This window comes from Lysinibacillus sp. RC46 (assembly GCF_041262385.1).
Lineage (GTDB): Bacteria > Bacillota > Bacilli > Bacillales_A > Planococcaceae > Lysinibacillus.
On sequence record NZ_JBGCCF010000031.1, the window covers coordinates 1 to 57671 of the forward strand.

Sequence of the window (57671 nt, forward strand, 5' to 3'; positions counted from 1 at the left end):
CTTTAGCTCTTCTATCCATCGATTCGTTCTCTTTCCGTCGCTTTGGCTTTTCTTTCCGTCACCTTGGTTCTTCTATCCGTCGCTATGAATACTTTTTCCGTCACTTTAGCTCTTCTATCCATCGATTCGTTCTCTTACCGTCGCTCTGGCTTTTCTTTCCGTCGATTCAGCTTTTCTATCCGTCGCTACGAGTACTTTATCCGTCACTTTAGCTCTTCTATCCGTCGCTATGAATGCTTTATCCGTCACTTCTTCTTCTATCCGTCGCTCTGGCTTTTCTTTCCGTCGATTCTGCACTTCTATCCGTCGCTACGAATGCTTTTTCCGTCACTTTAGCTCTTCTATCCATCGCTTCGTTCTCTTTCCGTCGCTTTCTTAAGAGTTGCTCCATAAAAAGAAAAAAACCCTGCAAAACAATGTTTGCAAGGTTTTAATAAACTCAGGAATTAAGAATTTAATAATAAATCTTCTGGGTTTTCAAGTAGTTCTTTAACAGTTTTAAGGAAGCCTACAGAATCTTTACCATCGATAATACGGTGGTCATAAGAAAGAGCTAAGTACATCATTGGGCGAATTTCTACTTCACCATTCACTTCAACTGGACGTTTTTTGATAGTATGCATACCAAGGATACCAGCTTGTGTACCATTCATGATAGGAGTAGACATTAATGAACCGAATACACCACCATTTGTAATTGTGAATGAGCCACCTTGAAGATCAGATAAACCTAATTTTTTGTCGCGTGCTTTTTTAGCTAGGTCTGCAATTGAATCTTCAATTTCAGCAAAGTTTTTGCGGTCAGCGTCACGTACAACCGGTACTACTAAACCTTCTTCTGTTGATACAGCTACACCGATATCAAAGAAGTTGTTTAAGTGAATTTCATCACCATTGATTTGTGCGTTCACATATGGGTATTTTTTAAGCGCTGCAACTACAGCTTTTGTGAAGAATGACATGAAACCAAGTTTAGAGCCAGTTGACTCGAAGAATTGGTCTTTTTTACGAGAGCGTAAAGCCATAACGTTTGTCATATCTACTTCGTTGAATGTAGTTAACATTGCTGTAGATTGTTTTACTTCAAGTAAGCGTTTTGCAATTGTTTGGCGACGACGGCTCATTTTTTCAATTGTTACACGTGAATCATCTACAGCTACAACTGCTTTAGGTGCTGCTGCTACTGGAGCTGCTACTGGAGCTGTACCATGAGCTGCCACGTCTTGTACACGTACACGGCCTTGTGGATCTACTGGAGATACAGCAGCAAGGTCAATACCTTTTTCACGAGCAAGTTTACGAGCTGCTGGAGATGCGATTACACGCTCACCAGTAGTTTCTTCTACAACTGGAGCTGCTGCAACTGGAGCAGGTGCCGCTTGTGGTGCTGCTGCTGGTGCTACTGCTGCTGCAACTGGTGCCGCTGGAGCAGGTGCTGCACCTTCGCCAGCTTCTACTACTGCGATTACTTGACCAACAAGTACAGTATCGCCTTCTTCAGCTAAAATTTGAGTTAAAACTCCCGCTTCTTCAGAAATGATTTCAGCGTTTACTTTGTCTGTTTCAAGTTCAACGATGAATTCACCTTTTTCAACGCGATCGCCCACTTTTTTTACCCATTGTGCGATACTACCTTCTGTAATCGATTCTGCTAATTCAGGGACTTTAATTTCAGCCACTTTCATTTCCTCCTTTAATTAACGTGCATTATGCACATAAAAGGGCTACTGCCTCAGCAAGTAGCCCGGCTCTCAAAAATTTAATATGTGATTATTTAACCTTTACAGGCTCAGCAACTGCTTCTTCTACAAGTGCGGCTTGAGCTGCTTTATGAGAATCTGCATCACCTTCAGAAGTCGAGCTCATTGCAGGACGGCCTACATAACGTAGCTTTTTACCTTCTGAAAGGTCGTGTAATGTTTCTAATGCATAATTCCAAGAACCTTGGTTTTTAGGTTCTTCTTGTACCCAAACGATTTCTTTAACATTAGGATACTTTGCAATAATACCAGCAACTTGCTCTTTTGGGAATGGGTAAAGTTGTTCTACACGAGCAATGTGTAGGTGATCGAAGCCTTCACCATCTTTAATACGGTCTGCAATGTCGATCATTACTTTACCTGAACCTAATACAATGCGTTCTACAGCTTCAGTTTTTGAACCTAGACCTGGTTGTTCAATTACTTCTTGGAATGAGCCATTTGCTAATTGATCAGCATTTGCTGCAGCTAATGGGTGACGAAGTAAGTACTTAGGTGATACAACTACAAGTGGGCGAACGCCTTCTGTACCTAATAATGCTGCTTGACGACGTAATAAGTGGTAATAGTTACCTGCGTTTGAGCAGTTTGCTACGAACCAGTTATTTTCAGCTGACATTTGTAAGTAACGTTCCATACGGCTTGAAGAGTGTTCTGGACCTTGACCTTCATAACCATGTGGTAAAAGAATAACTAGACCAGATTTTTGACCCCATTTAGCACGTGCACCTGAAATAAAGTTATCAAACATAACTTGTGCCATGTTAGCAAAGTCACCAAATTGAGCTTCCCAAACTGATAATACATGGCCATTTTCTAAATTGTAACCATATTCAAAGCCCACTACCCCAGCTTCTGTAAGTGGAGAGTTGTGTACTGAAAATGATGCATTTGCACCTGAAATATGGTGAAGTGGCGTGAATAAATTACCATTGTTTTTGTCATGTAACACTAAGTGACGTTGAGAGAACGTACCACGTTGTGCATCTTGACCTGTAAAACGTACTGGTGTGCCATCTTGAATAATTGTTGCATAAGCTAAAGTTTCTGCATGACCCCAGTCGATTTTTGCAGAAGCAAATGCATCACGGCGTTTTTCTAAAATTTTGCCAAGTTTTTTCTGTGGTTCAAAGTTTTCTTCAAACACTAAAAGCTCTTCATTAATTTTTCCTAGACGTTCCGCACCAACTGCTGTATCAATTTGTGGGAATTCTACTTTTAATTCTTCTGGCATTTCTAAATGTTTGTGTTCATCTTTATCTGCCATTTCTTTTACATGATCATAAGCTGCTTGCATTTCTGCATAGATAGCTTTATCTAATGCTGCAACTTCATCAGCAGAAACTACACCCTCAGCTGCTAATCGAGCGCCGTATAAAGCACGAACTGGCTCATGTTTAGAAACTAATTTATATGTTTCAGGGTTTGTTACAGTTGGATCATCCGTTTCATTGTGACCATGACGACGGTAACCGATAAGGTCAACGATGATATCTTTACCGAATTTTTGACGGTAGCTAGCTGCGAAACGACCTACTAAAGTTACAGACTCAGGGCTATCTGCATTTACATGCACAACTGGTACTTCATAACCTTTTGCAGGGTCAGAAGAGTAAACAGATGAACGAGAGTCTTGTAGTTCAGTTGTAAATCCAATCATGTTATTAGCAATGATGTGAACTGTACCACCAGTAGTGAACCCTTCAGTTTTTGCAAAGTTTAATACTTCTGTTACGATCCCTTGACCTGGGAACGCAGCGTCACCATGCACAAGAATACCTAATCCTTTTGTACGGTTATGGACAGCTTGCCCTGGTTTAGAAGTGTCATCTTGTGCTGCACGTGCAGTACCTAAAACAACAGGATTTCCAACTTCTAAGTGAGATGGGTTGTAAGCAAGTTTAACATTCATACCAGATTCACGCATATATGAAGCACCCATGTGATACTTAACATCACCAGTCCAGCCTTTAGTTATTTCAAGGCGACCGTTTTCTGGGTTAAATAATTCATTAGAAACATGTGCAAAGTCAGAGAACATCATATCGTATGGTTTATTTAAAATGTGTGTTAACACATTTAAGCGACCACGGTGGGCCATACCAATACGTACATTTTCAACGCTATTTGTTTCAGCTGTTTTCAAAATTTCATCGAATAGGACGATTTGAGTATCTAAACCTTCACCAGAGAAACGCTTTTGACCTACAAAAGTTTTATGAATAAACTTCTCGAAGTTCTCAACACGAGTTAAACGATCTAATAAAGCTTTTTTCTCATTAGAAGATAATGATTGTTTAAATGAACCTGTTTCAATTTGTGCTTGAATCCAATCACGTTCTTCTGTTGCTACTACGTGATTATATTCAAATGCTACTTTATCTGTATAAACAGATTTTAAGTAATCGATTGCATCTTTACCATTTTTCACGTTTGCTGGCACATCTTTGAAGAAGACAGCTGCAGGAATTTCAGCTAAATCTGCAGCGCTTAAGTTGAACGCGCTTTCTTCAATTTGAGCTGTTTGTAGTTCACGGTTTTTCAAAGGATAAATATCTGCCGCTAAATGACCGTTTGTACGGATTGCATCTGCTAATTTCACAGCTGCTAACACTTTCTTGTAATCGCCAGCAGGAGCTGCTGCTGCATTACTAGCTACAGCTACTTCACCTTCTACTACTACTGGTGCACCAAATTGTTGGAATAATAATACTAACTCCGGTTCTACTTCTTCAGGAGACTGTAAGAATAAGTCGTATTGCTCCATCACATATCCTAGGTTAGGACCAGAGAAAGCTGACCATGGAGAACTTACAGTTGTAACGTTGTTCGACATGAAAAATGACCTCCAAATTTTGCCTTTCGGCAGTTCCATTAATTAAATTACAATTAATTATATAATATTTTTCCGTTCTTTTAAAGGATGTTTGACATCTTATCCATTATTTAAAGAACGTTTTTTCCATCTCAATCTTACTACTCTTCACAAAAAATACAACTCTTTTTAGCAAATTAAGCAATTTCTTTCCCAAAGGATGAAATAATTAAATAAAGCATGTATTTTTCTCAATATTTCAGCGGGAATTTCAGCAAGAAAACGGTTCCAACATTTTTATCACTCTTGACTTCCACAGAACTATTGTACTTTTCAAGTAACATTTTTGTAATACTAAGCCCTAAGCCTGTACCGCCTATTTGACGATTTCTTGCCTCATCAACTCGATAAAAGCGATCGAAAATGTATGGAATGTTTTCTTCCTCTATACCAATACCATTATCTTCTATTTTTACTGACACTTCCTGTTCTAAGACAGATAGTGAAATTTGAATCTCAGGAATTTTTTCACAATAACGAATTGCATTTTCTATTATATTACGAACAATTTGGCTAAGTGCATTTTCTGTTATATATAATCGCCCTATTTCTTCATCTTTCGACAGCGATATTCGAGCATCCGGATGAAGGAGTCTTGTGTCCTCTATAACCGCTTCTATAACAGATACTGCATCAGCCTCACTTTTGATGTCCTTTTCTTCACGACGTGCAAGTTCTAGTAATTCTTCGATCATTTTACGCATTCGTGCAATTTCAGTTAATGAAGTTTCAATAGATTCCTCTAAAATTTCTGGATCATCCTTCCCCCATCTTTTCAAAAGGGATAGATGTCCTTCAATTGCCTGGATAGGCGTCCGCAGCTCATGAGAAGCATCCGCAACAAATTGTTGCTGCTTTGTAAATGAAATTTGCAATTCGTTCATCATCGCATTGTACATTTTCAATAGATCGCCAATCTCATCATGAGACGTGTAAGTTAATTGAATTGGTTCATTAAATCCTTTATCCATTACTGTTTTCATGGATGCACGTAACGCATGCAATGGCTTCATCAAATAATTGGCTAGATAATAGCCAATTGAAGCTGATAACACCAATCCTCCCACCCCCGCTATGAGCATGGCAGTTAATAAATAATGCATTAACGACTGAAACTTAGATAATGGATGAACAACTTGAATATATCCTTTGAAGAAGCCGAGCTGAATCGGTTCATTAATAACAAAGGCATCCTTTTTATCAATTGTCATTTCTACCACTTCATTCAACGCAGTTAAGGGCGCAGCCTGCGAAGTATTATTAATGCTTAAAATCTCAATACCATCTACATTAAACATTCTGACGGTTTGATCTCGATCCACAATGGTTTTTAATAGACCCGTGTTTTCTTGAATTTGCTGCACAGTAAGATTGGGTCCTTGTGACTCTAAAAAGGAAATCAAATCAGCCCTAGTTAGTTTAATCTTACTTTGTTCATCATTTATTAGCCATGTATGCAATGAAATATAAACGACAATACAAATAATCGTATAGCTAAAAAATATAACAGCACTTGATGTGAGCATCCATTTTCTTTGTAACGATTGATTGACTAAATAATCTCTTAATTTTTTCATTCGCGCATCACATACCCCACACCACGAACGGTTTCAATATAGGCATTCATATCACCCGGTAGTTTATTTCGCAAATGCCGAATATATACATCTACGACATTTGTCTCTATATCCGTATCATACCCCCAAACAGAGGTTAAAATTAGCTCTCGTGTACAAACTTTATTTTTATGCTCTATCAATAATTTAAGTAAATCATATTCTGTTTTCGTTAAATCAAGCTTTTTCCCTTGAACAAATACTTCATAGGCCGCTATATCCATTTCGATATCACGAAAATGTAATGAACCCCCAATTTTTTCATCAGGTGTCACCCGACGTATTATTGTACGAATTCTAGCTAATAGTTCCTCAATAGCGAACGGTTTTACTATGTAGTCATCTGCGCCAGCATCTAAGCCAGCTACACGATCCATTACAGCATCTCGAGCCGTTAACAATATAATGGGTACCTTTGACTGCGTGCGTATTCGACGACAAATTTCAATTCCATTTATTCCTGGAAGCATAACATCTAATAGCAACACATCAAAATTTTCAGTTGAAGCTAGCTCAAGTCCTTCTCGTCCTTCAAAAGCGACGATTACATCGTAACCCTCATGCTTTAATTCTAGCTCCACAAAACGAGCAATATGCTTCTCATCTTCCACTAAAAGTATTTTTTTAAGCATTTCTTCACCTTCTATTCTAAAATAACTATGAGGGGTTTCCTCTTTAATACTGTTATAGCATAACATCAAACAAAAAGTCTGTACCACAAGTAACTACTTGTTTGTACAGACTTTTTTAACTTCTTTCAGCAGATGTTTTGGTAGCGAAAGCGAAGCGTCAGCGGCAATTATGCCGAGGCATAATTGCTTAGGAGTCAGTAATATAGAGATTATTTTTTCCTATTTCCTTCGCTTTATATAAAGCTTGATCTGCTAATTCTAGCAATTCATTTAATGTGCGACCGTGGTCCGGATAATAAGCGATGCCAATGGAAGCAGTTGGAGCAAAGTGATGACTTTCGATGGTCCAACCTTTTTTAAGTTCATTACGAATACGATTAATAATATCCATCATTTGTGTTTGTCTCGTCTGATCATTACGAGTTAAACCTGTTAGGACGACAATAAATTCATCGCCACCCATTCGTATAACTAAATCATGGTTACGTACAGCCGTAATTAAAACTTGGCCAAATTTTCGGATAAAGTCGTCTCCCGTGTCATGGCCATACTGATCATTAACATGCTTAAAGTCATCCCCATCGATATAGAGCATAGCTAAACACTCATGACGTTCTTGCGCTTCTACCAATAGTTTCGGAAACTCCTTTTGTAAAAAACGACGATTTGGTAGTTGTGTTAACGTATCGTGATAAGCTAAATATAATAAATCATTCTCTCGTTCCTTACGATGAGTTATTTCTCGAGATACCATCATTATTTGTGAAACTTTTTCGCGCTCAGGATCATGAACAACTGTTACGTTTCCTTCAGTCCAAACAGGCGTACCGTCCTTTGCCCTCAGCAGTAGCTCAAACTGCGTTTCAGTTTGGCCCGAATAATTATTTAGAAATGTTTGCCAAGACTTCTTACTTTGTTCATCGACTATGTTACTGTAAAACTGACCTTGTAATTCTACATTTTCGTAGCCTAAGAAAATCTCATAGGAAGGTGAGGCATAAATAATGATGCCATCTTCGTTTGTAATGACAATCAAATCATTTGTATTTTCTGTAATAAGTCGGAATGTGCGTTCAATATTTTTTAATTCCGTTAACATTCTTTTCTTGTCCGTAATATCATAGTTAATGGATAAATATTGTTCTGTCTCCCCGAATTCATTATTTAATGGAACTATAGATGCTTCTACCCAAAAATCAGCATGGAATTTTGTACGGTAGCATAGCTCGCCTCGCCAAATATCCCCCGCTTTAAGTGTTTTACTAATTAATTGTAAAAAGTCCTCTGTATTGTTATGAGGCTCTATTAATTTAGAAGGTTGACCTATTAGCTCTTCAGCATTGAAACCAGTCGCATTTAAAAACAAATCATTAACTTCTAGAATTTTAGCATTACTATCCAAAACAGCAATGGCAGCTGCTGAATTTAGAGCAGCTTTAAAAACCTCTAAACCATGAGATTTTGAGCGTAACTCTGCTTTTTGTTCAGCGAATTGTGTGCAATCCTGCATGAGAAGAAAAATAGCAAAAGAATTATCCCTTTGCATAACCGGAGATAGTGAAACTAAATACATGCGCTCTTTTTTATCCAGTGTATGAAGCTTAATGAGTTTTTCGCCAATATTTTCGCCCATAGCTGCTCTTTGTAAATAGCACTGGATGTTCCCTACTTCATCTTTAGGAACAATTGGCAAATCGACGAATAATTGTTGTTTGACTGTTTCAGTATCTAATTTAAAGTCTTCCGTGAAGCTTGAGTTCACCTCATAAATAGCTCCTTCAGCTGACAAGATGACCGTAGAAAAAAAAGCATGATCAAACATTGAGCGCAGAAATAAAAACTTATCTTCGATACTACGATCATAGAGAATTTCTTTTGTTATGGCTAAAATATAGTCTTCATTATTATGTTTAAACGGTCGAACAGATGTCTCATATTTACGAACTTCAGATTTATAATAGGCATAATCCACATAATCAACTTGACTATGCTTCGTAATTGCTTGATTGTAGTTTTCTTGAATTATAGAAAAAATTTTTCGACTTGAGGTAACGGTAGAAAGCATTTTCCCAATCGCCTCATGTGATAACAAAGTTCGAGCTGCTTTATTTAAGCGAATATATTGATAATCGTCTCCCACTTTTTTCATTAAAAAGACAAAATCTTTGCCAATAAACAAATCATTAAATAAATCTTCGCTTAAAAGATATTCCATGCTGTCCCCCCATAAGTCGTTAATATTAATATAGAATTTTTATATAGCTTTTGTATATACAAAAAAAATCAATACTACTATTATAACATAATTTAAAAGAGTCACCCTTCTCGAATTGGAAAAATTTTATCCTTTTAAGGCTATTTTTTGATATTTTACCTCTTTAGATGAAATAACGTAATCCTAAAGAAACACTTTTTAAATATTCCTACTCAAAAAATTGATATTTTAGACTTAATGCTTCCCAAAATTTTTTAATAAACAATTTTTACCTATCTATACAATTATTTATTTTTCAGAAATTACTGCCCGGAAAACTTATTTTATGTTCCAGCGAGGAAAATGATTGCATAAAGCAGTATGATTGTTATATTATATTAAAAAAACTAGCCTTTTTTCGGTATGGTCGAAAAATCAGTAAGACAGCGGGAGATTATGGATATCATAGTTTTAACGTCTAGTTCTTTGGGTTTTAATTCCAGTACGAATTTTAGTTTTCTTCTTTATGTTTTAAAGGAATTGTTTTAACTACCCTAGTAAAGGAGGCGTTTCGTATGCTTAAACATCGAGACCTACATGAATGTACAGAGCTTTATGAGCTATTATCACACCCTTCTGTTTTCCCTTTTGTCCGTCAAAAAGCCACATCAGCTGATGAGTATTGGTTTATGACAAAACAACTGATTGAAGAAGAATCAAAGGGACTCGCTATTTCAAGGACAATTACTGATGATTGGGGTCAACCAATCGGCACCATTAGCATTCATGATGTGGAGGATGGTGCAGGCTTTTTAGGAACGTGGATTGGACTCCCTTATCAAGGGCAAGGTTATAACCAAAAAGCGAAAATGCTTTTTTTGAATGAACTTTTTTTTGACTATAACTTCCATACGGTATTTCTCCGTATTCGTGTTGAAAATATAAAATCACAGCGTGCAGCTTTAAAGCTACCCTATGTTATGAGTGCGAATGAAAGTCACCCAACATTATTAACACAGGTTAACAGCGGCGAGGCGCAATTTAATTTATATAAAATTCCAAAAGACTTGTTCTATCTTACAACAGCCAATCAAATGGCAGAAGGCGAAGAACAAGCGATGTAATCTACTTTGAATTTTCATAAAAAAAAGCTATGTGTTCTTAAACTGTACCCTATAAGATAGACACTTTGAAAAAAGTCTATCCTATAGGGTACTTTTGTTTATAATGAGAAAAAAGATGTCGGAGCGGAATAAATGACGAAGAGATTATTTACTAAAAAAGAGCAAGAACAACTAAAATGTAATCCTAATGTCCAGGCTATTAGTGATAAAGCGATTACTTATACTGAGGAATTTAAACGCCATTTTATTGCAGAAAATGAAAAAGGGAAACTCCCAAGAACGATTTTTGAAGAGGCTGGTTTAGATGTTGAACTGATTGGTTTGAAGCGCATTAGTTCAGCAGGAAAGCGTTGGCGTGCAGCTTATCGTACAACTGGAGTAGCTGGTCTACAAGATACACGTAAAACGAATTCAGGTCGTCCATCAGAACGGGAATTAAGTTTAGAAGAAAAAATTGCACGATTAGAAGCGAAAAATAGATTATTACAAGCGGAGAATGAACTTTTAAAAAAGCTCGATCTACTCGAAAGGCAGATGTTAAAGAAGAAATAACAATCGCAACGGAACTAAAGTTTGAATTAATCAGTAAAACGATTCAAAAATATAAACTAAAACGTTTAGTAAGCTATCTATGTGAAATTATGGGCGTATCTCGTTCAGGTTACTATAATTATTTCACAGAGAAATCAATGCAAAAGCGTGCAGCATATGAATTAGCAGATGAAGCAACCAAAGAAATCATTTTAAAAGCGTATCATTTCCGAGGACGTAGAAAAGGTGCACGTCAGATTAAAATGACGTTAGAAAATCAATATGGAATTACATATAACTTAAAACGTATTCGCCGCATTATGAAGAAATTTGAGATTATATGCCCAATTCGAAAAGCGAATCCGGCACGTAGAATGGCCAAAGCAACAAAAGAACATCGTACATGTCCAAATGAATTACAGCGTAACTTTAAACAAGGTGTAGCAGGAAAAGTATTATTAACAGATATCACGTATTTGACGTATGGAAACGGCAAACGTGCTTATTTATCAACGATTAAGGACGCTGAAACAAACGAAATTTTAGCGTATGAAGTATCTGCTTCTTTAAGTATGGATATTGCGCTCAATACTCTTCGTAAATTGAAGCGAAATCACCACCATTTAACGAAAGATGCATTTATTCATTCAGATCAAGGATTCCATTATACGAATCCAAAATTCCAGAAACTTGTGAAGGAAATGGGACTAGGGCAATCTATGTCACGTCGAGGGAACTGTTGGGATAACGCCCCTCAAGAATCCTTCTTCGGTCATTTTAAAGATGAAACCAATCTGAAAGCGTGCGAAACATTAGAAGAAGTAAAACGAGAAGTGAAAAGTTATATGATGTATTACAACCATTATCGAGGGCAATGGAACTTGAAAAAGCTGCCGCCTGCAAAATACAGACAGCAGCTTCAAAAGGTTGCTTAGCTTTTTTTCAAAATGTCCTTTACAAAGGGTACACTTTATCTGTCTTAATGACAGGCACATAGCTTTTTTTATGTTTTTGCTCCATATAATTGCAGTATTGCAATAGGCACTGACTACTAAACCTACTTTTTATATTGTAAAATCAATTTCGCCATTTCTTCTGGCGTCTTCGGTCTTTGTGTTTTCTCCATAATTGCAACCATTTCTGCTTTTCGCTCCGTTAACACATGAACCGATTTTTTAAAGGATTCCTTTGTTAACTCTTCCTCTTGTAATACTTCCGCGTAACCCTGTCTTTTAAATAAGTTGGCATTTAATATTTGGTCACCACGACTTTTTTGTGCAGATAATGGCACTAATAACATCGGCTTGTGAAGTGCTAAAAATTCAAAAATCGAATTAGAACCAGCACGTGAGACGATAAAGTTTGCCGCATGTAATAAATCCGGTAATTCTGTTGTTACATATTCAAACTGCTTGTAACCTGGCGTAGATTCTAATGATTCGTCGTAATTTCCTTTACCACATAAATGAATGATCTGAAACTGTTTTACAAGATCCGGTAAATTTTGACGAAGCGCGTCGTTCAAGACAACTGAGCCTAGACTCCCTCCCATCACAAGAAGAACAGGTTTTAATGTTGTAAAGCCACATAATGATAACCCTTTTGCTCGATCTCCCATGAATAACTCTTGGCGAATAATGGAGCCTGTGCATGTTGCCTTTTCTTTCGGTAAGTGCTGTAATGTTTCTTCAAAAATCGTAAAGATGTGTGATGCAAATGGTAGCGCAATTTTATTGGCCAAGCCAGGTGTAACATCTGATTCATGAATGACTACAGGAACACCAGCAAGTTTGGCAGCCATGACAACGGGTACAGAAACAAAGCCACCCTTTGAAAAAATTACTTGGGGCTTCACTTTTTTGATAATACGAAAAGCCTGCATAATTCCAGCAAGCACTTTAAAAGGATCTGTAAAATTTTTCATTGAAAAATAACGACGCAATTTTCCACTTGAAATACCGTAAAACGGAACACTTGGAAACGCCTCGCCTATTAATTCTTTTTCAATGCCCTCGTCTGAGCCAATATAGTGGACATCATAACCTAGCTCTTGTAAAGATGGGAGTATCGCTTGATTGAGCGATACATGACCAGCTGTCCCTCCACCGGTTAAAATGATTGTTTGTTGTTTCACATTAATTCTCCTATTCCATCAATTCGGCCTCGGCATAATTGCGTCCGGGATCGGCTTTGTACTTAGGCAGTTAGCCGTTGTCGCTTGGATGCGATGATTTTTTTAGGCTAACATCCTTATTAACTACTTTCCGATTCTGTGACATCCGCTTGTAGCCATACTACTTTTTGTATACAGTCTTTTATTTTACTATATGCGAACGAAAAGATATAGATGAAGCTTTTAATTTCTTTCATCAAATGTCTTATGACCGAAAGCGTAGCGACAGGCACAAATTTCTTATGTAACGAAAGCGAAGCGGCAGGTAGAGGTATCCAAGCATCTGTTGAAAGAAATAAAATTTTCAGCCTTCTCCTATTTTTTTATGCTATACTCATTAATTAAATATATTAATGAAGGAAGATATACACTATGAATCAAACAACTACGTTAAAAGAAAAATATGCGCTAATATTAAAAATTATCGTACCCATTTTAGTCACACAAGTAGCTATTTATCTTATTTCTTTCTTCGATATTTTAATGTCGAGTCGGTATGGTACCACTGACTTAGCTGGAGTGTCAATTGGCTCCTCTATTTGGATGCCTATTTACACAGGTTTATCTGGCATTCTCCTTGCGATTACACCTATTGTCTCACAGCTTGTTGGAGCTAAAAAAGAACTTGCCGCAAAGAAGGCTGTTCAGCAAGGAATCTATATAGCCATCGTACTATCGGTACTAATTTTCATTGGATTATTAGTCGGCATTGATTGGATTCTCGGCAATATGAATTTAGAAGCCTCTGTACATACTATTGCTAAATCTTATATTCATGCGATGTGCGCAGGTCTTATACCACTCTTTTTATTTTTTGTCATGCGTTGCTTTATCGATGCGCTTGGACAAACTCGCGTCACAATGATTATTACATTACTTGCAACGCCGATTAATATTGCGTTGAATTATATTTTTATTTTTGGCAAGTTTGGAGCTCCCGAACTTGGCGGAATCGGTGCAGGCGTTGCAACGGCGATTACATACTGGCTAATTTTCTTAATCACAGTTTGGATTATTGCAAAACGCGTGCCCTTTGAACGCTTCCGCCTATTCCATGACTGGCCAAAATTAGAATGGCTTCGTTGGAAGGAGATTTTAATCATTGGTGTCCCGATTGGAATATCTTTATTTGTAGAAACGAGTATTTTTTCTGCTGTCACGATGATGATGAGTAGCTTTAGTACAGCAATTATCGCAGCTCATCAAATAGCTTTAAATTTCACTTCCCTACTCTATATGGTGCCACTTAGTATTTCGATGGGCGTTACGATATTAGTAGGGTTCGAAATAGGCGCTAACCGAATGCATGATGCTAAACTCTACAGCTATTTATGTGTTGGCACCGCGATTTTATTTAGCTTTATTTCAGCTTGTATCCTTTTTATCCTTCGTGAGCCAGTTGCCAATATGTATACAACTGATGGAAAAGTGCTAGAATACGCCGGTCATTTTTTAATTTATGCGGCCATTTTCCAGCTATCTGATGCTATCCAAGCGCCCGTACAAGGAGCTTTGAGAGGTTACAAGGATGTTACAATGACCTTTATCATGGCGATCATTTCGTATTGGATTATCGGCTTGCCTGTCGGATATGTACTGGCCACTCACACAGACTTCGGACCGTTTGGCTACTGGGTTGGGCTAGTTGCAGGTTTGACTACAGGAGCAATTACTTTATTAATACGTTTAATACTTGTTCAAAAAAGATTTAAAAGCACGGCCAAAGCAACAATAGCAAACTAGACATGTTCTAGTTTGCTTTTTTTCATTGAAAGAAGTAGCTATCCTCCTAAAGAACGCGGAAGAAATATTAAAAATAGCGGCTAATCAGACGCCCCCAAAAAAGCGCCCAGTTGAAACGGAAATCAACCTCTCGTTTTGCCGAAGATATAAAAGAAAAAAACTCTATTTCCACCAAAGTCTAATTTCGAGCTTCTACTATGAAAATAAAAAAAGATGTCCACTAAGCCGTTTTTGACTTAGTGGACATCCTATTATTCAATAAAGCTATTATTATTTTTGGATAAACTGTTGTGTCCAGTAGTTACCTGACTTCACATAACCAACACCAATATGTGTGAATTTCTCATTTAAAATATTCGCACGGTGACCCGGTGAATCCATCCAAGCTTGTACTACTTCTTGAGGTGTACGTTGACCTTGTGCAATATTTTCACCCGCACTCTTATACGTAATACCTAAAGCTTTCATACGATCAAATGGAGAACCGAATGTTGGGCTTGTATGTGAAAAATAGTTTTTAGATTGCATATCTTGTGATTTTTCACGAGCAGCTGCCATCAGTTGATCATCCGTTTTAAATGGTGCTAAACCAGCTTTTGTACGTTCAGCATTCGTTAATTTTACTACTTCTTGTTCAAATGCATTCACATCTGAAGTAGTTGTTGATGGTGTAGACTGAGCTGGTGTAGTAGCTGTATTTTCTTTTTGAGCTGTTTGTGTATTGTTAGTTGTTGCTTGTGTATTGTTAGTTGGTGTTTGATTTTTTTCTGGTGCTTGTGTTTCTTTTGATGGTGCTTGTGTTTCTTTTGATGGTGCTTGTGTTTGTGGTACATTTACATACCACTTATGATTTGACCATTGATTATTTGACCATTTATGATAAGAAACTTTATTACAGTCTGATGTTGTGTTCCCCTCTGTAGTATTTGCTGCAGCGGATACCATTTGAATTGGAGCTGCTAATAAAAATGTTGCACAAATTGCAGTTAGTGTTTTTTTCATTTTTGCAATTCCTCCTTCTCTGCAAACAATCGTAAAGTACGAATTTAATAAATTTCTTGCCAGCATCTGCTAACAACACCATCAGAGACATAAATTCGCATCAAACAGAGGGTTTTTGGCAATAATTTTTAGCAAGTTCCACCAGTCTATGAAATACTTACGTTTCAAATAGGGTTGACACCTCTAAAAAACTATTAATTATTTTCAATATTCAAATAGAGCGGCAGCAAAATAGAGTCTTAAAATAGCGATACACACTTCCTTCATTTTACTAATCCACAAAAAAATCTGCCATGATTACTACTTACATAAGACAACATGAACAGAGCTTTCATGTCTTATTAGTAGTAATTAGCAGATTTTATATGTCTATATATTAATACCTATAACGTTTAAACTACTTACATCTTCACCAATAATAACGAGTTTTGCGGGCATTTTTACGTATTCTGGAAGCCATTGGACCATGCCATACGCATATTGAAACAGCATAGGATTTTTTACACCTTCAATTGGCACATAGCCTTTCATTCGATACACGGTTTCAGGCAATGTACGTACCCAATCCTCAAATCGCTCCTGTGTAAAGTCAACATCCTTAAATTCAACTAAACGTGAACCAAGATGCATTGATGCTATTGGGGCTTTCACAACATCTTGCTTATCCACCTGAGCTGTTGCCTTTAAATCTTCTAACAAACGTAACGGTACTCGACCATTTGTAGTTTGCAAAATAAAGGCATGAGGATTAAAGCCTTGTAGCTCATAAACAACCTGTGCCTGCTCTGCCTCTGTTAATAAATCTGTTTTGTTGGCCAGCAATAAATGTGCGTGACGGATTTGTTCCATAAATAAGGAGCGCACTTGCGGGGTTAATGTTTCTCGATTTAACCACAGCTTCGAGTCAGCAACCGTGACAATTCCTTTGACATTTAACTGTTCCGCAAATAACGGTGAATAAACAGCGTCTAACGCTTCAACAGGATGTGCAGCACCTGTTGTTTCTATAATTAAGACATCAAAGTCACTATCTAATAGAAGAGATTGAATTTGTGCCTCTGTTTTTTCAGCGCCAGAGCAGCAAATACAGCCCTCTAGCATTTCCTTTAGTGGAATATCCTTTTCCACAGCCTGTGAGTCAAATGGTAGCTTTCCGAGCTCATTCATAATGACAGCAGGCTTTAAATCTTTTTCCTTTAGTTGTCGAATAACATCTGTTAACATGGATGTTTTTCCGCTACCTAAAAAGCCACTAAATAAGTATACGTCCTTCACAATTATTACCTCCCATAAAAAAAGCTGTCGCAAAAGGCCACTAGAGACGCCTGCTGCGACAGCTACTTTGTTAGTTTGTAGTTTACTCAGTTTTTGCTGGTGTACCAGTAAGCAGTTCTTTTGCTTTTAACAATTGAGGATCATCTGCTTTTATTTTAGCACGTAATGCATCCATTAAAGCATACGTTGTATCGCCAGTTAAAACGCCTGTTTCTTCAAGACCACTTGCAGCTTGGAATTTTTTCACTGCACGTTCTGTGTATTGATCAAAAATACCGTTTGCTTTACCAGGCTCATATCCTAAAACTTCTAGCATCTCTTGTGCCGCTTTTACAGAGTTAGACTGCACATCCTTTTTCATTTCCACAGATGGATCTAAGTATGGTAATGATGCATAAGATGGGTATGACACTTTGACATCTGGAGCAATACCTTTTTCGTGAATCCAGTTACCATTTGGCGTTAGCCATTTAGCTGTTGTGAATTTAAGGTTAGAGCCATCTTTTAATGGTGTGACATTTTGTACTGTGCCTTTACCAAACGATGTTTCTCCAACAATTTTAGCACCGACAGACTCTTTTAATGCTCCAGCTAATATTTCAGAAGCAGAAGCACTGCCGCTATCAACAAGGACCGTCACTGGAACATTATATTTTTTACCAGCAATAGCATTTGTAATTTTCGGCTCTTCTTCTTTTTGTTGTACTTGTACAATCGGTTTACCTTCCGGAACAAATAAATTCGAAATTTCAATTGCATCTTCTAGGTAACCACCTGGATTTTGGCGTACATCTAAGACGATACCTTTCAAGCCTTTACCTTCGTAATCTGCAAGAATCTTCTCAAATTCTTTTGCTGTATTTTCACTAAATGACGTGATATGAATATGGGCAATATCCCCTTCAAGCATTTCACCGTAAACCGTTTCCACTGGAATTTCATCACGGACAATTGTCATATTAAGTGGATCAGCGTTTCCTTCTCTTTTCACGGTTAATTTTACTGGTGTTCCTTTTTCACCCCGAATACGAGCTACCGCTTCAGATGCACTTAACCCATGAATGCTTTTTCCATCAACAGTTAAGATAATATCTTTCGGTAATAGCCCTGCCTTTTCAGCAGGTGAATTTTTAATAGGTGACACAACTGTAATAGAGCCGTTACGCTCTTGAATTTCGGCACCAATTCCTTGGAAACTAGAAGACAAACCAGACTTAAATTGATCTGCTTCTTCCTTCACCATAAAATCAGAATACGGATCACCTAAAGCGTCAAACATGCCACTAATAGCGCCATCGACCACTTTCGCATTGTCGATATCTTTGTAATAGTTGTTTTTAAGCAAATCATAGGCTTCGTACAATTTCGAAAATTCCGTACGTCCATTCGGTACTTTCACTTCAACTGCTTTCTTATCTCCGAATGTTAACGCAAATATCGTTAAGCCTGCAGTAATTAGGATTGTAAAGAACATCAGCATAATAAATTTAAACGGTTTCATTTGTATAAATTGTCCTGCAAGTTTTACTTCAGTAGGAGGTGTTTGTTCTGGCTGCTGTTCTATACTATCTTTTTTCTGTTCATCCATCTTGATTGTCACCACTCTCATATACACTAACTTGTTGTCACACTATTACCATCTTAACAGGTTATAGAGAAGACGAAAAGAAAAAGACTGTCAAAATTTCTCGACAAATCTTGTCCTCCAACTATCTTCAGAAAATCCAGCATTTATTAATCACTATATTGTTAAGCACATTATTCTATGTAGATGTTATTGCTTTAGATTTTGTAAAAGTAAAGGTGCCCTTGAAGCGCTTTCTAAAGGCACCTCTATTATCTGCTAAGTTGAAGGTATATAATGGTACTGCTTTTCTATTTTACCCGTTTCCTCGAAGCAGTCAACTAAAATCCTCATGAATATTAGAAATTACATATCCTCTTATGCATCTTTAATATACGTAACTTGCGCCAATTTAGCATTTTTTATTTTCATCTCTGCATTTTTCGCTGCATTGATCCCTGTAAAAGTTCCTGTTTTAATACGATAATTTGCACCGTCCTGCTCAATGTAAACAAGCCAGCCGAATGTTGTTTTCATCACCTGTGCTGCACTTTCTGCTGCTTTAAGAGTACTATACGTTCCCGTGAAAATGCGATGTTTTTGCGTTTCTACTGGAGGCATTTGAATATCTCCAGCGTTTTTTACCATGTCGATAAATTGTGACCAAGGTACTTTTCCGGCACGAATATTACGAGGGCAATTTTTCCCACTAAAATAATTGTGTTGAACAATATTTTGAATTGTTATATTTTCATCTTTTATAATTTTTGCGATAAGACTCACCGCATTTTCCACAGCTTTTAAATAATCTCCATCACTATTTACGCAGATTTCCACTTGAATTCCTTGGCTATTACCAACATACGTTCCCGTTCCCCAGCACTCCCAAAAATGCTCAAACGATTGTACAGCTTCCTTATCATCTACTTCCCAATGCCAGCTAGCTTCCCTACTGTTTCCGTTTATCTGCAAACGAGCATGGGCGTCAGCATCAGCTCCAACGTTCGTATTGTCGGTTTCATGAACGACAATATACTTTTTTGCATTATTTTTACCATTTGTAATATTGATTGCTTGTGCAGTTGATACTAGTTTTTGGCGAATTGTTACCATAGGTTTTCCCCCCTTTCTTTTTGTCCTAATGTAAAAAGCGGGATGATTGAACTTTAATCATACTATCTTAACTTTTGTAGTTCGAAGATAGATATTAAGTTCATTCTATATTATGAACCTTTTGTAACTTCTACTATGTTTTTATAAGCATTAATAACCACTTATTCACACCCGAAATTTACTTATGTTTATTTTGGGTTTGCGCTGAGCAGTTTTTAACTCAGTTCTCTTAGTTTTTTTACAACAGAATGTACGGTTAGCCTATGAAAAGTAAGAAGCTGTCCCTTATAAATGACAGAAAAAATACCGTACGGAGTTGGTGACAGTTCCATCAACTCTTCTCTATCTTTAAGATCAATAAGCTCAACTGGTATATTCAATTTATTTGCACCAGCTATAATATTTTCCGTTGCAATTTCGACATATGGACATTGGAACGAACGTAAAATCGTTAAGTTGTTATATTTTTTTAATCTGTCCTCCCAATCATTCGGAAAATACGGATGTTCTGCTTCGTCGCTCAATTGGTAGACAAGTAATTCAAAATCAAATGGGGCAGTGTCAATAAGTTGAAAATCGTTTTTCAAAAAAATCTCTTTACTTGGCGCCCAAGACGTTTTTGAATTCGTAATAACAACGACACCTTTTTTGGCTTGCTTTTTGGCATCTTCTAAACATTTATTGATTAATCGAGTACCGTAACCTTTCCCAACCTCACTTACCCATAAACAATGAATCACTAAATAATCATCAGCATGAACTACTCTTGATGAATTTTCTGCTTCTGTATATTCAATAAACCCTACTTGTTTTTTATTGTCGATTACTTGTACGTATTTCAAGCCTTCTTCAAATCTATTGTTCAGCCATTTGTTCTTATTTAAATATCCGCTTGATTTCTTCTTACTTCTAAGACAATAACTCCCAATTCCCTCTAAAACCTCATTATTACATTCAATCAATTCAACCTTACACAATGACAATCCCCCCTATTTATTAGGGTAATTATACCTTTTTTCGTTCAAACGTTTAATTAAGAATAAATCTCTGAAAAAAATAAATTGAATGTGACAGATTATTATGTAAGTTAAACGGAAAAGTCATTAATAGAAAAAAAAAAAATCAGACTAATTCATTTTAGTCTGATTTTCTAAATGGAAAATAATTCATTAAATTTTGCACACCCAAAACAGGGCTAAATTAGTATTAACTAAAAAGTATTTTGCTCATTATCAAGAGATGAAATTTGAAATACTGTGTATAAGTTGATTGGAGTGGAGGCTGGGCGACTCCTCGGGGATTAGCGTCACAGATGAGACCCTGGAGCGAGCACATAGGGGAACGAAGGCTAAAACCATCACGTCCTGTGATAACGCCTTCGTGACCAACATCGGTGCTGTTGCTGTCGCTACGTTGCACTACGCTTTCGCGCAAAAAACATCTGTTGGCCCAAGCGGCTCATCGGACGCCCCCAGGAAGCTCTGCTCTGTGCGAAAGCGAAGCGTCAGCAACAAATGTTTTCTGTAGCGAAAGCAAAGCGTCAGCTACAAAGCGCCCAGCCGGAACGGAAATCAACCTCACGTTATGGAACAACAAATTTAATAATGAGTGACACATTTACATTACGGAAACTTATTTGTTTTTGTTTTTTTTACTCTGCACTTCGAGTAATTCAGAAACTGTGACAAATTTATATCCTTGCCTTTCAAGTTCCGGTATTATTTTTTCCATCGCTTGCACAGTTTGATGACGATTTCCGCCTCCATCATGAAAAAGAACGATATTTCCTTCTTTGACACCGTTTAACACAGTGTTAACAATTCTATTAGTACCTGGACTTTTCCAATCTAAAGTATCTAAGTGCCATGACCACATAACAACTTTATATCCTTCTTTAGCAATTGCTTGAATCATTGCATCTGAATACTGTCCTTCTACAGGGCGGAATAAAGTAGGCTTAAATCCTGTGATGTTTTGAATGACGTCATTCGTTTGATTTATTTCCTTTAGTAAATTTTCAACATTCGTTCTTAGAGGATGCGTAAATGTATGGTTGGCTAGTTCATGACCTTCCTTATACATTCTTGATATTACCTCGGGATTTTTTTGCGCATTTTGACCAACAATAAAAAAAGTAGCTTTCGCATGATATTTGGCTAATAAATCTAAAATCTGAGATGTGTACTTCCGATGTGGTCCATCATCGAAAGTAATGGCAACAATTTTTTCATCCGTATTGATCTCCCAGACAATTTGTCCTGCTTCTTCATAATACTTTCTTCCTTTATTTTCATATCGCTCTGCGCCGACATTCGCATAAAAAAAGGAGACAGTTAAAAGGCAAATAGGCAATAAAAACAGGAATTTTTTCAAATCTTCACTTCCTCAAATAAAATATTTAGTACCTTATTATTTGAGGAATGTTAAAAAAAATGCTCTTTTTTGATTTTTTGTTGCAATGTATACTTCAGTGTTAGCAGCTAGAGGTTGTCCTTACAGTGATTTCGGGATTAAAACGTAGGATACTTTTTATCATTGATTAATTTGCTATTCATGTTACTATCTATTCAAAATCTGCTCATTTATTTTAAAAATCTGTTTCAAATGATGTTCCATATGTTCAAGGTAGTCTTGGATAAGCCACTGTAGAGTTATTAGTTGATTATTTTCAAAGCCACATTGAAGAGCAAGCTTTTCATCGGGAATATTTTTAATAACATAGATAATTTTTTTATTTAAGTTCACCCATAGATTCATTACTTCATCAAAAGGTAACTCTTGATACCCTTGAATTTTCACCCAATGAACTTGGTCATACGGAGTTAATACAAAAGGTTCCTTTTCGTATTGTATTTTAATGAACCTTTCCAGATTATTAATGGCGGAGTCGCATAAATGGCCTAATATCTCTTTTTTTGACCACTTTTGAGGCTCTGGCCGTTGTGAAATCTCTATTTCAGACATTTGACGAAATTCCCCAGGCACCTTATCTATCCAAAAATGTAATTGATCTATAATACTTTGCACATTTTTCACACCCCTATTTAGCTATTTATAAAAACTTAAATAATAGTCAATTAATTTAATGACTTCGTATATTTTTTTATATTCTTTTTCTATTTTAAAGGAAATAAACAATACAGCTACATTAAAACTTAATACTGCAAGGGCAACTAATTGAACAAGTGAGATCCCAATCATCAGCTTAGTATTGATGGCAGAGGCAATTATTGTAATCAATGATAATATAACACCACATAATGTAATATAAATTGGCTTAGATCTAATAATTTCATTTGCTTGTAATTTTAATACATCTAATAAATATCGGATTTCTGTCAATTTATATTGTTGATCAAAAATCACGAAATATGACATATAAACATCGTTTGCTATATTTTCATTGAGTATATTTTTATGAATTTTTTTCACTAATCGATCACAGAAATCTTTATCTAATGCTTCTTCAGGTATGAATAGTTCCTCTTTATTTTCAAAAACATTTGTGCCGGGATGCTTCAAACCCCTCATCCTCTCATACTGGTTTACCTGATTTAATGACCTTATTAAGAATAGAAAACTCATTTATAGTCAAAACATAGTCACCTAAATTTTTCAGATATTTAAATTATATGAAGGGATGGAAAGGTAGTATGTTATTTTTGGATAAAATTTTATTGTAAGTTTAGGAACTGCGGGAAACATTCATAAAGTTCCTTAGTCAAGTTGTTGATATACAGCTAATGCATCCGTAATATTGAACTGCTCTGTTCGTGAGTCACCTTTAGCACCTACTGTTACTAGAATATACTCCTCGCCTTTAATTGTCGCTAGACTTGCTAAGCATAAGCCTGCTTGCTCTGTATAGCCCGTTTTGCCGCCAATTATTTCACCTCTCGTTTTTTCATTTGCATTCAAATTTTTAAACATTCGGCTCGTCACCGTCATGCCCTCTGGGTGAAGATTCGTTGACTTAATTGAGTATCTTTCCGCCGTATAGATATCCCTAAAGGTGTTATTAGTTAAGGCATATTGTAAAAGTATCGAAATATCTTTCACACTCGTATAATGATCAGGATGATGGAGTCCTGTTGCATTCATAAAATGTGTGTTTTTCATCCCTAGCTGTTTAGCTTTTTCGTTCATTAACTTTACAAATTTACTCTCCGACCCAGTTATGTAATCGGCTAAACCAATAGAAGCATCCGCACCTGAAGGTAGCATTGAACCATAAAGTAAATCCTCTGCTGTTACCTCCTCATTAGGAAGAAAGCCTGCCATAGAAGCATTTTCTTCATATAAATTCTTAAATATACTTTTAGGAAGTACAATCTTTTCCTGTAAATTCGGGATATTTTCAATTGCAACTAAAACCGTCATGATCTTCGTCAATGAAGCAGGATAAATGATTTCGTCACTATCTTTGTCCAATAAAATCTTATTTGTGTCTAAGTTCACTAATATAGCATTTGAGCTATGTAAATTCACATCAAGATTTATTTCACTTTTCTTTGGCATTTCCAGCTGAGGGGTATTAACTATTTCTAGCTTTGAATCTTGATATTCATTTACAAACATGACCACCAGAAAAATAAAAATCAGTAATAGTAGGCTATAAAATCCTTTTCTTTTAAACATAAAAACAACTCCTTCTCTCTATGCCTCTATTGAAACATAAAAGAAGGAGTTCTTTTTTAATAATCTATTATAAAATTCTTAAGGTTTCTTAAGAAAGTGTTGGTATCATAACAGTGAAAACTGTTTTTTCATCATCACTTGAAGCTGATATCGTTCCTCCATGAGCATGGACTATTTCATTGGCAATTGCAAGACCAAGGCCCGCCCCACCTGATTGAGTCGATCTGGCAGAATCTAAACGATAGAATTTTTCAAAAATCATCTTTAATTTTTGTGGTGGAATTGCTTTTCCCTTATTTGTAAATGAAATAAATGTCTGGTCATTTTGATGGTGTGCGCTAATATGAATAATACTGTTATCATCGCTATATGCTATGGCATTTTTTAAAATATTATTAAATACCCTCGCTAATTTATTGGCGTCCGCAAAAACTTTCATTTCTCCCTCGATATTAACAATTGCTTGTTGTCCTTTAGGGGCTAATAAGGGATAAAATTCATCTGCCAATTGCATTAACATGTAATTTAAATTGATGGATTCTTTATCTAATATAATGGACTGTAAGTTAAATCTAGTGATTTCAAAAAATTCATTAATCAACTGTTCTAGCCTATATGATTTTTCTAGTGAAATCTTCACATACTTTTCTTTTTGCTCTACAGGCATGTCCTTAGCCTCATCCAACAGACTTAAGTAACCAATCATAGATGTCAGCGGTGTTTTAATATCATGGGCTAAGTAAACAACGAGATCATTTTTGCGCTGCTCAGCCTCCTGTGCATCCTTTGCCCGTTTTTCTAATTTATTTTTTGCATCATTTAATTTTTTCTCCATAAAATCTAGCTCAGAAGGAAGACTTATTTCCTGATCTGATTCCTCTGAAAGCATATTAACACCTATGGCAATTTGGTTAAAATACTTCGTAAACCGAGAAAGTGCAAAATAAAAAATTACTAATAGCAAAATAATTAAGCCTATCGCTAACCAAAGTGACTTATTTTGTTGAAATAATATTCCATAGGCTCTCTGTGCCGAATAATAATCAAGCTGTAGCACATTTTCACAAAATCGAATAAACCAATCAGCGAATGGGGCTTGTAAGACACCATCAATAAACACATATCTTATGAAATAGCCGACAAACAATGCTAATACTAAAATCAGCAAAATTTGAAGCATTATTGTTCTTTTTAGTTTTCCAAAATCATTTTTCAATGGTATACCCCACTCCCCAGACAGTTTTTATGAATTTAGGGTTTTCTGCGGAATCATTCATCTTTTCTCGTAAATGCCTAATGTGAACCATTACCGTATTGTTACTGCTATAATATTTCTCGCCCCATACTTCTTGAAATAATTCTTCAGATGAAACGACACGCCCTCGATTTACACATAAAAACCACAAAATGGAGAACTCTGTAGGAGTAAGAGACAGTTGTTTTTCATTTAACATGCATTTTCGAGTTTTTTGCTCTAAAATTAAGCCTGAAAAATCAATAATCGGATCATTTTGTAATGTCCCCTGATGATTGTACTTTGTAGATCTGCGAATTTGGGCCTTAACCCTTGCAATAACCTCCAATGGACGAAATGGTTTTGTTATGTAATCATCAGCCCCTAATGTCAGCCCCGTTATTTTATCTATTTCCTCTTCTTTCGCTGTTAACATAATCACCGGAAAATGATATTGTTCCCGAATTCTTCGGCAAATTTCAAAGCCATCGATTTCAGGCATCATTACATCAAGAATAGCAAGATCCAATTTGATCGAGTGTATACACGCTAACGCTTCTTGAGCATCATAAAATTTATAAACATTAAAATTTTCATTTTTTAAATAAAGCTCAATTAAATCCGCAATCTCCTTTTCGTCATCAACTACAAGAATATTTATACCCATACTCATAACCACCTTTATTCAAAAGCTTCATCTTTGTTCAAAACCTTGATTTAACAATATTCCCAGAGGTTCTACTAATCACCCAACATCATATCATTCCGTTAAACTTACTGTCATGCAAAGTCTTATTATTTAAGAAAATCTAAAGAATTACACATAAAAAAACCACTCGTTTGACAACGAAGTGGTCTAAACAATTATTATGCTGAAATATAAGCCATTAAGGTGGTTTTATTATCTTGCTTGATCATCATAATAGGCTTCATTAGCAGCCTTTTCATTATTGCCTTTTAAATAAGCTAAAATCATACCTGGTCGTTTCAGTAACATCCAGTCTCCATAATGGTCAAATCTTCTGCACGAAGTAATCATTCCATTTTTAATCGTTCCATATTTTTTACCGTTCTTCTTGCCCCATTGTTTTAAACGCTTAGCAAAATCAGCATCTTCTGCCATTAGCATATTCTCGTTAAAACCTCTTATTGCCTGGAAGTCTTTTTTATAGCACCAAAAGATCCCTACAGAAATAAAACCATACTTGATTAGTAAAGGAAAGATTAGCAGCATGGTGGATACTACTATACCTAAAGACATTCTTTCAAAACTTCCGTTCACGCCGCCTCCAATGAACTGATTGGATGCTAAGTGCTTTTCAACCTCAGATAGCATGTGTTCTGTCATTCGAGTATCAGCATCAATTGTAATGAGAATCTCGCCTTTTGCTAACGCAGCTCCAGCATTTCTAATTTTGGATAAATTTTTATCGTTATTTTCCAATGTCACGCAATTGTAGGATTGTGCAATTTCTTTCGTTTTATCTGTACAACGATTTAACACAACAATAACTTCTACTTGGTCTTTATAAGGTTGTGCAGCCTTTGCAATTGACTCTAGACACCCACCAATATAATTTTCTTCGTTATGAGCAGGTATTAGAATAGAAAATTTCACATTTCCACCAGAAACATCTTTTATAAATGGTGTGCTTTCCAACATATAAAATCCTCCCTTAATAATTAGCTCTCGTGATTTTAATCTAAGTATATATTCATTTGTTCCACTTAAATTATTATTATTTTCTTTTTTATGTATATTCTGTAACAACATAAAATTAAGTCCCAATATAGAAATATCATGATACTTTAGATATTTAGGCAAAAAAATAGAGTTGACTTTGTGATCATCAACTCCTTCGTCTTATTTTATTTAGGATGTTTATTCATTAGAACTACTTTTATTTAACCGTTTATAAATGAGTTGCCTCGTTTTACCCCTTTAGATATTATTGATTTAAAGGGATGTTTTTTATTTCCAAAAGAAAAGTGCATCTGAAATGTAGAATTAAAGAAAGTTGCCCCGTTTTACCCCTTTGGATATGGTTATCTAAAGGGTGTTTTTAAATGGCAAAGAAAAGAACATTTGAAGAAAAAGATGGATTAATTGTTGAATGACAATTAGTTGTTAAAGTGCCTTTTAATAGAACAAGACTTTTTGACTAACCCTAAAGTAGGAGGAAATGAAAATGGAAAAGATTAAAAAAATTGTAGCAGAACGAAGAACCTACACACCTAACCAAAACACTCATTCCCATAATTATGCTCAGTTAATTTTGCCTCTCCAAGGAGAGCTTTATATTAATACAGGGGCACAGGATCTTCAACTAGACCACCAAACATTATTTTTTATTCCACCCGAGTGTAATCATACTTTTCATTCAATTGTACGTAACGAGTTTTTGGTTTTAGATATTCCTCATTTTATGTTAACTAAGAAAAAGTTATATGGAATTTCATTTAAATTAGATAATCAATGGAAAGGGATTCGATATCTTATCCTGAATGAAATCGATAAACAATCTTTAAATGGCTCTGCTCTTAAAGACCTATACCCCTATATTTCACATTATTTACTCCAAGAACAACAACCTAAATCTATTAGGTATATCAATGAACATTACAATGAGAATATTACGGTTAATAAACTGGCTTCACTTGAACATTACAATCGTTCATATTATTCGGATTGGTTTCTAAAAGAAACTGGGAAATCTCCTTCAGCATATATACAGGAACTTCGTTTGAATAAAGCAAAAGAATTGCTTCTGAATACTGATTTACCCATTTTACACATCGCGATTCAAGTAGGTTTTGAACATCAATCTTCCTTAACACGTTTATTCCAAAAATATGGGGAAATAACACCAAGCCAATTTCGAATAAAAAGTAGAACTTTTGAAAAATAACCCTTATAAATTAGTATATACTAATCAAATAACGAAATTCGGATAAAAAAATTCTGAATTTTAGTAAAAAAACTGTTATCCGTTGTTTGTAAAATTTTAATATGGACTTGGTTAAGGGCCGAGTTACTTCTTAATATTGTGGTTCTTTCTGTAATCACGTTTTTTTTGAGAAGTCACTTAACTTAAAAGGAGCAAAACGATGGAAACAGTTTTAGGTTTATTTTTTACACTCTTATGGTCATCTGCAGCGATAGCTACAAAGTTTGGCTTAAACTCTACCACCCCGTTGGTATTGGCTACCACTCGCTTTCTGATCGCTGGAAGTTTGCTATTTCTTTATGTTTATTTGTTAAATAAAAAATATCCTTGGCCACGGTCACAGGAATGGGGCTCATTAATTGTTTTAGGGTTATTGAATACAACAATTTATCTAGGTGCAACCTTTTGGGCATTGAATTATGTATCGGCAAGCTTATTTAATTTATTTGTTACAACAAATCCTTTTGTGGTTGCTTTACTGTCCTCTATATGGTTAAAACGAAAAGTTTATTTACAAGAATGGATAGGAATGGTCATAGCAGCATTTGGACTATTAATTGCCTTATGGCCATCTATCACAACCAGTGAGGCTAGTGTAAAAGGATTGATTATTTTGGGGATAGGAATGGTATCAATGGCGATTGGAAGCGTTTATTTTAAAAAAGTCAATTTAAATCTACCGAGTATTGTCATTAATACTTGGCAAGTGTCTATTGGTGGAGCTGCTTTAATCCCTATAGCTTATATTCTCGAAAAAGAAAATTTTTTTTTGATATTGGATTATTATTTCCTTGGTTCGTTATTTTGGCTGGTGTTTATTATTTCAATCGGCACAATGTTGCTTTGGTTTTACCTGTTGAAACAGGATACGGTAAGGGCTAACAATTGGTTATTTATGACTCCTATTTTTGGATACATATTAGCTACTATTTTTTTAAATGAATCTATTACTATGTTTGATATTACAGCAACAGTATTTGTAGTAATGGGATTATTACTTTCTGGGAATATTGCCGTCCTCCCTATCAAAAAACTCCAAAACAGAATCCGAAAAGTTAATTATGATTCAAGAAGTAAAAATATAAAATAAGTTCTGACTAGTGCTTTATTCAATTAAAGGGCACTTTAATTGAATAAGGTTCACAGAAATGATTAAACTTTTTTAGAAATAAATGATTCAATTGAAATTATTAAAAGCGTGTTTTGATCAATCTTTTTTCAAATCACGCTTTTTTTTTTATTTATCAGGTTTATTAATATTAATTTGATTAAGCTTTATTTTAAAGCAACATCAGGAGTCGGCTTTGTGCTTAGTCCTGCAAATATTTTTTTGTGGTAAAGCGCAGTGCTAACGTAGCAGCAGTCGCAGATTTTTATTGCGCGAAAGCGAAGCGGGAGCGAGAAGATTTTGGTCACTCAGTCGTGCGTTGTTGTTGCTGCTGACGCTTCACTTTCGCTACAAAAAACATTTGCTGAAAGAAGTTAAATCAGATGGACTTAACTTCCAAATGCGAAAATAAGCTCTGTCTCACAAGCTATTTCTCCGTCAACTGTTGCTATTCCACGTCCTTTACCAATGGCACCCTTTAAGCGTGTAATTTCCACTTCAAGACGCAATTGATCTCCTGGTTTAACTTGTTTTTTAAAGCGACATTTATCAATACCTGCCAGTAATCCTAGTCGCCCTTGATTCCCTTCTTTTGTGAGCATAATAATAGCACTTACTTGAGCTAATGCTTCGACAATTAACACACCTGGCATCACTGGATAATTAGGAAAATGTCCATTAAAAAATTCTTCATTAATCGTTACATTTTTAATGGCTACCGCTCTCTTCCCCTCTTCTAATTCCAATACTCTATCAACTAATAGAAAAGGATAACGATGTCTAATAACTTCTTGTATTTGTTGAATATCTAGCATCTAAAAAAACCTCCAAAAATATTATCACCTAATTCTATCATTAAATATTAGTAGTTGGTACTATTTTTATGTTTGAATTACGAAATAAAAGCCACATCAGCTTAGATGTGACTTATAACAGGCATAAAACCCATCTTTTCTTAAATATAAAAATAAAAATGAATGTATCTCTAAAATAAAAGTATTTGTCCAGCAACTAATAATATGAAAAACGCAACACCGAAATATAATAAACTAACATACGTTCTTTTTGCTCTTTTCCTCTATCGAACGCCTATAATGATAAACGTAAGCCCTAACAAAACCTGTGAAAAAGGCACTATAGTAAAAACTTCTGGTATTAAGCTATCACCTCAATCCCTTCACTATAATTCAATAATACGCAACATTATACAAATATAACCAAATCGTTTTCTGATTATTATAAATAACCCTATTCAGTATTTCGTTATCGACAGGTATATAGCAGATAGCATATAATATTTTTTGCATTCATTAAGTTAATTTTATTATCATCTTAACTGAATGTTTATTTTATTAGAATAGGATGGGTAAATATGTTATCTTTTATTGCAATAGTTCTTCTTTTATTTTTAATTCCTGGTCCCGCTGTTATCATTACCATTACGCAAACGCTAAAAGGTGGTAAAAAGAACGGTATTTTCACTGCTCTAGGAATTGGGCTTGGTGACTTAGTCCATACGTCAGCAGCTGTATTAGGGTTATCAGCAATTTTAATGAAATCAGCTACTGCGTTTGAAGTAGTGAAATATATCGGTGTTGCATACCTTGTTTATTTAGGTATTCAAATGCTACTAACGAAGCCACAAAAATTAGAAAAACCAACTGTTGAACAAAGTCCAGCAAGTACTTCTTTCCGCCAAGGTTTTTTAGCGGAAATTTTAAATCCAAAAACTGCTTTATTTTTCTTAGCGTTTTTACCACAGTTTGTTCAGCATAATGGCCAATCTATCACTGTACAATTATTGATATTAGGCATTACTTTTGTTGTAATGAGTGTTTTATATACTATTTTGTTAGCTATTATAACAAGCTTTATTGGCGAAAAAATCTTTACGAAGACATCAAACAATGGTTCACGTTGGATTGAAAAAGCTGTTGGTTTCGTTTATATAGGTCTAGGGGTTAAATTAGCACTTCAAACTCAAAGTAAATAATATATAGTTTCTTAGGGAGAACACGATAAAAACGTGCTCTCCTTTTATGTTTCAATAACAAGTCCCATTTCAACTCTTACTTCCTTTTTTTCAATATCTTCATTGGAATAACTTAATAGGTCACATCCAATAAGTTGAAATCCATGCTTTCTGTAAAATTGAATGGCAGGATAATTAGAAGTTTGCGTTTCTAGAACGATCGCTCTCACCCCTATTTCTGTTGCTCGCTTTTTCACCAAAGCCATGAATTTACTCCCAATTCCTTTATGTTGATGAAATGGATCAATATGAATATCATTAATTCTTAACACATTATGCCACTTCTCTTGGCTGATGCTAACAATTCCTACTTCTTCTTCATTTAATTCAGCAATATAGCATTCAATATCTTCTATATGATCTTCAAAAATTTCTCCTTCCAAATACTTGTGAAACGGGGTTTCAAAATGTTTTAACGTAAAATCAATTGCCCAGCCATTTTCTCGTTCTTTATAGACAACATCATAATAGTTGTTGGAGACGTATTGATAGATAATTTTTTTACCGTTAGGAAAGTGTTCTTTATATATCTTTTTTATTTGAAACAACTTTAATCACCCTTTTCATAGTTCTTTAGATAATCTTATTGAACATGGGTATAACTGTAAACAAGTTAGAGGATTTACAACTTGAATTAGCTGATTACATTCATAACAACATTCGGATTCTTGGATCCCTTGAATACATGAGTCCCGTTCTGTATAAACTTGTACACTAAAAAAATTGTTTAGTTTTGTGTAGACAATCCACTTGTTATAAAATACTCTTATTACTCATTAATTAAAGAAGGTGTAAATAGATGTATGATATTACAATTATCGGTTCAGGTGTAAGTAGTGTTTTTTTAGCATATACCTTATCTCAAAGTAATCAAAAGATATTAATTCTTGAAAAAGGAAAATCTATAGAGGAGAGAAATTGCCCTTTAGATCGAGGCGAAACGTGCAATTGTAATTTATGTGAGAAATATTTTGGTTTTGCTGGTTTGGGTAAATCAGAAGGAAAGTTTAATTATTCAACTGAATTTGGCGGCGAATTAGAGCAAAAAGTAGGTAGAGAGAATCTACAACGCTTAATGGATGAAGTTGACGATATTTTATGCCGTTTCGGTGGAGACTCTGTTTTTAAATATTCCACAGCTAATACAGAACTCTCAAAAAGAGCCCAATTATGTAACCTACAGATGTTAACTACTGAGGTGAGGCACCTAGGTACGTCACTTTCAACAAAAATTTTCCAACAAATTTATAAAGTTTTATCAAACAAGATAGATATTCAATTTGAGGTGGATGTGCAAGATATAAAAAAAGATAATAATTCTTTTACTTTAATCACAAATAAAGGTAATATCCGATCTCAGCAAGTAGTGTTTGCAACAGGTCGATCCGGAACAGATTGGTTAAAAAAACAGTGTTCTAGTCTTGGAGTTAAGCAAGGTAAGACCCGTTTAGATTTAGGTATTAGAGTTGAAATGGCAGAACAACAGCTACGTTCAATTTTGGAAGATACCTTTGAAACAAAACTTGCTTATGCACATGAAGATATCATTTCAAGTACTTATTGCATGAATCCTAAAGGAAGAATTATTCGTAAATATCAAGAAGGTTTAGTCATGCCAGATGGTCAAAATTTTCGAGAGCAAAAGAATGGAACTTCTAACTTGAATTTTACTTTGTTCACTCCAACATATTTCCCTACTCTTGAAGAAGCAAATACATATGCACATAAGGTGATCGGCGAAATAAATAAAGGGACAGATCGTATTGTAGTACAACGTTATGGAGATTTAAGGAAGGGACACTCTACAACAAAAGAAAATATGAATTATAATCGAATTCAGCCTTCGTTAAAAGCTGAATTTGGGGACTTAACTAAAGAAATTCCTTTACTATTTATTCAAATCATGCAGGGATTTTTAAACCATTTGGAAAAATTTATTGGTGAAGCCATTGATGAGGATACATTGCTTTATGGTATGGACGGAAAATTTTATTCACCAACAATAGAAACTGACGGAAATTTCCAAACAAATATTCAAGGATTATATGTAATTGGAGATTGTTCAGGTGTTACACATTCATTATCACAAGCAGCAGCTAGTGGTATTTTCGTAGGTAAACATTTAGCTATTGAGACTCCCACCCCTAAAGGGACAAGCTGACTAATGTCAGTGGGATTCCTGAGTAACTAAGCGTTCGCAGTCCATTTCTGTTTTGAACAGCTCTCAAGATTGGGGTATCCCATTACCCCTCCCTATCCAGTGCATATAGCAGATAGGGCTACACTACTTTTACCATAGCGTATAGTTGGTTTCGTTCGATGTGTTTTAGCGTCTTTTTCTTGACGACACATATTGTTTTACCGATAGCATGAATTAGGCTATCGAACCATATACAATATCCAATTTTCAATGAACGAGCGTGTTTTAAAGACTTTTACTTGTCTATACATGAAGTATAACACCCTTTCAGACAATTAAGGTAGCAAAAGCTATCTCTTGTCTGACCTCACTTTCATCCCATGTCTAAAGACGGGCTACACCCTGCATGGGCTTTCTCGTTCGGAAAATCTGTAATTGTTAGTTTTTAACGAACAAATCATGAATAGACTTGGTCATTCAGATGAGCAAATTACCAAGAATGTCTATCTCCACGTGACAATGGAATAACTTTATTGTCACTCACCAATTCCTAATCGATCTTTCAATTTAGATATTCTTTTCCTTCGCACTATAAAAACACCCCTTTAGATAACCATATCCAAAGGGGTGAAACGGTACGACTTTATATCAAATTTTATTAGGTTAACTTGGAATCTTCTCCCTTTGGTGTAAGTGCAGAAAAAAGTCCAATTAAATTAGGTAGTATACTGTATAGTAAAAACAGCCAGCTTTTCGTCATGATCGAGATAATCGTAAAAACAATAACAGACGTAGCAATGACGATTAATCCAAACTTCACACGAGAAGGCTGCAACGGGACTGTGCTGGACATGTTGATAGACAAAATAACCCCAATTATACCCCAGCTCCCTATGTGTGTTAAAAGAAGGATACCTAAAACCATCGCGTTGCTTAATTCAATCCCAAACATGATTAAAGAAAAGAGAACATAAATCGCTCCTAATGTCACATACCATGAATAGGATTTTGCATTTTGCCAAATATGATAATATAGCTCATCTATACCTCTGTTTTCTCTAGCTTTTTTCCGTCCGAACCACCAACCAAGGATCCCACAAATCAATCCTCCATACAATCCAATAATACCCCCGATAGAAACCTCCATAATTACATTCTCCCCTCTTCGAAAATAAACACTTCTTCAATCGTGCAATTGAAAACTTTTGATATGTTGTAGGCAAGCTCAATAGATGGATTGAATTTTCCTGTTTCAATTGCAATGATCGATTGCCGTGAGACTCCAACTTGTTTCGACAATTCCTCCTGCGTAATCTTCTTCGATTTTCGTAATTCGCGAATTCTGTTTTTCATAAAGCCTCCTTTAAAAATGTAAAGTAAACTGTACATCCGTTGATAAGTCAAGTTTACTTTACATTGATATGGATGTCAAGTTAACTTTACAATTCGATTTTTGTTTAAAACAACATAGAACCCTTATTAGGAGATGTCCGGGAGACATAACCAAAAGGAATCAAAATAAAACTGTTATAAGTTAAACAATACTCTTTAACTAAACTGCCACGTTCGTATTAGTTGAAGAAGAAAAAGATGGGATCTCTGTGGAATCCCATCTTGAAGTAAAGCTCCCGTAGTTTAATAAGTCCCCATTCTACATCCGCCGGAGACTTCTGTACCTGTCGCTGCGCTTTCGCTACAAAACATTTGATTAAAGAAGTTAAAATATTTGCTTTTTTCCCTATTTGTGCTGTTTTTATGTACAAGCTTATAGATCCTTAGCAAACCAAAGGTCTATAAACTTGATATGGCCTATTCTATTTATTGTTTTGGTGTATTTGCAGTAAGTGGATTACTGTTTGCTACTAATTGTACTGGTGTCGTGCCTTGCTGAGCAGCCTGTGTCATTTGTTGGGCATTGTTCATTAGCCCAAAGCGTTTCAGTACACCAAAAATAGCCGCGCCGCCTATAATCCCCCACGCTAAAAATCTCACGGATGAAAACCTCCTTTCTCATACCGGATTTTTTAAAACAGGTTTAGTATTAGAAATCCTATGCGGTTTATACTGCGTTAACTAAAGGGGTTTTTGTTCTATTTACAGATTATTTTCAAAAATAACAAAATATAGTAAAATAAAATAGTATAAAATTCGAATGGAGGTAGTACATGAATATTAAAATTGCTTCATCAGAAGAAATCCCACAAATAGAAATATTATATGAAGAGCTGTTTTTAGAAATGTCAAAACTACAACCTCAATACATAGCACCCGCAAAGCAGGATGTAGAATTTCTTAAAAACATAATTTTGGAAGAGAAATCAGACATTTTTGTTGCTGAATTAGATAACAACATTGCCGGATTTTTACTAATTCAAGAATTAGCTACTCCTCCATATTCTTGTATCGTCCAGCATAATTATGCATATATTATGGATGTAATTGTTGGAGGTCAATACCAAAGTAAAGGCATTGGTTCACTTTTGCTACAAGAGGCAAAAAAATGGGCAGAAGAGCGTAAATTAGATTTCTTGGAGTTAAGCGTTTTAGCAGAAAATATTGGCGCTATTAACTTGTATGACAAACACGGATTTAATGAAACGAGCCGTACTATGCGATTAGAACTTTAAAAGTATGTATGATATTAGAGCCTGCATTAATAAGGCAGGCTCTTTTATATTAGGTAGAAAGCAAACTTTCCCCTGTTTTATGTTTACTTATAACCTCTAAACTCCATTAAATAAAATCTTTCCACGAAAAATCAATACTTAAAATACCAATCGGAAGCTCATTAGCTATATAGTTTTTTCCAACGGCCACTTTTGGTTTACGAAAACATACTAGATTATTATAATAACCAAAAGCTTGGCAAATAGACGGACGTACCGAATGAATTCCACATCGGTCATTTATTTCGTCAAAAAAAATACAGGTTCCATAAAGTCGTTGTTGATTTTTTAAATCTAGGCTCATTTTTTTAGGCATCGCTTTGATTTTCTTTTTTATTTTCTTTAACTCTTGTTCTGTAATTGGAACAGGCCCACAACACATCCCTCTACAGCCTTTACAAGGTAAATCTTCCATAAAACAATCATCTCCTAGAAAAAGCAAGTGTTATAATTCGTTTTTTGATTTGGATTCTCTAGTTCATTAACCCAATTAAAGCAAAAATAGGACTCTCCTGGCCAGGAGAGTCCTATTTTACACTTTAAATTAATAATTGTAAATTATAGCACAAATGAATTATTTTGTCAATAAAATAATCTACACAATTACTAGTATCTAACATCAAATTCAATAATATTTATTTAAAAAACCAATGATAACATTATTTATTTTTTCTAAATAATCTTCTGAAGGGAAATGGCCCATATTAAATGATTGAAAAATAGTCAAATTTGGTATGACTTGTTCAGCTCTTTTTTTGATTTTCTTTTCTGGAAAGAAAATATCCTTTTCTCCAGCGATAATTAATGTAGGTGAAATGTAATTTTCTAATTCTTTTCTACCTGTTAGTTTTGGCATCTCTTGTTCTAATTTTACGTAACGAAAAATATCTCCAATAATTTGCCGATCAAACTCTTTCATGCAATTAGCAGACATTCTATCAGCTATTTTCTCAAGATATATGGCTGACGAAGAATTTTTAAACAGTAGCAAAGGGATTAAGATATGTTGAATCATCTCCATTTTGGAGCCAACTTTTAATCCAGCTGGGGAAACAAGCGTTGCACATTCAATCCTATCTGGCATATAAGCAGCGAGCCTTAAAATGATACCCGCTCCATACGATGGTCCTAAGAAAGCACATTTCTTAACATTAAAATAATCCATCAATTCAACTATCCATTGCCCAAAGCTAAAATCCTTAGCTGAAATTCTCTTTTGCTCACTATATCCTGGGTGACCAATCGTGTCAGGCGCATATATTCTATATTTTTTTATTAACGGCTTAAACCAGGATAATGTCATCGGATTAATGCAATTCCCACCTTGAAAAATAAACAAAGGCTTTCCTTCTTTCGGACCCGCCATAAGTACATGTGTTTTGCCGATCGATGTATCCACAAAAGCTCTTTCAACTTCAAAATCAAAAGAATTTAAATATTGCTCATAATGATTTAAAATTTCCAATCTACCTTTTTCACTAGTATAAATTAAATGCTTCATTAAATCCCTCCTGCATTAATTTTACAGGATTTAGCTAATTTTCATAACACTTTCTTTAAAATGTGTACTCTTCACCATCTTCCGGTACAAAAACTTGTGCAGCAATCCCCTTTTCATTTATAAAGCTTTTTAAATCTGTTCTTGATAATGTCCAATGATTGACCGCTTCCATATGACTAACGATAATTTTTGCATTTGGAGCAGTTTTGTATACTTCATAAATATCATCTTTTCCCATTATGAGAGAGCCTCCCTCTAAAAATTGATTGTCTCCCCCATTAACGACAATAATTTCTGGATGATTTTTTAGGAGCACTTCTTGCACTCCGTCATACCATACAGTATCGCCAGCGATATATAATTTTTTCTCATTTGGATGGTTAAAGACAACACCACACACTTGACCAGTTAATTTTAAAATTTCTCCCCTGCCATGTTGACCTTTTGTTTTAATTAATTGAATACCTTCAAAAACGGTATTTTCTTGTAAAACTTCGACATTGAAAAAGCCAGATTTTTTAACTTCATTGGCATCCTCTTCATTTTGAACAAACATTTTAAGATCTTTCGGTAGTACTTCTTTAGCGACTCCGTCAAAATGATCTAAATGTAAATGAGTTACGATTACAGCATCGACATGAATGAGTTTGTCAATGGATGTTGGTAATTCAACTAATGGGTTATTTTGATCCTGTCTTAAAGAGTTTGGATAAGGAGGATACACACCTTCGTTTGCCAAAAGTGGATCAATTAAAAACTTTTTCCCCGCATATTCGATTACTAAAGTGGCATTGCGGATTTGTTGAATTTTCATATTTATAACTCCTTTTCTTTAAATTACATTTAGTTTATACTATGTCCAAATAGTAATTACATAGCTAAAATCAAGTCTTTTAGTGATTTGACTTGAAAAATGAAAGGAGTTACTACATGTTAGATAGTACGGATTTACGTATACTAGATGAGCTTTCCAAGAACAGTCGTATTACGATGAAGGAATTGGGTGAGAAGGTTCATTTGACAGGGCAAGCGGCGTCATCGAGGGTGGCAAGGCTTGAAGATAATGGGGTTATCGAGAGCTATACAATCGATGTGAATCATATAAAATTAGGTATCAATGTCCATGCATTTATTAATATTTATACAAAAAGTCCGTACCATGAACCTTTTCTGTCATTTATAAAAACGCAGCAGCAATATATTGTTAATAACTTCAAAATCAGTGGAGATAGTTGTTATCTGCTTGAATGTAGATTCCCATCAAACGAAGTATTAGATCAGTTTTTAGTCGATTTAAATAAGCATGCAAACTATAAATTGTCAATTGTCATTAGTAAATAGTGAAATGCCAGGCTCTCTCCATGGATTGCCTGGTATTTTTCATTTGTTTTCAATTTTCCACTTTTACATAAACGCTACCGAATAACTTCCCATCAATATAGGCATCCAGCTTCCACATACCACCAATTGGGAAAGTCATATTAGTTGGAGCATGGTTATCCGCGCCACTGTTCGGTCCAAGTAACTTAGCATTTGAAACCAATTCCACTTCTTTACCTGTCAATTGGTGAGTTCCCTTGACGCGAAGGAAGTCTCCTGATTTAACGCTCTCTCCCCAAAAATGCCAGCCATATTTTCCTATTTGACTAGCCGCTATTTTTTCTTCTTTATTATGCGTAAATCCTAATAATTGCGGTTCACCAATGAAGCTTAAATTTTCAAATGTAAAATACTCGCTTTCTTGCCACTCATTTTCTTTTGCTAGAACTTCTCCACCAAGACTCAAACTATTATCATGTAGCACTATGTCGTTGGATTCTTTATGTGAGCAATCTACTAATAGCAATCCACAAATTGTGACGAAACCCATAATCCTTTTCACGTTTATTTCCCCCTTTTATTGTGTAACGATTATTTAACATTTTTTGTTACAAAATTTATCATTGTCATTTCCGTTATATTCTAAGTGTAATTGCACAATCTAAAGTGTAACTAAACAATAACGGAGGTAATAGTAATGAAAAAATTCTTATATATCGGCGCAATGGCAGCATTCCTACTAACTGCTTGTTCTTCTCATGACGAAGCTCCCGCTAGCGAACAAGCAGAAGCAAAAGAAAAAACCGTCAATGCTGAGACAAAAGAAAATCTTGAGAAAAGTTTTCTATATGAATCGGAAGATCAGTTTACAAAGTGATTGAGAAGACAGATAACTAATTAAGGTTATCTGTTCTTTATTATGTACTTTCCATCACAGAAATCTTTTCGTTTAAAAACTTAAACGTTTTGGAGACTTCTAAAATCAGTCTTATCATATGGAATTTGATCAATCATATGCGTATCTTATGCTTATGTTTCATGGCTATTGTTAACTTCATAACTGTAATAATGCTACATTAACTGCCCAGCTTTGGTGTTCGTGGAATAAGCAATCAATTGCTTGCATTGGTGCCATCCATTTTAGAAAGCGGTCAACTTCAGTTGGTTTACTTATTTGTCTACCCTTATCGCATAAATAAAAATAGCCTTCGCTTAGGTAATACTTATATTCATTTGTAGAATAAAAATATCTCTGTGCACACCCTATAAAATGACCTATCTCAATATCCATTCCCATTTCTTCAAGGGCTTCTCTTTTTAAACACTCTTCGTGAGTCTCATTTTTTTCTATTCCACCACCAGGGAGGAAAAAGTTGCCATCATTTGTTTGAATAATCGCTATTTTTTCTTTCTGACTATTGAACATTAAACAATAAACAGCAGGTCTCCATATGTAGTCCTTGCCTTCTTTTTTCTCACCGAATGTGATAATATCCATAATTAATCCTCCCCTGATTCTTATTCGAACATTCCTTATTAAACTAAGTTGCTTCGATAGTTAAAGAAAAAAATCCTGCAAAAACAGGATTTTAAGCAAACTTTATTTCTTTAATTAAAAAACTGCTCCCCATTATTAAATGGAGGTGCAGCTCAATATGAATGTTCTTATTTCACCATCAATTCACGCTTAAATTGCTTTGATTTTTTTCTTTTTAACAACAAATGATATTGATGTCCCTTGATTTAGTTTACTTGTGATGCGAAGTCCTTCACCGTAATGTTGTTTTAAGCGAAGATCTGTATTTAGCAATCCAATTCCAGTAGAAGTTTTCGATTTTCTTTCAAGTAAACGTTCCATTGTAGCCTCATCCATTCCATTACCATCATCCGACACAGTAATCTCAATGTATGTGTCGTAATCTACAATGCGAATATGAATATTCCCGCCATTTTCACGAGGCAAAATACCATGTTTTAAAGCATTTTCAATTAATGGTTGGATGGTCAGTGATGGGATCATGACGTCTGTAGAAACTTCCAAATCCCATGTTGCATTGATCCGCTCTCCAAAACGTTCCTTATGAATATATAAATAGGATCGAACAAGATTTAACTCATCCTCAATTGGAACAAGCTCATCAATATTTTGGAACTTAAATGATTCCCTTAAAAAATCACTAAGTGCTTCAAGTAACTTACTAGTACGTTCAATATCAATTTCACTTAATGTGATAATGGCATTTAATGTATTGAAAAGAAAATGCGGCTGTATTTGTGCCTGAAGCCAAGCTGCCTCCATTCGAAGCCTTTCTTGTGCGGATTGTTTAACATCGGTTAGTGCTTTTACTCTTGATCTTAGCTCTAAAGCGTCCACAGGCTTCGTGACGTAATCATTAGCACCAGATAAAAATCCATTATTAATGTCTTGAGTCTGACTTCTTGCCGTAAGAAGTAACACCGGAAGCTCTGTTATTGAAAATTGCTGACGAATTGCACGTACTAATTCGTAGCCAGACATATTTGGCATCATCACGTCTGAAATGACCAAATCCCACTCTTGTGACATTAATATTTCAAGAGCTTTGCTACCACTTGTAACCGTTACTAAGTCGTATTTTTCTATTGAAAGTATTGTTTCGATAACTCTTAAGTTCACTGGATCATCATCGACGACCAAAACTCTAGGTCGATTTGCTTCAATGATTGAATGGTTTTTAGTTTGATCATCGAATGGATTTGGATTTGTAGAAGTCTCTACTGTAGATTCTTCCATCGCACTTGATAGTAGAGCATCATTTTCTGTAGCATTTTGCTCATCAGGGAAGTTTGATATTGGTAAGGTGAAAGTAAATTCAGACCCTTTCCCTACAATTGAATTTGCTTGTAATGTTCCCCCATGCAGTTCAACTAATCGTTTACTAATACTAAGCCCTAACCCAAATCCGCCTTCAATCATTGCCTTACTAAGGGTACCCTGCTCATAAGGTTCAAATATACGTTGAATGGTGTCCTCATCAATACCAATACCAGTATCTAAAATAACAATTTCCGCCATGTCATTTTTCACATGACCTGATATTGTCACTTCGCCTTCATTCGTGTATTTCACTGCATTATGAAGTAAATTGAAAACAATTTGAATAACCCTATTTTCATCGGCAACTACTTTCGGAAAATTTTCAGGGATTTGATTAATTAACTGAATCTGCTTTCCTTCCTTCATAACATAGAGCATATCTAACACACCCGATACAATTGGGTGAATCGAAAATGTTTTAAGGTTTAGTTTGGGATTATTTTCTTTTAAGCTCATAACATCTAGTAAATCATTTAACATTAGTGACATACGCCATCCGACAGATAGCACCGTTTCTAAATCCTTGACACTTTTGTCACTGAGCACACGATCTTCTCTTTCCAAAACAGCTTTAGAAATGTTAAGGATCCCATGAAGAGGATTTCGTAATTCATGAGACGTATTGGCAAGAAATTCATCCTTTAACTTATTTGTTTTTTGGAGCTTAATAGCAAGTTCTTTTGTATCCGAATGGACTTTAGCATATCCTTTAAACCATAAAATCGCCAAACAAGCTACTGTTATAATAATATCAAATGGATACATAATTACTTTGATTCCAAAAATAAGAAGAAGTCCATCCCAAATAAGATTATTACCAAATGCTAAAATGGCAAGAAGTAAAAAAATATTACTTTTAATCTCTTTAATAGATTCTCGCATTACTGTTAGGATCGTAATAACGATCGGGATTCCTAAAATCATAATGTAAATGCCTTGATTGATTACTACATAGCGAGTAGACAGCACGATTGTCAACAATGATGCTATACCACAGAAAATACTAAACAAATGAATATATTTTCTCACATGTTGAGGTAACCAATGTTTAATGCATTGAAGCATTGAAAAGCCTATGCCGACCATAGAAAGATGAACTAATTTAAAGGCCCCGTCGTAACTAATCGGAAACCAATAAGATAATAATTTGTCATCGCTTCCTAATAGGAAATAAACCATACTACTAATCGATAACAGTGAAAAGTAAAGTAATCTTCTTTCTTCCATGTTTCCAACAAAAAATAAAATAATGGAATAGATAGCATGTAGTAAAAAAACAACAGCTACTAGTTGTTGCATATTTATCGACAATTGAGTTTCACGAGCTACTATATCTTCTTTCCCAAATTTAATGGAGCGAACAATTCCACCGTTGCGAGGGTCCTTAAAGTTTGAAGCCTGAACAATAATGTCGATTTCTTTGTGACCGTTCGCTTCAAAAGAAGCAGTATACGGAACATTCTTGGCAACGGTTTTTTCTGCACTTTCCCCTATTTGGCCTGATTTTGCCAACCGCCTACCATTTACATATATTTCTGAGGAACTTCGAATACTTGGAACTCGAATACTGTAAGTTATATTGTCTTCTGGATTAACGAGTAATTTTAAGCGATAAGTACCGTAACCATAAGGTGTCATCTCTCCCTCTTGTAAAGATGAACTCCACCCTTTAGGAACCTGTATGTATTTAGCATGATCCTTCTTGGATGCTAAATGCTGTTCTTCACTAACCAACCAATTATAAGGATAAAATTCCCACTCTCCATCAAGTGTAACAGCATGACTGTCATTAAAATTCCAATTTCTTAAATCCATTTGACCTTTTACAGCATGTGGTTGATCTGTATTATTAAATACTTGCAGCCATAAAATTCGTGAGCCTGTTAGCAAGATAATAAACAAGCTAATGATGAGAGCAATTTTTCTCTTTTTCATTAAAAATAATTGTCAAAAGGTAGTTTGTGATTTTCTGTTATAACACAAGCTCCCTTAGGCAAAACCTCACCTCCTACGATATATTATCCTATCAGAGTTACCATTACTTTTAAATCTATTTTTTAAACTAAAATCCAAATTTTACAATGTATTAATATTGACCTTTTATATAACAGAAAGAAGGTCTTTTTGATATCGGGTATTTGGGCACCCGCTGAAAGCAATTAAATGATTCTAGGCTGCACAACATGCTTGAATGTAACAGCTTTCACTGTCATGCAGAGTGCCATCCAAATCAAATAAAATTGTTTATCCATATTTCAAATTACAATAGCTTTAACTGTTTCAGAGCATATTCTGTTGTCATTGTAATGTTTTCAGGTATTTCGTCTATTGAGAACCAATGTACTTTCTCTAAAGCATGCGGCTCTCTATTTCGTACTTCCCCATTCGTAATACGAGCAGCGAAAGTAGGTGCAACATAATGAATATTTTCTGTTTGAATAATATGGTTGGTCACACATACTAGTCCTGTTATGTCGATGTCCACTCCAAGCTCTTCTTTAATTTCTCGTATAATCGCGTTTTCTATTGTTTCCATATAGTCAACCTTGCCACCAGGTAAACTCCAACAACCTGCTTCAGGTGCTTTTTTACGTAAAACAAGTAAAATTTCATTAGCTTTATTTTGGATAACTGCCCCCACGCCAACCTTTGGTAATTTTCCTTTTTCCATTACTCTTTTCCTCCTCTATTAAAATTAACCTCTATCAAAAGCTATTAGCGAATAGTTATTTTATATTATTTCTCCCTAATTTTGGGTCACTTTTTTTTACAAATGTCTTTTTATCTTAATTGCAAATTTATTTATTAAACTTAGATGATTACCTTCTCTCCTTTTTACAACGTTAATTATTATAGATTGTAGAAAGAAAGAAGGAAAATAATATGAGCTATTCAGGTAATGGTTACGGCACAGGGTCAGCTTTTGCCCTAAATGTAGTACTATTTATTCTTTTAATTATTGTCGGTGCTACTTTCATTAAATACTAAAAATCCCACTACCAACTTCTCTATTGCTCATATTTCACTTGAGAAATACTAACTTACCCCTATACCTTCTATTACTAAGGGTCACTTTCCTCCGGTGAGCCTTTTTATTTTTCCTTTTATAAATTTGTACGACTAACAACAAAACCATGTTGATTTTGTTTATTGAAACGGGTAAAACACTCAATTCACTTGGTTTAGAAATATAACCCCTTACCAACTGGCTGAACAGTTTCTAGTACAGTATCAACCATTTTTTCATTAACTAGGGTCCTTATGATCCAAGCTACTAAATCTTGCGCAGCATAACACCCTGCAGCAGTCGAAATATTTCCTTCGTTGACGAAACTTTGTTAAATTACATTTACATCAAATTCTTTAAGCTGCTCTACTACAGATGGATATGTTGTAGCTTTTTTACCAGTTAATAAATGTTTTGCTCCTAGTAGTAACGCACCTGAACACATAGAGCCTATTAATTGTCTTTCTGGATCTATATGAATTTTATTAAGATATTCTTGATTTTTATATAAATCTTGAACACCCTTTCCGCTTGCAAATATTACAGCGTCAGCAGATGGGATATCAGCTAGGTTACCTGTCATCGGTATTCGTAAGCCCGACATCGATTCATGTGTTTCTTCTGTCCCCAATAGTTGGACATCCCAATCTGAAATACTACCAACTAACCGTACACGATTTAATAAATCCCATGGTAAAAAAACATCTATATCTGTGAAATTATCGAAACAAACAATTGCAATTTTCATTTCCTTACCCCCATTGTTTTAATCTCTTAGCATTTCTATTATAACAATACGGAGGAATAATATGGGTATTTAACAATGAGAATCTCTTTTATTTCATCGTTTTAACGATAAAAACCAAGACAGTAATTAAACAATCTTGGTCTTGGCCTTTTATGATGTTTTTTACTTAATTAAAGAAAAAATATTAGTATCATACGGAACACCATTTTGGTGCATATAATTTTTTAATATCCCTTCTTTTTCAAAGCCTAACTTTGTTAATAGCTTGTTTGAAGCTTCATTTTCAGTAAAAACAATCGCTCCAATACGCATTAAATCCATCTCTTGAAAGCCAAATGTTACTACTCTATTAACAGCTTCCTTTGCATACCCTTTTCCCCAGCTCTCAGGAAAAAGTGCATAGCTGATGTCAGCTCTTTTATGCTCAGTGGACCACTCTTGAAAACCAATCGTACCGATAATACCTTCTTGTCCTTTTAATGCAATTCCCCATTTAATACCACGTTTTTCATCATAATTCTTTGAAAAATTTTTAATTATTTGTTTAACCTGCTCTAAACTTGTTAATGGATTCTGCCCATAATGGCGTAAAACATCAGCATTTGAAAAGCAATTTAAAACATCTTGAGCGTCATGTTCAGTAAGTTCTCTCAACACTAATCGTTCAGTATCTAAAATAGGAAACATCTTCTTCACTCCATTTCCAAATAATTCATATGTTAAATTCTATCTTAAAAGAGTTAGCGTTGCATTACTATTTTTTAAATATTCGGTCGCTGAAGCTTCACTATTCTTTCTTTAAAATAAAATTTCTTAGATTTTGCAATTCTTAAGAAATCATTAATTTTATAGATCTTTATTATTTTTAGATATAGAAAAAGACCTGGTACTCATCCATAAAGTGAGCTCGGGTCCTTTGTTTAGACGGTATATTTGAATTGCAATGGTCTTTTCTCAAATTGTCATCATCAACTTACAGTGCTGAATAAATTTATCGATAAATCAGGATAAAACCCTCTTCATAAGGTAATTGGCCCTGAATTCTTAACTCTGTACAACATAATATAAAGATAAAAAGGAAGTATCATGTGTTTTTGGTTGAAATATTAATTTGCTATCACATTGTTTCAACTAGATAGCACCGTATTCTCTGTTTTATCATAGTATGCTAGTACGCCCCTGAAGGCACCTCTTAATTCAGCGGATGTTCGGACACCCGTTGAAAGAAGTTAAAGGTTATGGCGCAATGCCATAGCTTTTTTTATCAATCATACTACCTTTTCTTTCTATCTACTCAGAAAGGAGGAAATTGTTTTGAGTTATTCAGGTTATGGAACAGGCACGAATTTTGCCTTTGCTATTGTTTTATTCGTTCTTTTGATTATTGCCGGTCTTGGCTTGTTCTATTTATTAAGAACTTTAGTATGGAGCGGTGTGTAGTATTGCCTAATATTCCAAAAGTTAATAGAGGCTATTTTTGCCTTCATTCTAGGACTTGCGTGTATGAATATTACCATAACGGAAGTCCTTTTTTATGTTTCCATATACTATTATTTACTCTTAAACCTGGAAGTCGATGGTCAAAATATTTCAACCCCTTAATTCCTTTACATCCATTTTATTTAACAATCCGTCTCTTTTATTTCAAGATATCCCACTTAATTATGCCTCGGCATATTTGCTTCCGGAATCGGAAAGAAGTCAAATATTTAATTTCATTTTTCTACTAACGCTTTTCATTTCAAAATGTTCATAAAAATCAATCGCTTTCGTATTAAATTCCCAAACATTTAACTCGACTGAATCAACTTTCTTGTCTTTAGCCCAAGTCATACAAGCATTAAATAACATTTTTCCTATCCCTTTTCTTTGTATGTTTGCTTTTACACCAAAATCGTGGATTCCTTTGAACAAGAGACTCGAAAGGTGGAGAAGATTCAACACTTATGACTGCGAAACCCAATACAAATTCATCTTCCTTCGCAATTAGAATATCACTCTCTTCGTTGACAATTAATTCTTTATAATAGGATACGGGCATTACAGACTCAACACTTTTAAAAATCGTTGGTTCCTTCATTACGTGCTCTTCATGCCCTTCTTTTACAATCTCATTCACTGCGAAATAATCTTCCTCCGTTGCAATATAAACCTCAATTGTCATCATTTAAACCTCCTCATTTCAATATACTTTATAAAAATTAGGGGATTTCTCCCTTTTATAGACAAACCAAAGATTGTGGTGTTATCCTAGTTTTGCATCTCCTTTCAAGTACCTTATTATTTATGAATAAAGTGTTCAAAAGAATATTACTATTTGGAGGTAGAATTATGAATCCTATATTAAATCAAGTCGGAACAATTTTTATTCCTGTGAGTAATATTGAAAAATCAGGTAATTGGTATTGTGACATATTAGGGTTACTAGCAGATGGTGAGATATTATTTGGTCATTTATATATAGTACCTATGAATGGCACGGGAATTGTATTAGATAGCAAGATTTATTCAGCGGAAAATATATTCAAAACCCCGCCTTTTCATTTTAATACTACCAATATCGATCAAGCATATGAGTATATGAAGAGTAAAAATGTCGAATTAACAACAGAAATTGAGCATCACCAGTGGTTTAATTTCAAAGATCCTGATGGGAATCATTTAATGGTTTGCAAACGTTAAATTATCAATTATACCTCGGCATAATTGCGTAGGGATATAATAAATAGGTTTTTGAAATATTAATTTGTAGGAAGTCTCGGAATCGATAAGGCAGCACAAAGCCGAATCCGGACTTTTCGTGTGGATATGCTTAAACTTATTCCACCTTAATTCTTATAAAAAATAATCAATTTATCTTTCCAATTATTATTTTCCTATACATTCCATTTAGCATTATAGGTGTATTTTCTTCTACTACTATATTTTCAGGTGATAATTCTTCAAAGCTCCGACCAATATCTGTTCCTAATATGCTTACAATGGGTCTTAGCAACATTTTAGGTAAGGACAGTTTTTGGTTTTTAGGGACAAATTTATCAAAAACGATTATTTTCCCTTCTTGCTTTAAAACCCTTGTCATCTCTTGAAAACATTTAGTTGCATCGGGTACTACCGAAAGGATTAAACTCGCTACGACATAGTCAAACGATTCATTTTCAAATTCCATATTTTGAGCATCCATTTCCAAGAATTTAATTGTGGAATTTCCAAGCTTTGCTCTTGCTTTTCCTAGCATATCAGGTGAAAAATCAATAGCCGTTATATTTAGGTTAGCGTGATGTATTAACTCTAAATCAGCTCCTGTTCCTACACCGACAAACAGGATCTTTTGTTGATTATTGAATGGTATGGATTGAAATATTTGTTTTCGAGCATTCAAAAAAATTCCTGAATTAAAGAACTTGTCGTAAATTGGAGAACCAATCTTATATATAAATTTATTCCAAGAATTATTCAAACCTCTTCACTCCCACTTAAATATTAAATCCCCCTCTTACTCAATAATACATCACACCATTTTCCTTTTGTATAAAATTACCTATTAATATTTAAAAAACCGAATACTCATTATCAATAAAATATTGAGTACCGGTCATTTGTTTATATTGTTGTCAAAAACATTAATTTAATCTACACACCACCTAATGATAAGTCCCGCGTGTGTAAGGCCTCCACCAAACCCATAGATTAATAAAGTATCCCCATTATTTAATTTCCCTTCGTTTATGCCTAACTGTAAGGCCAACGGAATAGAAACGGATGATGTATTTCCCATATATTCAACACTAGTTAATGTTTTCTCTAGGCTAATACCTGATTTTTCACAAATGGATTCTATCATTCTTAAATTCGCACTATGAGGCACAAACCAATCTATTTCATGTAGTTGCATTTGTGCTTGCTGTAGTAATTTCTCTATACCTATAGGAAGTGTACGCGATGCCCATTTATATACCTCTCGTCCATTCTGCACTATTTTTCCTGACGTATTCAAGGGCGAACCGTGCATAGTAGTTGATAAATTTGTTAAGTATAAATGCTTACCTCCATCTCCATTTGTACCGATATGACTAGCGATAAAGCTTGGCATTTCTTCATCCTTTTCTATTAAAACTGCTGCAGCTCCATCTCCAAATAAGATACATGTCGTTCGATCTGTATAGTCCGTCACTTTAGATAAAGCTTCTGTCGTTATAAATAAAATTTTACGATGGAGGCCTGATGTAATTAACCCGTTCGCTACATGTAATCCATATGTAAATCCAGCACAAGCAGCGTGAAGGTCTAATGCACCTACATCTTTCATTTGAAAGTGTTCTTGGATTTGGCAAGCTACACTTGGAAAAGCATAATCAGGTGTAGTTGTTGCAACGAGAATTAAATCTATATCTGAAAGATCCTTTTGATATTGTTCAACCAAATTCTCTATAGCTTTAAAGGCTAATGTAGACGCAAATTCATTCTCACTTGTTATTCTTCGCTCCTTCATGCCTGTTCTTTGTACAATCCAAGCATCGTTCGTCTCTACTATCTTTTCTAAATCATCATTTGTTAGTCTATTTTCGGGAACATAGGTACCTATTGCTGTTATTCTTGCTTTTGATTGAATGTTAATCATTCAACAACTCACTCCTTTTTCATATTCAAGTACTATTACTTAACAATACAAAATTAAGGTATTTCAAAACTTTGTAATTCCTTTAATATGTATTAATTTTCTTCATAAGAAATAACTTAGACAAAATAAATTATATCACCTTGTTTTAGTAACTGGTACTAATTATACGGAAAATAAAAAATATATTCAACTTTAACACCAAAATAAAAGGCATCAAGAAATTTTATATAAGGGTATTGAAGCAAACATACCAATTAACGCTATGAGTTAAGCACCTTCTATAACATATCAACAGGAAATGATTGATAAATGGAGATAGAAGTTTTAAAAGTACCAATGGATAACAATAGGATTCTTAATACGCTTCCTATTCGAAACGGGTATACGTATTGGAGAAGCTCGGACCATTTGTAATCTCAATGTTAAATAATATGGTAAACGGTGTTGAATACTTCCATTCCAACGAATTTTCTATAATGGCACTTCCCTCATACCAAGATATAAATGTTGAAAAAGCTAAAATAAAACTTCCAATTTTAAGTTGCTATATATACTTAAACAACTTTTCCCTCCTTATAAATCCTATTTTTTCGGTTTTTAATTAGAATAGCTTTCTTTTACAAATCCGCACCTTTAGGGAAAGAGGGGGACTGATTGATACCAGTACCACCCTATTCATATTAAAAATTCACTTTAAATCCATTAACCATAATGGATTTAATTTGGTCGAGCTTTAATGGTTCCTCTGACAGTAACTTCAGTTTCACTTGATTTTCATCAGAGAAGGAAACTAAACTTTTTAATTCCTTATGACTTCCGTCTTTCTTAACAATTGTAGCCGTTAATTCTTCCGTTTCTGTCGCATCGCCTTCCCCTATAATCGTTAAACCAAGTGGAGAAACCTTCAGCTCTTTCGCTTTCCAGTCACCAAAGTCCATAGCAAATGGCACCGACTGCCCTCTCATCTCTTCGAGTTTGAAGGTTGCTTCCCAATCTCCCTCTACATATTGACCAGCTGTATAAATCTTTGCCTGCAACTCATACTCAGCTACATTGATATCCTTCACATTAAATATATTTTCCTCATAATTATACGCATAAATTGGTTTTCCTTGTGCATCTCTCCCGTAGGAATAATTCTCTGTAGGAAGAATCTTCTGCCCAGCTGGATTCACTAAATAAAATTCTCCGTGTTCAATCGCATTATTGGCTGGCCACTCTGTTTGCACATATAGTTTGTCATTATGAAGTCCTATATTTTTAATTCGCATTCTGTCGTATAGTGGTGTTTGAATATTCAACTTACCTGCTGGTAGTACATATACACCTCCTTCACGGGACTCTCCACCACTCCCACGAATTGTATCATCCGGCAAAATTTCAGTTTGTTGTTTTTCTACATCTTGTAAATCCTGTGGGAATGTTACATCCTCTAACACTGATTTATCACTTAAAAAAGAACGGATTTTCAACTTAAAGTTATCGGTGCTACTCCCATTAAATGACATAAATCGAACTAAGGCTGTTTTCGTTGTAGCATCAAAACCAATTCTTTCAACAGTAAAAGACCGCCCTTTTGACATGAAATAATCATAAATATCCAATGTTTCATCAATACGGTTTCCTTCAAGATCCTGCATTGTCACATACACGACAGCCATATCTTCATCCTGCATGGCTGAAACAATTTCCATTTTTATTCCATCTTGTTCAACAATACTTTCTATTGGTTCAAGTAATGCCGCTATATCAGGGCTAATATGCCACAGTAAATTTTTCACATTGTCATTCATTGCAGCACCAACCGTAATAGAGCTAGCTAAAAATACGGTAGCCACTGATGGAATGAGCCATGTTTTCTTCCTTTTTTTCTTTACTTGGCTAACGCCCATTCTCGCTCTTATGTGTAAATCTTTCGGCAATGGAATCGACTCCACTGATTCTTTTAACTTATCCATAAAAATCTGCCTCCTCTACTTGAACACGTAATTTTTTCAATGCACGATACAGGATTGACTTTACTGTTCCTAATGGGATTTGGAGCGTGTCAGCAATTTCTTGAAAAGTATAGCCCTCGTAATATTTCAGTATTACAATCCCTTTTTCATCGCTTGTCAATTCCTCTAATATCTGCCTTAGCAAGACTTTAACGGTAGGGTCAACCTGTTCAAACTGTATATTGTCTATGTATTCATTTTGTACAGGCACAATCTTTTCTAGCTTTTTCAAACGATTCAGTGAACTACTAATGGCAATCTTAATAAGCCATGTTTTAATGTAAGCAGGTTCTTTTAAGCTTTCAATTTTATCGAACGCTTTATAAGCAGTTTCTTGTACAATATCTAAAGCCTCCTCTTCATTCTTCAAATAAATAAATGCCATTCGATATATATCTGCTTCATACATCTGAAAAAGTTTTAAAAAGGCTTTTTCATTTCCTTTTTGAGCTTTTTTAATTAAACGAATAATGTAACTCACTCCCTTCTATACATTAGACAATTTAGTTCATGATTTAGCTTAAATAATTTACATTTTCTCGCAAAAAAAGTAGGAAGAATATTCTCCCTACGATTTCATTTATATTAATCCAATTAATTTTTAATAAAATCTTATTACGAAGTACTGCCTCTATTCTCTAATACGGTACAGTAAAAGGAATATAAGTAATCCATTTAGATTAGTAAAAACTCATTTCTGCTTATACCGTTAGCACAAGAAGCGACCGCTCTAATTTGAACAATCGCACCTCGTTAGTGGAATAAGAAACTTAGGATAAAAGGTGATAACAATAATAATAGTGCAATTGAAATCAGCCATTTTGTCAATGTTTTTGAGAGTTTGTCTTTTACATCTTCTTTATACCATCCACCAGATTGCAGTTTATTTCGATATAAAGATTATCATCATAATTCCATAAGTATTCGAATATTTCATCCCTAATTTTTGGTAGATATAAACAATAATCTTGCCTGAAATCAAATAAAAGATTATGAGTAAAAAAACATTCTTATGAACTCCAATAGTACCCTCATTACATTCACTCTCCAAGCTTTTATTTAATATTTATTTTACCACATATATCCACATTGTTATTTAACTATCACAAGATAAAACAACAATCGTTAACAGAATCATAAAAAATAGACCAAACATATTATATATATAAAATATGCTTGATCTATTTATTTACATACGTTTGAAGGTTGTCACCCTAAGATAAGAGCTTCTTGATACCTTTTTTAACACAGCTTTTCTTATCCACGACCAGCTTGGAATTCAGGATATAAGGTCATTCCACCATCCGCAAATAGAGTAATCCCTGTTACATAGCTAGCCTGTGATGAAGCAAGCCACACCGCGACTGCGGCAATTTCTTCTGGTTTGCCGATATACCCCATCGGAACCATACTTTCCACATCTGCACGTTTTGCTGGATCTGCAAATTTTTCAGCATTTATAGGCGTATTAATTGCTCCAGGTCCGATGTTATTAACACGAATTCCCTTAGGAGCATATTCTAACGCTAAAGTTTCAGTCATTAATTTAATGCCCCCTTTACTAGCGGCATAATGCACGAACAAAGGCCAAGGAATTTTCTCATGAACACTGGACATATTGATGACAGTACCTTTAATATCGTTCTCCACGAAGTATTTAATCGCTTCTCGACTACCTAAAAACGCACCCGTTAAATTTGTATTGATGACTCTATTCCAATCACTTAACGGCATTTCATGAGAAGCTACTGGATTTTCTATACCTGCATTATTTATCATGACATCGAGAGTCCCAAACTCTTTTACAGCGGTCTTAATGAGATTTATAACATCCTCTTCAACTGTAACATCACCTTGTACAGCAATGGCCTCCCCACCGGCTTTTTTAACCTCTTCAACGACAGCATTTACATCCGCTTCATTTGAACGGTAATTAATAACTACCTTCGCTTTTTCTGAAGCGAAACGAATGCCCATTGCTTTACCTAGTCCCGTTGCAGCACCTGTAATCACTACAACTTTTCCTTCTAAATCTGGATACATACAAGGCCCTCCTTTTTATCTTTTCGCAATCCCTAACATAATTCCAGCAGCAACGATAAAAACAATTCCAATGATAATTGCAATGAATTGCTTTTTTGTTTTTTTCTCTCCTAATATAAAAATTCCGCCTAAAGTAGCGATGACGATCCCCATTTGGGAAAGAGAAAAACTTGTTGCGACTCCTACACGTGGCTGAGAAATAAATAAAAACATGTTTCCGGCAGCCCAGATTAAACCTGGGATAATATTACGAAATGCATATTTGTTAAATGGTTTATGCTTGAATGTTAATAAAACTCCACCTATTACCATCCCAATTGCTTGTGGTAATAAAGCAGACCATCCACTTACATTAAATAAGCGTACTACCACCACATATACTAAGTATCCAAAGGTTGAAATAAGTAAAATTAAAATTCCTTTTTTCAAATTGCTTCCGTGTTCTTCTTTTTTCTCTTCTGGATTTGGAAGAGATGTTAGAATGATACCAGCAATGATACTAATAAGTGCAAGAATCCCTAATATAACCGACATCTTTGTGGACCATTCATGAAACACAATGACTCCAAATAATGTTGTCGATACTAATTGTAGCCCTGTCGAAATGGGCATTGTTTTGGAAACACCTATTAAATCAATACTTTTCAATTGGTTTACTTGTCCTAATGCCCAAAAAAGACCTGATACAATTCCGACTCCAATCACTATAGGCGATAACTCAGGCTTTACGAAGAAATAAACACCTATAGAGAAAATAAGTGCACCAAATGTTGTCCCAAGTACTTGACTATAGGGTCCACCACCGAGTTTAACGTTAAATAATACAATACTTCCCCAAAAGAGAGCTGGTAATAATGCTAGGATGATGTCCATTTCTTTAAACTTTTCACCTCTCTAAATACTTATTTGATTCTGATAATTTTCAGTCGATATAAAACACCCATAATACTTTTTTATGATGCACTAAGAGAAACTTTTTATACACTTAATTTGAATCACTAATTTGTTATGTAAAACTTTCATTTTCGTAACGCAAAATAACCAAGACGGCAATTATGCTATCTTGGTTCTCAATATTTTCAAACATTTATTGCATTGGATTTTTTAACATTTATAATTTTTATTCATTACTAAGGCAATCAACTCTACAATAGTAGTTATCCCATCATAATATAAATTAAGCTATTATTTAGCTTACACCGCCTTGAATTGTTACTGAGGGTCACTTCTATATGGTGGCCCTTTTTTATTTCTCAAATTATTTTTCGGGTTTCTAATTACAAAAGAACTTTTTGTTGGATAAATACCTCCACTATTTTCTATAAAAGTACATATTATAGATGTAGAAAGGAGGAATTCTTTATGGGATGCTTCGGAAACTATGGCAATTACAACAATTGTTGCTACGGAGGTTATAGCTATGGAGGTGGCAATAACGGTTCAACATTTGTTCTAATTGTTGTTCTGTTCATTCTTTTAATTATTGTCGGCGCTACTTTCATAAATTAATCTTCATAAGTAAAATTCTTTGGAGCTATTTGAAAATAATAAACTGGGTGGAAATATTTTGCCTTACACCAGTTCATTTAAGGTCACTTCCACAGAGTGACCTTTTTTAAGTAATTAGATAATACGCAGCCCTTTAGAATATGACTTTGCCGCATAATCCAACCTGTTTTAAAAAAACTAGTACCAACAATTATTCATTCTTTACATCCTATAGTTTTTATCCATAAGTATTGTCGGCACTAGCTTCATGCTATCCATAAATATTACTCAATACCACTTTTTGATGCTCATTTATAGGAAAAGATTAAAAGTTAAGGATCACTTTCCTCCGATGATCCTTTCTCAATTGTAAATTTATTTAGTCACCTTTTTTACTCTTTTGTAGGTAGTGCACGCTATTTGTACCTAGCTAAAATAAGACCGACTCTTTCTTTTTTATAGGTATATTAGTAATAGCGTGGGTTCGTATGTTGGTGATGGTGGTGGTGGTGCGGATGGCGATGATGTGTTGGATATGTTGTATGTGTTGGGTAGTAATGCATCGGGTAGTAATGATGGGTTGGATAGTGGTGAGTCGGATAATAATGGGTTGGAGCAGTTACCGGGTAATATGGATGTCTCCCACCATGTTGTCCTCCATAAGCATCATGCCCGTAATCGTATCGCATAATTTTTCCTCCTTTCGATTTCGATATAGGTTATGCTATAAAAGGATGAACAGTCTACGCAAATGCCTATACGCTAGTCAAATGCCTCCTCTTCACACCCTACAAACAAAAGAACAATTACCATTCCAACTAATTATTCAACTTTAATTACGTATAAATTGAGCTGGTTTTTTATCTAGTTATCTTCTGTATTCTGAAAATGGACTTGTAGAGTTAATAAAAGAAAAAAGTTACAGCTCGCTTTAGTCGACACATGAATAGACACCTTAATTTTTAGGGTCAAGCAATAAATAGGTTGTTTATATAACAATCCAATAGCCGCAATTCAAACTACTTTCACAGTGATTCCTCTAGCACGAGTTAATGTTTAGATTAGTACCAACCCTCTTAGCTCGTTTCAGCAACAACAGAACCCATTTATAGATTTATTTCCCATACCTTCTAAATTACCACCTAATCTATGTTATAATTTAAATGTACATAGAAGTATAAATTAATAAAAACCACTAATAAGGAGCGATATACATGGTAGATAAAAAATGTAAAAAATGTGGGAATACTCAATTTACAGAAGCTACAGACTATATGCCTATTAAACCAAGTAAAGATTCATTTAGGGGCGCAAACAAGATTTATACATTTTGCTTAGATTGCGGTGAAGTTGATTCAATCCGTATAGAAAATACAACTATTTTTAAAAAAATTAATGGTACTGACCAACTTATGAAAAAGTAGGCTATCCTATATTTTAACTAAATACGCTATTTAATATTGGCTGTTTTCTCAAAGATTGTTGCTGTTAAAACAAAAAGGCAGATTTAATCTACAAAACGTGTAGATTAAATCTGCCTTTTTGTATTGATGAATCGAAAAATTAAACTAAAGCACCCTAGTTGAAGATGGTTTAACTCTCTTCAACGTTTATAACTAGTTCCCCAAATAATTTATCATTAAAATATATTTCTAATTTCCATAATCCACTTGTAGGGAACACCATATTCGATGGGATATGGGAATCTGCACCGTTATTAG

59 protein-coding genes and 1 pseudogene (1 of these 60 running past the window's edge) are annotated in these 57671 nt (G+C 34.9%); 17 read left to right on the top strand and 43 right to left on the bottom strand.

The window, feature by feature from the left end; all coding sequences use genetic code 11:
* Together ABH966_RS21670 and ABH966_RS21675 are read left to right on the top strand one after the other, a co-directional pair.
* Positions 1 to 212, top strand: a 212-nt coding sequence (locus ABH966_RS21670; protein ID WP_370082039.1) for a hypothetical protein, incomplete at its 5' end; no start/stop codon positions are given.
* A 17-nt stretch (positions 213 to 229) separates the two neighbouring features.
* A complete protein-coding gene (locus tag ABH966_RS21675; protein ID WP_370082041.1) occupies positions 230 to 379 on the top strand; it encodes a hypothetical protein in 150 nt (49 codons plus the stop codon).
* A gap of 67 nt (positions 380 to 446) precedes the next feature.
* On the opposite strand, the gene odhB is transcribed toward ABH966_RS21675, so the two are convergent.
* The 5 genes from odhB to ABH966_RS21700 all read right to left on the bottom strand — a co-directional run bounded on the left by odhB (position 447) and on the right by ABH966_RS21700 (position 9098).
* Positions 447 to 1679, bottom strand: a complete 1233-nt coding sequence (gene odhB, locus ABH966_RS21680; protein ID WP_370082043.1) for a 2-oxoglutarate dehydrogenase complex dihydrolipoyllysine-residue succinyltransferase — start codon at positions 1677 to 1679, stop codon at positions 447 to 449.
* 91 nt (positions 1680 to 1770) lie between these two features.
* Entirely contained in the window at positions 1771 to 4596 is a 2826-nt protein-coding gene (locus ABH966_RS21685) for a 2-oxoglutarate dehydrogenase E1 component (RefSeq protein WP_370082045.1), read from the bottom strand.
* Between the two features lie 230 nt (positions 4597 to 4826).
* A complete protein-coding gene (locus ABH966_RS21690; protein WP_370082047.1) occupies positions 4827 to 6212 on the bottom strand; it encodes a sensor histidine kinase in 1386 nt (461 codons plus the stop codon).
* Positions 6209 to 6883, bottom strand: coding sequence for a response regulator transcription factor (locus ABH966_RS21695; protein WP_370082049.1), 675 nt, complete (start codon positions 6881 to 6883; stop codon positions 6209 to 6211). Before ABH966_RS21695 ends, ABH966_RS21690 begins: the two co-directional genes overlap by 4 nt.
* Before the next feature lie 187 nt (positions 6884 to 7070).
* On the bottom strand, positions 7071 to 9098 hold the full coding sequence (locus ABH966_RS21700) for a diguanylate cyclase domain-containing protein (RefSeq protein WP_370082051.1): 2028 nt from the start codon (positions 9096 to 9098) through the stop codon (positions 7071 to 7073).
* Positions 9099 to 9652: 554 nt separating this feature from the next.
* Between ABH966_RS21700 and ABH966_RS21705 the strand changes: the two genes are divergently transcribed.
* Both ABH966_RS21705 and ABH966_RS21710 read left to right on the top strand, forming a co-directional pair.
* Positions 9653 to 10201: a GNAT family N-acetyltransferase gene (locus ABH966_RS21705; protein WP_370082053.1), complete on the top strand. Its 549-nt coding sequence runs from the start codon at positions 9653 to 9655 to the stop codon at positions 10199 to 10201.
* A 132-nt stretch (positions 10202 to 10333) separates the two neighbouring features.
* A protein-coding gene (locus ABH966_RS21710; RefSeq protein ID WP_370082055.1) for an IS3 family transposase occupies positions 10334 to 11667 on the top strand; the annotation gives its coding sequence in 2 pieces (ribosomal slippage) (positions 10334 to 10718 and positions 10718 to 11667; 1335 coding nt in all).
* A gap of 122 nt (positions 11668 to 11789) precedes the next feature.
* Here ABH966_RS21710 and ABH966_RS21715 read toward each other — a convergent pair.
* Positions 11790 to 12866 (bottom strand): undecaprenyldiphospho-muramoylpentapeptide beta-N-acetylglucosaminyltransferase, encoded by a 1077-nt coding sequence (locus tag ABH966_RS21715; RefSeq protein ID WP_370082057.1) that lies wholly within the window; start codon positions 12864 to 12866, stop codon positions 11790 to 11792.
* 411 nt (positions 12867 to 13277) lie between these two features.
* Between ABH966_RS21715 and ABH966_RS21720 the strand changes: the two genes are divergently transcribed.
* Positions 13278 to 14648, top strand: coding sequence for an MATE family efflux transporter (locus ABH966_RS21720; RefSeq protein ID WP_370082059.1), 1371 nt, complete (start codon positions 13278 to 13280; stop codon positions 14646 to 14648).
* Between the two features lie 270 nt (positions 14649 to 14918).
* Here the strand turns inward: ABH966_RS21720 and ABH966_RS21725 are convergent, their stop codons facing one another.
* The 12 genes from ABH966_RS21725 to ABH966_RS21780 form a co-directional block, all read right to left on the bottom strand.
* Positions 14919 to 15650 (bottom strand): CAP domain-containing protein, encoded by a 732-nt coding sequence (locus tag ABH966_RS21725; RefSeq protein WP_370082061.1) that lies wholly within the window; start codon positions 15648 to 15650, stop codon positions 14919 to 14921.
* Between the two features lie 369 nt (positions 15651 to 16019).
* Positions 16020 to 16925: a CobW family GTP-binding protein gene (locus ABH966_RS21730; RefSeq protein ID WP_370082063.1), complete on the bottom strand. Its 906-nt coding sequence runs from the start codon at positions 16923 to 16925 to the stop codon at positions 16020 to 16022.
* An 82-nt stretch (positions 16926 to 17007) separates the two neighbouring features.
* Positions 17008 to 18513: a lmo1851 family serine protease gene (locus ABH966_RS21735; protein ID WP_370082065.1), complete on the bottom strand. Its 1506-nt coding sequence runs from the start codon at positions 18511 to 18513 to the stop codon at positions 17008 to 17010.
* A gap of 354 nt (positions 18514 to 18867) precedes the next feature.
* Positions 18868 to 19602 (bottom strand): peptidoglycan recognition protein family protein, encoded by a 735-nt coding sequence (locus ABH966_RS21740; protein WP_370082066.1) that lies wholly within the window; start codon positions 19600 to 19602, stop codon positions 18868 to 18870.
* Between the two features lie 215 nt (positions 19603 to 19817).
* Positions 19818 to 20579, bottom strand: coding sequence for a GNAT family N-acetyltransferase (locus ABH966_RS21745; protein ID WP_370082067.1), 762 nt, complete (start codon positions 20577 to 20579; stop codon positions 19818 to 19820).
* 655 nt (positions 20580 to 21234) lie between these two features.
* On the bottom strand, positions 21235 to 21975 hold the full coding sequence (locus ABH966_RS21750) for a polysaccharide deacetylase family protein (protein WP_370082068.1): 741 nt from the start codon (positions 21973 to 21975) through the stop codon (positions 21235 to 21237).
* A gap of 186 nt (positions 21976 to 22161) precedes the next feature.
* Positions 22162 to 22629 (bottom strand): DinB family protein, encoded by a 468-nt coding sequence (locus ABH966_RS21755; RefSeq protein ID WP_370082069.1) that lies wholly within the window; start codon positions 22627 to 22629, stop codon positions 22162 to 22164.
* A gap of 21 nt (positions 22630 to 22650) precedes the next feature.
* Positions 22651 to 23124 (bottom strand): hydroxymyristoyl-ACP dehydratase, encoded by a 474-nt coding sequence (locus ABH966_RS21760; protein ID WP_370082071.1) that lies wholly within the window; start codon positions 23122 to 23124, stop codon positions 22651 to 22653.
* Between the two features lie 195 nt (positions 23125 to 23319).
* Positions 23320 to 24240, bottom strand: coding sequence for a D-alanyl-D-alanine carboxypeptidase family protein (locus tag ABH966_RS21765; RefSeq protein WP_370082073.1), 921 nt, complete (start codon positions 24238 to 24240; stop codon positions 23320 to 23322).
* 88 nt (positions 24241 to 24328) lie between these two features.
* Positions 24329 to 25420, bottom strand: coding sequence for a vancomycin resistance histidine kinase VanS (vanS, locus tag ABH966_RS21770; protein WP_370082145.1), 1092 nt, complete (start codon positions 25418 to 25420; stop codon positions 24329 to 24331).
* 25 nt (positions 25421 to 25445) lie between these two features.
* On the bottom strand, positions 25446 to 26141 hold the full coding sequence (gene vanR / locus ABH966_RS21775; protein ID WP_370082075.1) for a VanR-ABDEGLN family response regulator transcription factor: 696 nt from the start codon (positions 26139 to 26141) through the stop codon (positions 25446 to 25448).
* 234 nt (positions 26142 to 26375) lie between these two features.
* Positions 26376 to 27137: a glycosyltransferase gene (locus tag ABH966_RS21780; RefSeq protein ID WP_370082077.1), complete on the bottom strand. Its 762-nt coding sequence runs from the start codon at positions 27135 to 27137 to the stop codon at positions 26376 to 26378.
* A 526-nt stretch (positions 27138 to 27663) separates the two neighbouring features.
* Here ABH966_RS21780 and ABH966_RS21785 point away from each other — a divergent pair.
* Both ABH966_RS21785 and ABH966_RS21790 read left to right on the top strand, forming a co-directional pair.
* Positions 27664 to 28383 (top strand): helix-turn-helix transcriptional regulator, encoded by a 720-nt coding sequence (locus ABH966_RS21785; RefSeq protein ID WP_370082079.1) that lies wholly within the window; start codon positions 27664 to 27666, stop codon positions 28381 to 28383.
* Between the two features lie 199 nt (positions 28384 to 28582).
* The gene (locus ABH966_RS21790) at positions 28583 to 29512 is read left to right on the top strand and encodes a DMT family transporter (RefSeq protein WP_370082081.1); all 930 of its coding nucleotides are present in this window, start codon (positions 28583 to 28585) and stop codon (positions 29510 to 29512) included.
* Positions 29513 to 29919: 407 nt separating this feature from the next.
* Here the strand turns inward: ABH966_RS21790 and fabZ are convergent, their stop codons facing one another.
* Positions 29920 to 30345 (bottom strand): 3-hydroxyacyl-ACP dehydratase FabZ, encoded by a 426-nt coding sequence (gene fabZ, locus ABH966_RS21795; protein ID WP_370082083.1) that lies wholly within the window; start codon positions 30343 to 30345, stop codon positions 29920 to 29922.
* 557 nt (positions 30346 to 30902) lie between these two features.
* On the opposite strand from fabZ, the gene ABH966_RS21800 reads away from it, so the two are divergent.
* Complete coding sequence (locus ABH966_RS21800; protein WP_370082085.1) at positions 30903 to 31523, top strand: LysE family translocator; 621 nt, start codon at positions 30903 to 30905, stop codon at positions 31521 to 31523.
* Positions 31524 to 31567: 44 nt separating this feature from the next.
* Here the strand turns inward: ABH966_RS21800 and ABH966_RS21805 are convergent, their stop codons facing one another.
* Positions 31568 to 32110, bottom strand: coding sequence for a GNAT family N-acetyltransferase (locus ABH966_RS21805; protein WP_370082087.1), 543 nt, complete (start codon positions 32108 to 32110; stop codon positions 31568 to 31570).
* Positions 32111 to 32361: 251 nt separating this feature from the next.
* On the opposite strand from ABH966_RS21805, the gene ABH966_RS21815 reads away from it, so the two are divergent.
* Complete coding sequence (locus tag ABH966_RS21815) at positions 32362 to 33723, top strand: NAD(P)/FAD-dependent oxidoreductase (protein ID WP_370082089.1); 1362 nt, start codon at positions 32362 to 32364, stop codon at positions 33721 to 33723.
* 637 nt (positions 33724 to 34360) lie between these two features.
* Here ABH966_RS21815 and ABH966_RS21820 read toward each other — a convergent pair.
* The 3 genes from ABH966_RS21820 to ABH966_RS21830 all read right to left on the bottom strand — a co-directional run bounded on the left by ABH966_RS21820 (position 34361) and on the right by ABH966_RS21830 (position 35694).
* The gene (locus tag ABH966_RS21820) at positions 34361 to 34849 is read right to left on the bottom strand and encodes a hypothetical protein (RefSeq protein ID WP_370082091.1); all 489 of its coding nucleotides are present in this window, start codon (positions 34847 to 34849) and stop codon (positions 34361 to 34363) included.
* A 2-nt stretch (positions 34850 to 34851) separates the two neighbouring features.
* Positions 34852 to 35055: a helix-turn-helix transcriptional regulator gene (locus ABH966_RS21825; protein ID WP_370082093.1), complete on the bottom strand. Its 204-nt coding sequence runs from the start codon at positions 35053 to 35055 to the stop codon at positions 34852 to 34854.
* Between the two features lie 465 nt (positions 35056 to 35520).
* Positions 35521 to 35694, bottom strand: a complete 174-nt coding sequence (locus tag ABH966_RS21830; protein WP_370082095.1) for a hypothetical protein — start codon at positions 35692 to 35694, stop codon at positions 35521 to 35523.
* Between the two features lie 173 nt (positions 35695 to 35867).
* On the opposite strand from ABH966_RS21830, the gene ABH966_RS21835 reads away from it, so the two are divergent.
* Positions 35868 to 36329, top strand: a complete 462-nt coding sequence (locus ABH966_RS21835) for a GNAT family N-acetyltransferase (RefSeq protein ID WP_370082097.1) — start codon at positions 35868 to 35870, stop codon at positions 36327 to 36329.
* Positions 36330 to 36435: 106 nt separating this feature from the next.
* Here the strand turns inward: ABH966_RS21835 and ABH966_RS21840 are convergent, their stop codons facing one another.
* The 3 genes from ABH966_RS21840 to ABH966_RS21850 form a co-directional block, all read right to left on the bottom strand.
* A complete protein-coding gene (locus ABH966_RS21840; protein ID WP_370082099.1) occupies positions 36436 to 36783 on the bottom strand; it encodes a YkgJ family cysteine cluster protein in 348 nt (115 codons plus the stop codon).
* A gap of 210 nt (positions 36784 to 36993) precedes the next feature.
* Positions 36994 to 37869, bottom strand: a complete 876-nt coding sequence (locus ABH966_RS21845) for an alpha/beta fold hydrolase (RefSeq protein WP_370082101.1) — start codon at positions 37867 to 37869, stop codon at positions 36994 to 36996.
* A gap of 55 nt (positions 37870 to 37924) precedes the next feature.
* Entirely contained in the window at positions 37925 to 38683 is a 759-nt protein-coding gene (locus ABH966_RS21850) for an MBL fold metallo-hydrolase (protein WP_370082103.1), read from the bottom strand.
* 116 nt (positions 38684 to 38799) lie between these two features.
* Here ABH966_RS21850 and ABH966_RS21855 point away from each other — a divergent pair, with 116 nt between their 5' ends.
* Positions 38800 to 39210 (top strand): Lrp/AsnC family transcriptional regulator, encoded by a 411-nt coding sequence (locus ABH966_RS21855; RefSeq protein WP_370082105.1) that lies wholly within the window; start codon positions 38800 to 38802, stop codon positions 39208 to 39210.
* Between the two features lie 49 nt (positions 39211 to 39259).
* Here ABH966_RS21855 and ABH966_RS21860 read toward each other — a convergent pair whose 3' ends face one another.
* Positions 39260 to 39751 (bottom strand): hypothetical protein, encoded by a 492-nt coding sequence (locus ABH966_RS21860; RefSeq protein ID WP_370082107.1) that lies wholly within the window; start codon positions 39749 to 39751, stop codon positions 39260 to 39262.
* 135 nt (positions 39752 to 39886) lie between these two features.
* Between ABH966_RS21860 and ABH966_RS21865 the strand changes: the two genes are divergently transcribed.
* Positions 39887 to 40066, top strand: a complete 180-nt coding sequence (locus ABH966_RS21865; protein WP_370082109.1) for a hypothetical protein — start codon at positions 39887 to 39889, stop codon at positions 40064 to 40066.
* 177 nt (positions 40067 to 40243) lie between these two features.
* Here the strand turns inward: ABH966_RS21865 and ABH966_RS21870 are convergent, their stop codons facing one another.
* From ABH966_RS21870 to ABH966_RS21880, 3 genes are all read right to left on the bottom strand, one after another.
* Entirely contained in the window at positions 40244 to 40687 is a 444-nt protein-coding gene (locus ABH966_RS21870; RefSeq protein ID WP_370082111.1) for an NUDIX hydrolase, read from the bottom strand.
* A 189-nt stretch (positions 40688 to 40876) separates the two neighbouring features.
* On the bottom strand, positions 40877 to 43981 hold the full coding sequence (locus ABH966_RS21875) for a hybrid sensor histidine kinase/response regulator (RefSeq protein WP_370082113.1): 3105 nt from the start codon (positions 43979 to 43981) through the stop codon (positions 40877 to 40879).
* A gap of 325 nt (positions 43982 to 44306) precedes the next feature.
* A complete protein-coding gene (locus ABH966_RS21880; protein WP_370082115.1) occupies positions 44307 to 44717 on the bottom strand; it encodes an NUDIX domain-containing protein in 411 nt (136 codons plus the stop codon).
* 212 nt (positions 44718 to 44929) lie between these two features.
* On the opposite strand from ABH966_RS21880, the gene ABH966_RS21885 reads away from it, so the two are divergent.
* Positions 44930 to 45034 carry a YjcZ family sporulation protein gene (locus ABH966_RS21885; RefSeq protein ID WP_370082117.1) on the top strand — a complete coding sequence of 35 codons (105 nt, stop codon included), beginning with the start codon at positions 44930 to 44932 and terminating at the stop codon, positions 45032 to 45034.
* A 194-nt stretch (positions 45035 to 45228) separates the two neighbouring features.
* On the opposite strand, the pseudogene ABH966_RS21890 reads toward ABH966_RS21885, so the two are convergent.
* Positions 45229 to 45801: pseudogene (locus tag ABH966_RS21890) on the bottom strand (DJ-1/PfpI family protein).
* Between the two features lie 162 nt (positions 45802 to 45963).
* The gene (locus tag ABH966_RS21895; protein ID WP_370082119.1) at positions 45964 to 46488 is read right to left on the bottom strand and encodes a GNAT family N-acetyltransferase; all 525 of its coding nucleotides are present in this window, start codon (positions 46486 to 46488) and stop codon (positions 45964 to 45966) included.
* A 627-nt stretch (positions 46489 to 47115) separates the two neighbouring features.
* Between ABH966_RS21895 and yjcZ the strand changes: the two genes are divergently transcribed.
* The gene (yjcZ, locus tag ABH966_RS21900) at positions 47116 to 47241 is read left to right on the top strand and encodes a sporulation protein YjcZ (RefSeq protein WP_370082121.1); all 126 of its coding nucleotides are present in this window, start codon (positions 47116 to 47118) and stop codon (positions 47239 to 47241) included.
* A gap of 261 nt (positions 47242 to 47502) precedes the next feature.
* On the opposite strand, the gene ABH966_RS21905 is transcribed toward yjcZ, so the two are convergent.
* Together ABH966_RS21905 and ABH966_RS21910 are read right to left on the bottom strand one after the other, a co-directional pair.
* Positions 47503 to 47652 (bottom strand): GNAT family N-acetyltransferase, encoded by a 150-nt coding sequence (locus tag ABH966_RS21905; RefSeq protein WP_370082123.1) that lies wholly within the window; start codon positions 47650 to 47652, stop codon positions 47503 to 47505.
* A complete protein-coding gene (locus tag ABH966_RS21910; protein WP_370082125.1) occupies positions 47642 to 47965 on the bottom strand; it encodes a hypothetical protein in 324 nt (107 codons plus the stop codon). The genes ABH966_RS21905 and ABH966_RS21910 overlap by 11 nt, the downstream gene beginning before the upstream one ends.
* Positions 47966 to 48132: 167 nt before the next feature.
* On the opposite strand from ABH966_RS21910, the gene ABH966_RS21915 reads away from it, so the two are divergent.
* A complete protein-coding gene (locus ABH966_RS21915) occupies positions 48133 to 48483 on the top strand; it encodes a VOC family protein (RefSeq protein WP_370082127.1) in 351 nt (116 codons plus the stop codon).
* A gap of 166 nt (positions 48484 to 48649) precedes the next feature.
* Here the strand turns inward: ABH966_RS21915 and ABH966_RS21920 are convergent, their stop codons facing one another.
* The 7 genes from ABH966_RS21920 to ABH966_RS21950 all read right to left on the bottom strand — a co-directional run bounded on the left by ABH966_RS21920 (position 48650) and on the right by ABH966_RS21950 (position 55335).
* A complete protein-coding gene (locus ABH966_RS21920) occupies positions 48650 to 49261 on the bottom strand; it encodes a class I SAM-dependent methyltransferase (protein WP_370082129.1) in 612 nt (203 codons plus the stop codon).
* A 168-nt stretch (positions 49262 to 49429) separates the two neighbouring features.
* Positions 49430 to 50413, bottom strand: coding sequence for a ketoacyl-ACP synthase III (locus ABH966_RS21925; RefSeq protein ID WP_370082149.1), 984 nt, complete (start codon positions 50411 to 50413; stop codon positions 49430 to 49432).
* A 376-nt stretch (positions 50414 to 50789) separates the two neighbouring features.
* Entirely contained in the window at positions 50790 to 50957 is a 168-nt protein-coding gene (locus ABH966_RS21930) for a DUF4306 domain-containing protein (RefSeq protein ID WP_370082151.1), read from the bottom strand.
* Between the two features lie 145 nt (positions 50958 to 51102).
* Positions 51103 to 52380 carry a hypothetical protein gene (locus ABH966_RS21935; protein ID WP_370082131.1) on the bottom strand — a complete coding sequence of 426 codons (1278 nt, stop codon included), beginning with the start codon at positions 52378 to 52380 and terminating at the stop codon, positions 51103 to 51105.
* Entirely contained in the window at positions 52373 to 52891 is a 519-nt protein-coding gene (locus ABH966_RS21940) for an RNA polymerase sigma factor (protein ID WP_370082153.1), read from the bottom strand. The genes ABH966_RS21935 and ABH966_RS21940 overlap by 8 nt, the downstream gene beginning before the upstream one ends.
* A gap of 785 nt (positions 52892 to 53676) precedes the next feature.
* Positions 53677 to 54462, bottom strand: coding sequence for a glucose 1-dehydrogenase (gdh, locus tag ABH966_RS21945; RefSeq protein ID WP_370082133.1), 786 nt, complete (start codon positions 54460 to 54462; stop codon positions 53677 to 53679).
* Positions 54463 to 54477: 15 nt separating this feature from the next.
* Positions 54478 to 55335 (bottom strand): GRP family sugar transporter, encoded by an 858-nt coding sequence (locus ABH966_RS21950; protein WP_370082135.1) that lies wholly within the window; start codon positions 55333 to 55335, stop codon positions 54478 to 54480.
* Between the two features lie 489 nt (positions 55336 to 55824).
* Between ABH966_RS21950 and ABH966_RS21955 the strand changes: the two genes are divergently transcribed.
* Positions 55825 to 55971: a YjcZ family sporulation protein gene (locus tag ABH966_RS21955; RefSeq protein ID WP_370082137.1), complete on the top strand. Its 147-nt coding sequence runs from the start codon at positions 55825 to 55827 to the stop codon at positions 55969 to 55971.
* 446 nt (positions 55972 to 56417) lie between these two features.
* Here the strand turns inward: ABH966_RS21955 and ABH966_RS21960 are convergent, their stop codons facing one another.
* Positions 56418 to 56639 carry a hypothetical protein gene (locus tag ABH966_RS21960; RefSeq protein ID WP_370082139.1) on the bottom strand — a complete coding sequence of 74 codons (222 nt, stop codon included), beginning with the start codon at positions 56637 to 56639 and terminating at the stop codon, positions 56418 to 56420.
* 525 nt (positions 56640 to 57164) lie between these two features.
* Here ABH966_RS21960 and ABH966_RS21965 point away from each other — a divergent pair.
* Positions 57165 to 57374, top strand: coding sequence for a hypothetical protein (locus ABH966_RS21965; protein ID WP_370082141.1), 210 nt, complete (start codon positions 57165 to 57167; stop codon positions 57372 to 57374).
* Between the two features lie 169 nt (positions 57375 to 57543).
* Here ABH966_RS21965 and ABH966_RS21970 read toward each other — a convergent pair whose 3' ends face one another.
* On the bottom strand, positions 57544 to 57671 hold the final stretch of the coding sequence (locus tag ABH966_RS21970) for a DUF4871 domain-containing protein (protein ID WP_370082143.1). Its footprint extends 388 nt past the window's final position; the window shows 128 of its 516 coding nt (coding positions 389-516); its start codon lies off the right edge, out of view; it ends in the stop codon at positions 57544 to 57546.

Bases quoted from the DNA above. Each gene is read 5' to 3' on its own strand.
- ABH966_RS21880 (WP_370082115.1), bottom strand. From the start codon at position 44,717: ATGGAAAAAGGAAAATTACCAAAGGTTGGCGTGGGGGCAGTTATCCAA.
- ABH966_RS21685 (WP_370082045.1), bottom strand. From the start codon at position 4,596: ATGTCGAACAACGTTACAACTGTAAGTTCTCCATGGTCAGCTTTCTCT.
- ABH966_RS21895 (WP_370082119.1), bottom strand. From the start codon at position 46,488: ATGTTTCCTATTTTAGATACTGAACGATTAGTGTTGAGAGAACTTACT.
- ABH966_RS21840 (WP_370082099.1), bottom strand. From the start codon at position 36,783: ATGGAAGATTTACCTTGTAAAGGCTGTAGAGGGATGTGTTGTGGGCCT.
- ABH966_RS21960 (WP_370082139.1), bottom strand. From the start codon at position 56,639: ATGCGATACGATTACGGGCATGATGCTTATGGAGGACAACATGGTGGG.
- ABH966_RS21855 (WP_370082105.1), top strand. From the start codon at position 38,800: ATGTTAGATAGTACGGATTTACGTATACTAGATGAGCTTTCCAAGAAC.
- ABH966_RS21905 (WP_370082123.1), bottom strand. From the start codon at position 47,652: ATGTTATTTAATGCTTGTATGACTTGGGCTAAAGACAAGAAAGTTGAT.
- ABH966_RS21735 (WP_370082065.1), bottom strand. From the start codon at position 18,513: ATGGATGAACAGAAAAAAGATAGTATAGAACAGCAGCCAGAACAAACA.
- ABH966_RS21835 (WP_370082097.1), top strand. From the start codon at position 35,868: ATGAATATTAAAATTGCTTCATCAGAAGAAATCCCACAAATAGAAATA.
- ABH966_RS21790 (WP_370082081.1), top strand. From the start codon at position 28,583: ATGGAAACAGTTTTAGGTTTATTTTTTACACTCTTATGGTCATCTGCA.
- ABH966_RS21675 (WP_370082041.1), top strand. From the start codon at position 230: ATGAATGCTTTATCCGTCACTTCTTCTTCTATCCGTCGCTCTGGCTTT.
- ABH966_RS21700 (WP_370082051.1), bottom strand. From the start codon at position 9,098: ATGGAATATCTTTTAAGCGAAGATTTATTTAATGATTTGTTTATTGGC.
- ABH966_RS21815 (WP_370082089.1), top strand. From the start codon at position 32,362: ATGTATGATATTACAATTATCGGTTCAGGTGTAAGTAGTGTTTTTTTA.
- ABH966_RS21725 (WP_370082061.1), bottom strand. From the start codon at position 15,650: ATGAAAAAAACACTAACTGCAATTTGTGCAACATTTTTATTAGCAGCT.
- ABH966_RS21800 (WP_370082085.1), top strand. From the start codon at position 30,903: ATGTTATCTTTTATTGCAATAGTTCTTCTTTTATTTTTAATTCCTGGT.
- ABH966_RS21910 (WP_370082125.1), bottom strand. From the start codon at position 47,965: ATGACAATTGAGGTTTATATTGCAACGGAGGAAGATTATTTCGCAGTG.
- ABH966_RS21705 (WP_370082053.1), top strand. From the start codon at position 9,653: ATGCTTAAACATCGAGACCTACATGAATGTACAGAGCTTTATGAGCTA.
- ABH966_RS21875 (WP_370082113.1), bottom strand. From the start codon at position 43,981: ATGAAAAAGAGAAAAATTGCTCTCATCATTAGCTTGTTTATTATCTTG.
- fabZ (WP_370082083.1), bottom strand. From the start codon at position 30,345: ATGCTAGATATTCAACAAATACAAGAAGTTATTAGACATCGTTATCCT.
- ABH966_RS21695 (WP_370082049.1), bottom strand. From the start codon at position 6,883: ATGCTTAAAAAAATACTTTTAGTGGAAGATGAGAAGCATATTGCTCGT.
- ABH966_RS21740 (WP_370082066.1), bottom strand. From the start codon at position 19,602: ATGGTAACAATTCGCCAAAAACTAGTATCAACTGCACAAGCAATCAAT.
- ABH966_RS21720 (WP_370082059.1), top strand. From the start codon at position 13,278: ATGAATCAAACAACTACGTTAAAAGAAAAATATGCGCTAATATTAAAA.
- gdh (WP_370082133.1), bottom strand. From the start codon at position 54,462: ATGTATCCAGATTTAGAAGGAAAAGTTGTAGTGATTACAGGTGCTGCA.
- ABH966_RS21955 (WP_370082137.1), top strand. From the start codon at position 55,825: ATGGGATGCTTCGGAAACTATGGCAATTACAACAATTGTTGCTACGGA.
- ABH966_RS21865 (WP_370082109.1), top strand. From the start codon at position 39,887: ATGAAAAAATTCTTATATATCGGCGCAATGGCAGCATTCCTACTAACT.
- ABH966_RS21765 (WP_370082073.1), bottom strand. From the start codon at position 24,240: ATGTTTAAAAGAAAAGGATTTTATAGCCTACTATTACTGATTTTTATT.
- ABH966_RS21785 (WP_370082079.1), top strand. From the start codon at position 27,664: ATGGAAAAGATTAAAAAAATTGTAGCAGAACGAAGAACCTACACACCT.
- ABH966_RS21935 (WP_370082131.1), bottom strand. From the start codon at position 52,380: ATGGATAAGTTAAAAGAATCAGTGGAGTCGATTCCATTGCCGAAAGAT.
- vanS (WP_370082145.1), bottom strand. From the start codon at position 25,420: ATGCTTCAAATTTTGCTGATTTTAGTATTAGCATTGTTTGTCGGCTAT.
- ABH966_RS21965 (WP_370082141.1), top strand. From the start codon at position 57,165: ATGGTAGATAAAAAATGTAAAAAATGTGGGAATACTCAATTTACAGAA.
- ABH966_RS21780 (WP_370082077.1), bottom strand. From the start codon at position 27,137: ATGTTGGAAAGCACACCATTTATAAAAGATGTTTCTGGTGGAAATGTG.
- ABH966_RS21690 (WP_370082047.1), bottom strand. From the start codon at position 6,212: ATGAAAAAATTAAGAGATTATTTAGTCAATCAATCGTTACAAAGAAAA.
- ABH966_RS21870 (WP_370082111.1), bottom strand. From the start codon at position 40,687: ATGGATATTATCACATTCGGTGAGAAAAAAGAAGGCAAGGACTACATA.
- ABH966_RS21850 (WP_370082103.1), bottom strand. From the start codon at position 38,683: ATGAAAATTCAACAAATCCGCAATGCCACTTTAGTAATCGAATATGCG.
- ABH966_RS21915 (WP_370082127.1), top strand. From the start codon at position 48,133: ATGAATCCTATATTAAATCAAGTCGGAACAATTTTTATTCCTGTGAGT.
- ABH966_RS21820 (WP_370082091.1), bottom strand. From the start codon at position 34,849: ATGGAGGTTTCTATCGGGGGTATTATTGGATTGTATGGAGGATTGATT.
- ABH966_RS21825 (WP_370082093.1), bottom strand. From the start codon at position 35,055: ATGAAAAACAGAATTCGCGAATTACGAAAATCGAAGAAGATTACGCAG.
- ABH966_RS21885 (WP_370082117.1), top strand. From the start codon at position 44,930: ATGAGCTATTCAGGTAATGGTTACGGCACAGGGTCAGCTTTTGCCCTA.
- ABH966_RS21950 (WP_370082135.1), bottom strand. From the start codon at position 55,335: ATGGACATCATCCTAGCATTATTACCAGCTCTCTTTTGGGGAAGTATT.
- vanR (WP_370082075.1), bottom strand. From the start codon at position 26,141: ATGGGTATAAATATTCTTGTAGTTGATGACGAAAAGGAGATTGCGGAT.
- ABH966_RS21845 (WP_370082101.1), bottom strand. From the start codon at position 37,869: ATGAAGCATTTAATTTATACTAGTGAAAAAGGTAGATTGGAAATTTTA.